The sequence below is a fragment of the Thermoanaerobacter siderophilus SR4 genome (assembly GCF_000262445.1).
GTDB lineage: Bacteria > Bacillota > Thermoanaerobacteria > Thermoanaerobacterales > Thermoanaerobacteraceae > Thermoanaerobacter > Thermoanaerobacter ethanolicus.
Genome location: NZ_CM001486.1, coordinates 1,034,473 through 1,092,143, shown reverse-complemented (window position 1 = coordinate 1,092,143; position 57,671 = coordinate 1,034,473). Strand labels below are relative to the sequence as shown.

Below are 57,671 nucleotides of genomic sequence, written 5' to 3'. Positions count from 1 at the left end.
TTTAGATATGGCGTTCCAAAAGGCAAATATTAAATTAATTTACTCCGTAAGCTAAAAATTACTGATTAAATGCAAATATCTCTGAGATTTGCATATTTTTTTGTTTTTTGCACAAAAATCATTATTGACAAATAGGCAGGTGCACTGATATAATATTATACCCTTGACATTGTCTGAAAATTGTGGTACAATATTTACAGCATGTGTTAAGGAGTTGATAGTGGTGGCAGATAGATCAACCCTTGATGAAATAAAAAACAATTGGATAAACATATAGGTGCTCGAGTTCGCCTTAAAACAAATGGTGGCAGAAAAAAGACCATAATAAAAGAGGGATTATTAGAAAAGACATATCCGAGCATTTTTATTGTGGTATTAGATGGACAAGGAGCGACCCGGAGGGTTTCTTACAGTTATTCAGATATTTTAACAGATACAGTAGAGCTAACCGTGATGGAAGGAAATAAAAAAATCCAGTGTCTCCAATGACCGAAGATATTCGGTCTTATTTTTTTGGCATAATTTTATCTCAATAACTATATATTATATTAGCATATCTTATTGTGAAGGACAATTATTTTAAGGAGGTAAAAGCATGCCACAGGTGTATAAAGATATTTTAGAGTTTGATTCTGTATCGGGTACATATGATACTCAACTTCTGGTAGAGAGTGATATAATTGTTCCTGAGAATGAACCGGACGTGCTGGTACTTTTGGCATTAAATCCTCGGACATATATTAATGAAGTTTTTGTGACAGAAGGAAAAGTTCAGTTTGAAGGTAAACTAACATTAGACATTTTGTATTTAGGCGAAAAAAATGGAGAGCTTGAAAGGATTGAAAAAGAAATTGACTATTCCCATGTCATTGAGGATGAAGGCATTGATAAAAGGAGCAGATGCATGTTAGTTGCAAATATTGAAAATGTTGACTACAAGTTGGTAAACAGTAGGAAAATAAGTATGAGAGCTGTAATAAAGATACAATGCAGGTTAGTAGTATCTGATAAAAAAGAAGTAGTAATAGGAGCTGAAGATTCGATAAAAGTGGAGTCCTTAAAGAAAAAAGTGAAGTTAATGCATACAGTAGGGCAAAATAGTGTAGAAGTCTTTGTAAAAGATAAAATAAAAGTTCCTGATGGAGAGGCCCCTATTCAAAAAGTCATAAAAACAGATGTCGCAGTAAAACCGGAAGAAATTAAAGTCACTGATAACAAGGTAATAGTTCAAGGAAGTGTACAATGTAATATTTTATATATTTCACAGGGAGGAGAATTTGGAAATTTAGAAACAGATTTAAATTATGCAAATTTTGTAGATATTCCTGGGGCTTTAAGTTATATGTCTGCTAAAACTCATGAGGAAGTCATGGACATAGTTACAACTGTAGTGGAGGATGAAAAGGGAGAAAATACTATTTTAGATATAGAAGTCACAATAAGAGTAAAAGTTCAAGTGCTGGAGACGGAGGATAGAGAGCTTCCTGTTGATGCCTATGGTACAAAAGCTTATATTCAACCCATAAAAGAAAATTTAACTGTGATAGAGAAATTAGAATCTTTTAAATCTCAATTTGTAGTCAAAACTAATGTAGAATTACCTTCTTTCTTAAAAAGATTTATAGATGTTGTGGTTATTCCTGTTATATCTGACTACAGTGTAGATGTAGATAAATTGGTTTTAGAAGGAATATTAGATTATACTATTTTATATTTGTCTGAAGAAGGTAGTGTAAAGTCTTATAGAGATGAATATCCTTTTAAGACTTTTGTTGAGATAAGTCAAGTTAAAGGACCTATGTTGGTTGATATAAAAATTTCTCATGTTTCCTATGAAATAATAGCTATGAAAGAAATTGAATTAAAGTTTGCAATTGATAATACTGTTGATTTACTTGCAGAGAAAGAAATAGAGGTTATTGTAGACCTTAAGGAAATCGAAGCTCCAAGAGAAATCGATAATAAACACAGCATTGTTATCTACATGCTGCAAAAAGATGAAACCCTATGGGATATTGCTAAAAGGTACAGGGTGAGCCTTGAAGAATTAATTTCTGCCAATGGTTTAGAAGAAGAAAAAGTTTCAGAGGGAATGAAATTAATAATACCTATGGAAGAATGATACGCAGGAGACTGCGTATTTTTTTTACAGAAAATTTATTGTATAATGTATAATATATAACTATAATATTATTGAAAGAGCGTGGATGGAGAAATGAAAAAAATCAAAGTAAAGGCCTATGCTAAAATTAATTTATCTTTAGATGTATTAGGAAAGAGAGAAGATGGATATCATGAAATTTCTACAATAATGCAATCAATTGATTTGGCTGATATTTTGGAGTTTGAAAAAAGCGACACAATCGAAATTTTGTGCGATAACCCAAAGGTGCCTGTAGGAGAAGATAATTTGATAGTAAAGGTTATTAATCTTTTGAAAGAAAAATACCAAAAAAAAGAAGGGATATTAGTCAGGCTTAATAAAAAAATTCCTTTAGCTGCCGGCCTTGCTGGGGGAAGTGCTGATGCTGCTGCTACAATTGTGGCATTAGACAAATTATGGAATTTGAATATGTCAAAAGAAGAAAAAAAGAAATTGCTCTGAAAGTCGGAGCAGATGTTCCTTTCTGTCTGGAAGGTGGGACAAAGCTTGCGAAAGGCATAGGGGAAATATTTGAAAATTTAAAGATTCCCTCTATGAGTTTACTTCTTGTAAAACCTGATATTGAAATTTCCACAAAAGAAATTTATGATAAATGGGACAGACTTAATTTTAAAAGTCACCATGCTACTTTTTTAGTTGCTCAAGCTATACAAGAAGGAAACATATACAAAATTGCAGAAAATATAAAAAACGATTTAGAATTGGTAACTTCTCGGGAATGTGAAGTTATTAATCAAATAAAAGAGGAATTGCTTAAAAAAGGCGCATTAGGATGTGCTATATCAGGTAGTGGTCCCACTGTTTACGGAATTTTTGACGATTTAGAAAGACTTAAGAGAGCTTATGAGGATTTAAAAGAAGTTTACAGTTTTGTGTTTTTTCAAAAACTATAGATAAGGGGTTAGAATTGTATGAATGATTTTCTTCCATTGGAAAATTATAAACCGCTAAGAGATGTAGTTTTTGATTACATGAAAGATGCCATAATTACAGGCAAGTTAAAACCTGGAGAGAGACTTATGGAAGTTCAGCTGGCAGAAAAGCTGGGAGTAAGTCGGACTCCAGTGAGAGAGGCGATTAGAAAATTAGAACTTGAGGGGCTAGTTGTTATGGTTCCTCGAAAGGGAGCTTATGTGGCAGATTTGGATGCAAAAGACCTTTTGAATGTTTTAGAAGTAAGAAGTTCGTTAGAAGGATTAGCTGCTTCCCTAGCTGCTGAAAGGATAACGGATGAAGAAATTGATAAATTAAAGAAAATTGTAGAGGAATTTCAAAAAAAGATAGAAGAAGGTGATAATGAAGGGCTAGTGAAGTTGGATAAAGAATTTCATGATTTAATTTTTACTGCTTCACGAAATGACAAATTAATTCAAATAATGAATAATTTACAAGAACATGTACACAGATTTAGAGTTAGGTATATAAACGAAGAGAAAAAAGCGAAAAAGATACATCAAGAGCATAAAAAAATTACAGAAGCTATCGAAGCAAGAGATACAGATGCTGCAAGAAGATGGGCAGAGAAGCATATACGCAATTTCCAGACAGAGGTTGTAAAAGACATAAAGTATTTTAGTTACAAGGAGTGATTTGGGTGAATGCCATAATTTTGGCCGGCAGTACTAAAGAGGACAAATTGCCTGATAAAGCTTTTGTTAAAATAAATGGGAAGTATATGATCTCTTATGTAATTGAGGCTTTAAGAGGTTGTGATAAAATAGATAAAATTGCAGTAGTTGGAGATCCCGAAAAACTTAAAAAAGTAGCAGGGATAGATGTTATAATTGAACAAGCTGACAATATAATGGACAATGTTTTGAAGGGAGTAGAGCCTTTTAAAAATGACAAAAGAGTCTTGATTCTTACTTGTGATATTCCTATGTTGACTAAAGAAGCTGTTTGCGATTTTATTGAAAAGTCAGAGGCTACAGGAGCGGACTTATGTTATCCTATTGTTAGAAAAGAAGATAATTTAAAAAAGTTTCCTGAGGCTAAAAGGACTTATGCACGGGTGAAAGAAGGAGTTTTTACAGGTGGCAATATTTTTTATGTTAACCCTGGAATCATAGATAGATTAATAAAAGATGCGAAACAATTTATAGCTTATAGAAAAAAACCATGGAAATTAGGACAATTATTAGGAGGAAAGATATTATTTTTATTTTTAATAGGGAGACTTTCAATTTCTCATATTGAGAAAAAAGCAGAAGAGTTATTTAACATAAAAGGAAAGGCTATCATATCTAAATATCCAGAAATAGGTAACGATGTTGATAAAGAAGAAGATGTAGTAATGGCAACTAAATATCTTAGTCAAAAATAGGCATAGGCCTATTTTTTTTGTATATTTTTCTTCTGAGTGCAAAATATATATTCAGAAGGTGATGGTATGTATAGTTTACTGCATTTTGTAAGACAATACTTTACTGTTTATATGTTTGCTAATGTATTCATTGTAGGGATTTATGAAGCTTTTATAGAGCCTAAATTTTTAGAGAGGAAAGGATTAGATAGGGATTCTAAGCTGTGTAAATGGATTGGATTGTTTTATATTTTTATTGGGATAGTTGCTATTATTTTACGAACCTTTTTTCCTATGTAAGGAGGAGAATATGAGATTTTTTGATAAGATATTTGGCAAAAAAAACGATAAAAAAGAAGAAAAAAATGGTACACTAGCTTCAAATAGTCTTAAGGTAAATTTAGATTATATAAAAAATAAATTAAAAGATAGTGATGATGTAATATATAGAGATATTTGGGTGGGAGAAAACCAGCAGTATAACCTTGCAATTGTATTTATAGACGGGCTTGTGGATAAAGACCTCATAAATGACCATGTACTCCACTCTTTGCTTTTGGATTCAAGACAAGCAGACCCTTCTATTGAAAAGATAAGGAGAAATTTGTATGAGGTCATAAAGAAAGGGACTATAACAGGAGGAGACATAAAAGAGATTACAGATTTAGACAAGTGTATTTTGTCAATTTTGAGTGGAGACACTGCTTTGCTTTTTGATGGTTCTCCTGAAATAGTCATCATTTCTAGTAAAGGATGGCAGACGAGGTCAATTTCACCTCCCGAGGCAGAGACGGTTGTAAGAGGACCGAGAGAAGGGTTTACAGAAACAATAAGGGTTAACACTGCTCTTGTAAGGAGATGGATTAGAGATCCCAAGTTAAAAATAAAGCAGATGCAGATTGGAGAAAGGACTCATACAGATGTAGCAGTGCTTTACATAGAAGATATTGTCGATAGGAATGTTTTGAATAAAGTGATGGAAAGGCTCAAAAATATAAAAATAGACGGTATTTTTGAAAGCGGGTATATAGAACAATTGATTGAAGAAGATTGGCATTCACCATTTCCTCAAGTTTTGAGTACAGAAAGGCCTGACAAGGTTGCAGCTTCTCTTTTAGAGGGAAGAGTGGCAATTTTGACAGATAATACTCCTTTTGCTCTCATAATACCTACTACTCTCGCCACTCTTTTTCAATCGCCTGAAGATTATTACGAAAGGTGGATGATATCTTCCCTTTTAAGAATTTTAAGGTTTCTTGCAGCAATTGTAGCACTCGTTTCACCTGCTGTTTACATAGCTTTTACGGCTTATCATCCTGGCCTTATACCTACTAAATTGACTTTATATGTTGCAGCAACACGACAAGGTATGCCTTTTCCTGCCTTTTTTGAAGCTTTTATTATGGAAGCGACTTTTGAGCTTTTAAGAGAGGCAGGAGTTAGACTTCCCGTACCTATAGGGCAAACTATTGGCATTGTAGGTGGTCTTATTATAGGACAAGCTGCTGTCCAAGCGGGTATTGTAAGCCCATTGATGGTAATAGTGGTAGCCGTTACAGCTGTAGCTTCTTTTGCAATACCCAGTTACAGCGCTGCCATTGCTTTTAGAATGCTAAGATTTATATTTATGATTCTTGCAGCTGTTTTTGGTTTGTATGGTATAATGTTGGGATTTATGATAGTTCTCACTCACTTGGTTGTTTTAAAAAGTTTTGGAGTTCCTTATCTTTCTCCTTTTGTGGAAATAGACCTAAGTGACCTTGCGGATACTTTAATAAAAGCTCCTATAATGTATTTTAAAAACCGACCAGAAATTTTAGATACTCCTGATAGAAAAAAGATGAAAGATTTAAGAGAAGAAAAAATAGAAAGCATAGAAGACGATAGGAGAGACAACAATGATAAAAAACAATGATAAAATCTCTGCAAATCAAGTATCAATATTGCTTTTCACTACTATGGTAGGAGCTGGAATATTAAGTCTTCCTGCAGATGTTTCCAAAGAGGTAGGACCTAATGGGCTTATAGCTATCTTGGGAGGAGGAATAGCTTCTCTTTTTTTTGCAAGGCTGATACTTTATCTATCTTCTAAATTTCCTACAGAAACTTTTGTCGAATATACCGGTAAACTTATAACAAGACCTATTTCTATTGTTATAAGTATTATACTTGTTTTTTACTTCACAATATTTGCAAGCCTTGATGTAAGGATTTTTGGGGAAGTTTTGAAAATATATCTTTTGCCAAGTACCCCTATTGAAACGATAATTATTACAATGCTTTTTACTTCTGCCTATTTAGTGCGATATGGACTTGAGCCAATTGCACGAATGTCAGAAATTTTGTTTCCCATAATAGTGATGCCTCTTGTATTACTTTTTTTACCGACTTTAACTGATATAGATTTAAGTAATTTTCTTCCATTTATGAGGGTTTCATTAGTTAAGTTTTTTAAAGGAATGCTTGTGACTACATATAGTTTTGTTGGCTTTGAGATATTGTATTTGCTTTTTCCATATATAATTAATACAGACAAATTGAAAAGAAGTGTCAATTCAGCAATAATCTCTACGATGTTGTTTTACATGTATATAACTTTTTTTGTAGTTGGCATATTTGGATACAAGGAAACAAGGGAACAGCTGTGGCCTTTTTTGACCCTCATTAAATCTATTAATTTTCCTGTGTTTTTCATTGAAAATGTAGAGGGAATTGTAATGGGAATATGGACATTCACCATTTTTACTTCTATTTATTCTTTTCACTATTTTGCTACTTTGGCTCTTTCAAAGCTTTTAAAGACCAGAGAACATTCTTATTTTGTATTGCCGGCAGTTCCTATAATGTATTTAATGGCTTTAATTCCCGATTCTATTGTGACAGTTTATAAATATGCGGGATATGTTTCCCAGTACATGTCAGTGTTTTTTATAGCTATATTGCCAATACTATTGTTTATCATTTTAAAAGTTAAAAGATTAGGTGATAAAGATGAAGAGAAAACTTAAAATAGTGATATTATGGGTTTTAATTGCTCTCATGTTGACAGGCTGTTGGGATAAAATTGAAATAGAAGACAGGGCTTTTGTGATGGCAATTGGTATAGATTTATCTTCTTCGAATAAAAGATATGTTGTGACTTTTCAATTTCCTAATGCTGCTCAAATTACAAAAGGTACCAGTGGCGGTGGAGGAGGAAGTGAAAAGCCAAGTTTTGCTGTTTCAGAAGTTGCTGATACGATTTTTTCTGCTTCCCGTCATATAAGTACAAGAATTAATAAAGCGCTGTATTTAGGTCATACACAAGCTATTATTTTTGGCAAAGATGTAGTGGAAAACAAGGATAAATTTCAACAAGTTTTAGATTCTCTTGACAGGAGTTATGAATTGAGCCGTAAAGTTTACCTTCTTGTAACTCCACAAAAAGCTCAGGATATTCTTCTAAAAAAATACGAGATGGAACCAAATACAGGAGCTTATATTAGAGATATATTCAAACATTACAACTTGACATCAAAATTTCCAACAATTGACTATAATAAAATTACTAAGTCTCTTCATGAGACGAACGGCAATGCGATAATCCCAAAAATAATTGCAGGAAAAGATGAAATTAAAATAGCAGGTTCTGCTATTATTAAAAATTATAAATTAGCAGGTTGGATGGAAGATGATGAAAACATGGGATATATGTGGCTGACTGGTCTTGTGAAGGGAGGAGACATTTCTATAAATATGCCAGGAGATGGAGAAGAAATAAAGGTTCCTTTTAATATTTCAAATGTTATTAGAAGGCGAGATGTTAAAGAAGAAAATGGGAAAATTATTTATAGAGTTAAACTGGAGGTGGAAGGAGATATAACGGAATATACTTTTGAAAAGCATGGAGAAATGATGAAAGGTGACTTGTTAAACGTCATAGAAAGAAAAACTAGTGACGAAATAAAGAAGATGACACAAAAAGCTATAAATAGATTTCAAAAAGATTTAAAAGTAGACATGCTAGGTATAGGAGATTATATTGAAAAATATCATCCAAGTTTATGGGAAAAGGTGGGGAAAGATTGGGATAAAATTTTTCCGGAGGTAGAGATAAAAGTAGATGTTACTTCTCATGTCCGAAGGATAGGGCTTTTCAGGTAGAAGGGTATATTTTTTAATATATTTGGTAATACTTTAGTTAAACTAAAGATTTGTGATGGAGGATAAAATTATGAAAAGGTTAATTGCATTGATGGTATTAGCAATTATTATAGCAGCAAATTTTTATGGAGCTAAAGCTTCTAATTTGCAAAGAGAAGACCTATCCCGCAAATTAATAAGGTTTCATGTGATTGCCAACAGCGATTCCGAAGAAGACCAGGAATTAAAACTTAAGGTTAGAGATGCTATACTTGTTGATTTAACGCCTAAATTTGAAAAAGTAAAAGATGTAAAAGATTCGGAAAGGATTATAAAGCAAAGTATTGAGGAGATTAAAAAGGTTGCAGAGGAAGTAATTTGTAGAGAGGGTAAGAATTATGATGTGAAAGTTGCCTATGGCACCTTTGATTTTCCTACACGGTATTATGGAACTATTACTCTTCCTGCGGGGAATTATAATGCGCTTAAAGTAGTTATCGGAAACGGAGAAGGTAAAAATTGGTGGTGTGTAATATTTCCTCCCCTTTGTTTTATTGATGTTACCCACGGGTTTACAGATACACAAACTGCAGAGGAAGTGGCTAAATATCTTTCTCAAGATGAAATGAAACTTATTGAGAAAGAAAAACCTAAAGTTAAATTTAAAATAGTTGAAATTATAGAGGAATATTACAATAAATTTAAAGTGGCATGGAAGGCGCCTTAAAGGGCGCTTTAATTTTTTAAATTAAAAACAGCGTATAATACTTTTACTACTACAAAAAATATTTACAAACACCAAAGAAAAGGAGGTTCAAAATGAAAATAGATTTTATTCTCCGCATAAAGATTATAATAACAGTTTTGGCTATTTTTATAACAGCAGTTTTTGAGTATGCGGCTTATGATTTGACCAAAACAGCTATGTCTAACCTTTATTGGGGAAATACAGGTAGTGATGTTGCAAAAGTGCAAGCACGGCTTAAAGACTGGGGATATTATACGGGAGCTGTAGATGGATTTTTTGGGGTTAGAACGTGGCTGGCAGTTCGGAAATTTCAAGCATATAATGGACTCAGGGTTACTGGAATTGTAGATGACGATACAAAAGTAGCTTTAGGTTTTACAACTACTGCTCAAGATTTAGCGGCTTATCAGGCTTCTTCCTCTGTCACCACAAATGACGATGTTTACCTTTTAGCAATGCTTATAAATGGAGAAGCGAGAGGGGAACCTTATATTGGAAAAGTTGCAGTTGGAGCTGTGGTGATGAATAGAGTAAGAGACCCGAGGTTTCCAAAAACTATAGCAGGTGTTATATTTCAACCTGGGGCTTTTTCTGCAGTAGATGATGGTCAAATGTGGCTACCTCCTACAAATGACAGCATAAGGGCGGCAAGAGATGCAATTGCTGGATGGGACCCTACTGGTGGTGCCTTGTATTATTACAACGCTGCGAGAGTGACAAGTTATTGGATATTTAACAGGCCAATTATAACCCAAATAGGCAGCCATATCTTTGCAAGGTGAGGTGAAAAAATGTTAAAACGAGGCTTGACGGCTTTTGCTTTAATTTTAATATTAATCCTCGGAGCATGGGGATATAGACAATATATTGAAAAAATTTCTTATCACAGGTATTTACAAGCACAATATGATAGGTCTTTTTATCAATTGGTGTCTAACGTAGAGAACATCGAAACTTCTATGGGAAAACTAATGGTAGCTTCTTCAGATAAAACCACTATTCCTATTTTAGATGAAATATGGAGGGAAGCTTTTTCAGGGCAAGAGCACTTAAATCAACTTCCTATAGGGCAGCCTGAAATAGATAATACTTCAAAGTTTTTGACACAAATTGGCGATTACGCTTACAGTCTTACAAAAAAAGTTGCTTCAGGGCAAAAATTATCACAACAAGATTTAGCAACCCTTACGAAATTACAGAATTATGCGGTATTTTTAGGTAAAAACTTACAAGACTTAAGAAAAAAATTCAAGGTGGATATGAACTTGGAAACTTACGTCAAAAAGGTACACAAAAAATGGGTGAGATTGATAGTAAAATTTTAAATGTAAAAATGAGTAGTGTCAATCAGACTATGACAAATTACCCTACTTTGATATATGACGGCCCTTTTTCTGAAAGTTTAGCAAAAACTACACCTAAAGGTTTAGTTGGGAAAGAAGTTTCTTACGATAGAGCTTTACAAATAGCAAAAGATTTTTATGGAAAGCCTGTAGAATCACAAAACAAGTATAGTCCTAACAATGGAAAAATAAAAGCTTATGGGATAGAATTAAAATCTCCAGGTAAATTACCTGTTTATATAAATGTCAGTCAAAAAGGTGGATATGTTGTATGGATGATGGACCAGAGAAGTGTGAATAAAATAAATATTTCTCAATCACAAGCTTTGCAGTATGCTAAAAAATTTTTAGAAAAACACGGTTTCAAAAACGTGGAAAGTACTTATTCTATGAAGGCGGATGGTAGTGTACAGTTTAATTTTGTTCCTGTACAAGATGAGGTATATTTGTATCCAGACATTGTCAAAGTGAAAGTGGCACTTGACAATGGTGACATAATCGGATTTGACGCTACAGCTTACTACATGAATCATACGGAGAGAAAATTAGAAAAGCCAAAACTTACGGAAAAAGAAGCGGAGCAAAAAGTAAATAAAAACTTAAAAATAGAAGGAACAAAATTAACACTCATTCCTTTGGAGGGCGGAAAAGAAGTATTGGCTTACGAATTTAAAGGAACATACAAAGGTGATACATTTTACGTGTATATAAATGCATTAAATGGAAATGAAGAAAAAATTTTAAAGGTTATAAAAACAGAACATGGAGATTTGACCATGTAGTCCATAACATAAAAGTGCTTTTAAAGGCGCAAAATAAGTGTAGGGCAAAAGAAGGAGGGGATAAAAATGGGTAGACGCAGAGGCTTAATGTCTGACCAACTTAAATATGAGTTGGCTAAAGAACTCGGCGTTTACGACACAGTAATGAAGGAAGGTTGGGGAAGTGTTTCTTCTAGAAATTGCGGTAATCTTGTAAAACTTGCAATCGAAAAAGCAGAAAAAATGCTTGTAGAAAATTATAACAACGGAAATACCACCTTCTAAATGCCCACCAAGCCGGGGAAGAAAAACTTCTTCTTTCCCGGCTTTAAATTTATAAAATAAAATTTTTCTTGAATACATATTCTTAAAAGAGTAGAATAAAGATAATGTAAGAAAAATTAGTGGAGTGTGAGAGAATGGCGAAGAAGAAAATAGCTGTTTTATTTGGTGGACAATCGGGAGAACATGAAGTCTCTTTAATGTCTGCAAAGTCTATAATAAACAACCTTGATAAAGATAAATACGAGATTTACATGATAGGTATTACAAAAAAAGGAGAATGGTATTTATATAGAGGAGATGTAGAAAAAATAGAAACCGGAGAATGGGAAAAAGAAGGAATTCCTGCAACTATGGGAGCTTCTACGAAGTATAGAGGAATAATAACTTTCGAAGACGAAAAAAATGGTTTTTATCCTATAGACGTGGTATTTCCTGTTTTGCATGGACCTAATGGAGAAGATGGGACTATACAAGGGCTTTTAGAATTATTAGATATACCTTATGTAGGAGCTAATGTGCTTTCTTCTGCTTTATGCATGGATAAAGTTTTTACAAAAAGGATTTTTAAGGAAGCGGGGCTACCTACACCTGATTTTGTAGTAGTATATAGAAAAGAGATTGAAGACTTAGAAGCTATAAAGAAAAAAGTTGAACACTTGGGATATCCGTGCTTTGTAAAACCTGCTAATTTAGGTTCTAGTGTTGGTATTACCAAAGTCCACAATGAGGAAGAACTTCCTGGGGCCTTGAAATTAGCTGCAAAATATGATAGAAAATTGTTGATAGAAAGAGGAATAGATGCTAGGGAAATTGAATGTTCCGTGCTAGGTAACGAAAATCCGCAAGCCTCTATTGCAGGAGAAATTGTTCCTTCTAATGAATTCTATGATTATAATGCTAAATATTTTGATGGGGGTAAATCTCTTCTCTTAATACCTGCACCACTTCCAGATGAAAAAATGGAAGAGGTAAGACAATTGGCTATAAAAGCATATAAGGCGTTGGATTTGAGAGGTATGGCGCGAGTAGACTTTTTGATGGATAGAAACACAGGTACCCTTTATCTAAATGAAGTTAATACCATTCCTGGGTTTACGAAAATAAGCATGTATCCTAAACTGTGGGAAGTAAGTGGAAAGCCGTATTCAATATTATTGGACGAACTTATAAACTTAGCGATAGAGAGCTATAATGAAAAATGTAGGGAATGGTGAGAAATAAGGGAAGAAGGGGAGAGGTAATTGAAAAAAGCGATTATATCTGTAAAAGGTACTCAAAAAAACGATCAAAATGAATCTGATACAATAGAACTTATTACAGAGGGTAGTTTCTATATTAAAGGCAATACCTTTTATGTAGTATATGAAGAAAGTGAACTATCAGGAATGGATGGAACTACTACTACTTTAAAAATTACAGAAGACAAAGTCACATTATTGCGGTTTGGCACAAACAAATCGAAAATGGTTTTTGAGAAAAACAAAAGATACGAATCGGACTATGATACTCCTTATGGGAAAATTCCTTTAGGAATACTGCCAACAGATGTAAAAGTGGCTATGTCGGAAGCTGGCGGTGAGATTACTATAAAATATGCTCTTGACCTTAATAACAAGACTGTGAGCAATAATGAACTATACTTAAAAGTGTGGGAGGTAAACTGATTTGGAAAACATTATACAAAAAGTAAAAGATGAAATAAAAGACATGGTGACTACCGCTATAGAGAATTCTGTAAAAGAAGGTTTGATGAATATAGAGGTTATTCCAGAGATAGAAATAGAGGAGCCAAAAGAAAAACAACATGGTGACCTTGCAATAAACACAGCAATGGTAATGGCAAAGCAGGCTAAAATGCCCCCTAAGAAAATTGCGGAAATCATTGTTTCAAAAATGGACCCTTCAAATACTTTTATAGAAAGGATTGAAATCGCAGGACCTGGCTTTATCAATTTCTTTTTGAAGGATAAATTTTTGGAAGAAACTTTAAAGCTCGTTTATGAACGAGGGAAAGATTATGGACGAGTAAACATTGGGAATGGCAAGAAAGTACAAGTGGAATTTGTATCGGCAAATCCGACGGGTCCTATGCATATGGGAAATGCAAGAGGCGGTGCTTTGGGAGATGCCTTGGCGTCAGTACTTGACTATGCAGGATACGATGTTACAAGGGAATTTTATATAAACGACGCAGGAAATCAGATAGAGAAGTTTGGATATTCACTTGAGGCAAGATACCTGCAATTATTGGGCATACCGGCTGAAGTGCCCGAAGGCGGCTACCACGGAGAGGACATAATAGATAGAGCGAGAGAGTTTTTAGAAATATACGGAGATAAATATAAAGATGTGCCATCAGAAGAGAGAAGAAAGGCGCTCATAGAATATGGACTTAAGAAGAATTTAGAAAAATAAAAGAGGATTTAGCTCTTTACGGTATAGAATATGACGTGTGGTTTTCTGAGCAATCTCTTTATGACAGCGGAGAAGTGTATAAAGTAATTGAAGAGCTTAAGCAAAAAGGGTATACTTACGAAAAAGACGGGGCTTTGTGGTTTAAAATGACATTATTTGGCGCAGAAAAAGACGATGTATTAGTTAGGTCTAATGGATTTCCTACCTATTTGGCTTCTGACATAGCCTATCACAAAAATAAATTTATAACTCGCGGATTTGATTGGGTTATAAATGTTTGGGGTGCGGATCACCATGGCCATGTTGCTCCTATGAAAGGAGCGATGCAGGCACTTGGCATAGACCCTGACAGGCTTGACGTTGTTTTAATGCAGCTTGTAAAACTTATAGAAGGCGGTCAAGTTGTTAAAATGTCCAAAAGGACAGGCAGAATGGTGACACTACGAGATTTGATAGATGAAGTAGGAAAAGATGCAGCAAGATTCTTTTTCAACTTAAGGTCTGCAGACAGTCCCATTGATTTTGACCTTGACTTGGCTAAAGAGCAATCGAATGAAAATCCAGTATTTTATGTGCAGTATGCCCATGCGAGGATTTGCTCCATAATAAGGCAGTTAGAAGAAGAGGGTATAAAGATAGATAATATAGATGAAGTAGATTTAAGCCTTTTAAAAGAAGAAGAGGAAAAAGAATTAATTAAAAAATTGGCATATTTCCCTGAAGAAATTACTATTGCTGCAAAGACATTGGCACCCCACAGAATTACGAGGTACGTACTTGATGTAGCATCGCTTTTCCATTCTTTTTATAACAGTCATAGAGTAAAAGGCGTAGAAGAGGATTTGATGAAAGCAAGGTTTGTGCTCATATTAGCAGTAAAGACTGTTATAAAGAACGCTTTAGATATATTGAAAATAACAGCACCAGAGAGAATGTAAAAGGCGGTTTTTCCGCCTTTATTTTGTGGTATAATATGGTTAGGAGGTGTTTTTTATGAATATAAAATGGCTAGGGCATTCATGTTTTAAGTTGACATCCGAGAAGGGTACGGTTATTGTTACAGACCCTTTTGATGAGTCGGTTGGCTATCCTATGCCAAATGTGAAGGCAGACATTGTGACATCTTCTCATTCCCATTTTGACCACAATTATTTTAAAGCAGTAAAGGGAAACTTTGATATTGTTGACACAGTAGGAGAACATAATATAAAAGGTATCAACATAAAAGGTGTAAATACATTTCACGATGACGAACATGGTGCAAAAAGAGGTAAAAATATAGTTTTTGTCTTTGATATTGATGGAATCAGAGTCTGTCACATGGGAGATTTGGGACATGTTTTAACAGAAAAGCAAGTTGAAGAAATAGGACCAGTTGATGTTCTACTCATTCCTGTTGGAGGCTATTATACAATTGATGCAAAACAAGCGGTAGAAGTGATGAACCAGTTAAAGCCTAAAATAACTATACCAATGCACTATAAAACGGAGTTTATTAATTTCCCTATTGATACTGTGGATAACTTTTTGGATATGACAGGTGGCAAAAAGATTTTATCCACAGAAATAGGTATTACTAAGAAAGATCTAGAAGGTGAGCCAAAAGTAATTGCTTTAAATTATCAATATTCTGTATAATTTAAAATGAAGTACAGTTCCTTTGTTTTCACTAAGAGCTTTAGCTTAAACCAAAAAAGTGGGTATCTCATTCCTTTTTAAATTTTTTTAAAAACAAATGAATATAAAAAGACAAAAAGGGCAATATAATAGTGTAAGGTTCGTAATGGTCGAGCCAAGGTCATTACAGGACGCAAGTTCTGTAATGGCCGGCCAAAGATTGGTATTCGATCAAAAGGTCGGATGCTAGTCGGCGGGCAGATTATAATATGTCCATGTAGAGCCTTAATTTTAAGGCTAAAAAGGATGTATTATAGTCGAGCTAAGACTATTATAGGTGCCGCAGGTCGAAGTACGTCATGTACTTAGACTGGAGGTCTTATGCAAAGTGCATAAGGTTTCTAAGGTATCTATAATAGTCGAGCATAGGTCAGTATGGGTTTTGCAATACCTTGCCTTTTAAGTGAGGTATGAAGAGATTTGTACTGGCTGAAGCGAAGACCATTACGAGCCTTACTTTTTTATTGGCATAACACAGACAAAGGGGACGGTTCCTTTTGTCTGAAAATCAAAATAAACGGACAAGAGGAACCGTCCCCTTTGTCTGAATTTTTAAAAATAGATGATGTGGAAATTTTTGTTTTATTATGATATAATCGTTTTAAAAAGGAGGGAAAAATTATAAGATTAGAGGGATAGTAAATGAGAAAATTATTTTTATTTCTTACTATGGTGATGTTCTTTTTAACTTCCTGTGATGTAGTAAAGCTTAAAGAATCATCCACAACTAGGAAAGAACCACCTATAAGGCTGGTATTTTCACTTCCTAATTCAAGCGAAGATTTTGATAATACCCTTTATACCGTCCTTTTGTACGACAGCAATTCTAACAAAATAGCAAGTGAATTTTTAAAAAATAAACGCATTGGATATTATAAATTATCACCAAGACAAGACAAAATTGTTGTGGGAATCCATTACGATGCTGCTTCATTTGAATACTATGTGATAAACATTGATGGCAGCGCTCCAGAAAGACTTACTCTTCCTGTAAGAGATGGAATATATCCAGTGTGGAGTGATGATGGGGAGTATATCTATGGTATTTCACCGGATTCTTTAAATGCTAAAAGTGGGTATATATTTTCTTATGATGTAAATAAAGGAACATTTGAGAAGTATCCTTTAGAAAGTGAAATAAATTCTTGTGGCAAAATCAAACCATATTTTGACAATAAAGGGGTGCTGTTTATTTGTGATAACAAAATAAACTATCTAAATTTTGAAAACAAGGTCGTAAAGCCGGTTTACAGTTTTAACGGAAGTGTAACGTATGGGAGTTTAGATAAAAGTAGAACTATATTTGTGCTAAACGATGAGAAAAACTGCTTAGATGTTTTGGATGGAAATAACTTCAAAATAATAAAAACGTACAAAAACATTTTAAAATACAGATTTTATTCGCTTGACAGTATGGCATTTCCGGATGGTGAACATGTTATATTCAAGATTTATAAATATGACAATAAAGGTAATTTTATAGGTGCACCTATAGTAGATGTTAATTTAAATGGAAATGTGAGGGAATTAAAGGAAAGCGATAATTTGGAATGGAATTCAGTGAAATTTGTTTCTGAAAGCAAACTGGCTGGCGTTAGTCGAGCTGAGAAAGTACTCTTTTATGATTTAAATAGCTTTCAAGATATGCCCTATATGGAAACGGTACTTTGCCGCAATAATGAGATTGGGTATTTAAAAAAACTCAAGATTGCTCTGCCAAATGGGTGGAAGGAGAAATTTACAGGCGGAAATGAAATTTATATCTTAAATTCAAAGGATGAAATTAACGGTGGTATATATGTTATAAGTTATTACAAAGACCAATATTTTGGAGGTTTTCTTCCAAATCACAGCGAACTTTTAAAAGAAGAAAATATAAAAACGCCTATCGGAGAAGGAAAAATTGCCGTTTTGAGGAGAAGCCCTCCTGCTGCTTCCAATGACCCTACAACATATATTGAGATTTTTGGAATTATTCCAATTGCAGACAATGATTTAGCTTACTGCATATGGCTTGGACCATTAAAGGATGATGTAAAAACTATAAATGAGGCTGTAAGAATAATGGAATACATTATGAAAAATTTAAATACAATGTGACTTTAGTCATGAGGAAATGGTGACTTTGTATACTACAAAACTTTCACCATTTCCTTTATTATATTCCTAGAAAACCAAATCAATTTCCAAACAAAGGGGACGGTTCCTTTCGTCTGAAAATTTATTTTGTAGGGAGAGGATGTTTCATGAAGATAGTTAAAATGAAGGATGTAATAAAAAGGTTTGGTGATGTTATAGCTTTAGACAATATGAATTTAGAAATAGAAGAAGGGGAAATTTACGGTCTATTGGGTCCTAATGGGGCAGGGAAGACGACAGCTATAAGCATAATCTGCGGCTTGCTCAATTTTGATAGAGGAGAGGTGTATGTTTTTGATAAAAATATACGCAAAGAACCGGAATTCATAAAGAAGAGTATAGGTATTGTGCCTCAGGATGTGGCTATCTACGGAGATTTAACAGCCTATGAAAATGTAAAGTTTTTTGCAAGTCTTTATGGACTTAGGGGAAAAGAGCTAAAAGAAAGTGTAGAGATGGCATTAGAGTTTGTAGGTCTTTCAGATAAAGCGAAAGAAGTACCAAATAAATTTTCAGGTGGTATGAAAAGAAGGCTAAATATTGCCTGTGCCATTGCCCATAGACCTAAATTAATAATAATGGATGAACCTACAGTAGGTATAGACCCTCAATCGAGGAATCACATTTTGGAATCTGTTAAAAAGTTAAATGAAATGGGTAGTACAATTATTTACACAAGTCACTATATGGAGGAAGTAGAGGCTATCTGCACGCGGATTTCTATAATGGACCATGGCAAGGTTATAGCTGAAGGAACAAAGGAAGAACTCACTTCAATGGTTACAGATGTGAATACAGTTTATATTGAAATTGGCTCAATTGATGGAATAAAAGAGGAGGAATTGAAAGGAATAAAGGGTGTAAAAGCTGTTGAGATAAGAGATAGCACGATAAAGATAACAAGCTTAAAAGATGTGAGCAATTTTGATGATATAATCCACTATTTTATTTCAAAAAACATACCAATACGTAACCTAAGAAACGAAATTCCCGATTTGGAGACAGTTTTTCTTACCCTGACAGGAAGAAAATTGAGAGATTAGAGGTGAAAATATGAGAATCCTTACAATAATGCTTAAAGAAATAAAGGAAATTCTTTATGACAAGAAGGTAATGGCTATTATGATACTATTGCCAATAGTTCTTATTGGAATTTTAGGTTTTGCGTTTTCGTCAACATCAGATATAAAATTAGGGGATATAAAAGTCATATATACAGATGAAGGAGATACGATACTTTCACAGGGTTTTGATATTTTCATTAAAGAAACTGATAAAATGGGAGTAAAATTTGTAGAAATAAAAGATGTCAGCAAAGGAATAAGTGAAATAGAAAAACGCAAATATGATGGTTATGTTTTTTTAAAAGGTAAAGATATAACTTTTTATAAGAATGCACATGGAGATATAAAAACGGAGATTGCAGCAAGTATGATTGACTCTTTTGCTGATACTTTTAAAGGAATAACAGCTATAGCTTCACAAAATCCTGCCTTTCTTAAAAATAGCGGCGATATAAATTTAAATAGAGAATTTATAAAAATAACCTCTATTGACAGAAAAGTTAAACAAACATCATTCGATTATTATTCTGTTACAATGCTTACTTTAATAATTTTATACGGTGCTATGAGTGGTGTATTTTCAATAGATATGGAAAGGACAAAAAAGACAGGGCGCAGAATATTAGCTTCTCCTATTAAGAAATATGAAATATTTATGGGGAAGGTGTTAGGGGTAACTTTTTCTGTTTTTATACAGGCCTTGATTATTGTTCTTTTTAGCAAATACATCTTCGGAGCTAATTGGGGAAAGGATATTGTAACAGTTTTTGTGATTATAATTAGTGAGATAATTTTTGTGGTGGGCTTGGGAGTGAGTTTGGGGGTTATTATAAAAAATGGAGCAATGGCACAAGGCTTACTAAACGGTATAATTCCTTTTATAGCCTTCTTAGGTGGTTCTTATGTTCCTGTAAAAGAAATGGGAAGTCAATTTATTGAGAAACTTTCAAATTTTTCTCCAATTACATGGACAAATACAGCCATATTTAATGTGATATTGGGAGGCAATTATCAATATGTACCTACAGCCCTCATGGTAAATTTAATTCCTGCAGCTTTTTTCATAGTGTTGTCAGCTTATTTATTCAGAAGGGAGGCTTTTTAAGTGAGAGAGCTATTTTTGGTTATGAAGAATACAGTAAAGTTGTTTTTTAGAAGGAAAGGGAATATTATTTTATTGATTTCTGGTATTATAATTCCACTTTTCTTTTTGCTTTTTACCTATGGTGGCAGCGGGCAACTTAGAATAGGTGTTGTAAATAGAGATAAAAGTCAGATTTCAACAGATTTAATTAATTCATTGGAAAAAACGGATAAATTCAAGGTTGTTTTTCTGAAAGAAAATGAGATAAATGATAAAGTATCGAAAGGAGAAGTTGACAGCGCTATAGTGATTCATCAAAGATTTGAAGAAGAAATTTTGAAGGGAAATCCAAAGGATGTAGAGATTGTATCAATAAAAGGGGAAGAAACCACCTTATTTTTGAAAAGTTATCTTGACCGCAAGATAAATGTTCTTTACAATTTAAGCAAGGCATCTGAAGGAAATAAAGAAAATTTTTATAAGATGTACGACCTTTATAAGAACAGTCCTTTTAGCTTGAAAACATATATTGTTGAAGATATAGGGAAGACGGCAGTGGCAACAACAAGAAGTTTAGGATTTTTTATAATGTTTTTGATGTTTAGCACTTTTAATATTTCTAATTTTGTACTTGTGGAGAAGAGAGATAAAACTTTTTACAGAATTTTTGCTTCTCCTTTAAAGCCAAGAACTTATTTAGTGAGCAATTTCTTTGTAAATTTAATTTTGACAGTTTTTCAAATAGCTTTTATACTTGCGTTGATTACCTTTATATTAAACTTAGGCTTCACAAAAGCGACATTTGATGTTTTTTTAGTACTGGTTTCTTTTGGAATAACATCTATTGGTTTAAGTTCAATGATAGTTGCTTTTTCACCCTCTACAAGTTATTCTAATACCTTGTCTACTTTAATTATTACACCTACTTGTATGTTAGGGGGAGCTTTCTGGCCATTATATTTAATGCCAAAATCATTTCAAAAGCTTTCTGATTTTATACCACAGAAATGGGCAATAGACGCTATAGAAAAAATTCAAATGGGTGGTAGTTTAAGCGATGTTTATATGGATATAATCATACTGTTGGCTTTTGCATTAACCTTTATCCTGTTAGGAATATATAAAATTAAAACTTCTGAAAAAATGGGAGATTTTATCTAATTTATATGTTATAATCAGACAAGGGGGACGGTTCCTTTTGTCTGAATTATTATTTTGGGAGTGGATATAAATGCCTAGAAAGTCAAGAGTTAAAAGCAAGAGTGGATATTATCATGTGATGTTGCGGGGAAATGAAAAGAAAAATATATTCAGAAGTGATGATGATAAAAAGTGCTTTATAGAAATATTGGCAGAGAAAAAGCTAGACGGGAAGTTTTATTTAACTGCTTTTTGTCTAATGAGCAACCATGTTCATTTGATGATCAAGGAAGGCAATGAAGATTTATCAGGTTCTATTAAGAGGATTGCAGGAACTTATGCTTCTTATTTTAATAAAAAATACGATAGGACAGGGCATTTATTTCAGGATAGGTTTAGAAGTGAGCCAGTTGAAGATGAGAGTTACGTTATAGCATTAGTAAGATACATTCATCAGAATCCGGTAAAAGCGGGACTAGTGAAAAAAGTTTCTGATTATAAGTGGAGCAGTTATAGCTGTTATATTAATGATAATGATAAGATGTGTCAAATTGTAGATACAGAATTAATTTTAGGCATTTTCTCTGATGATAAAAAGAAAGCTATAGAACAGTTTAAGAAATATATAGAGCAGACAGAAGGCACTGAAGTTTTTATCGACATTGAAGAAGAAAAAATGAGTACGGAAGAAGCCAAAGAGTTATTTAAAGAAATGGCGATGGAATTTGGGATTAAAGATATAGAAAATCTGGAAATTAAAAAACGTAAAGAATGGCATGACTTAATAAAAAAATACAGAGAAAAAACCGGACTTTCAATTAAAGATATTGCTTCTATTGCTGGGGTGACTAGGTATAGTATACATAAGATTTTGAAAGAAAAAGGCAAAGCCTGACTATATAGGCTGATTGAATTTAAAAGATCAGACAAGAGGAACCGTCCCCTTTGTCTGGTCCCCTTTGTCTGCTTTGTCTGCAGACTTAATTTTGGGGATTTTCTCAAAAGACAAGGAAAAGGCACTCAAATTGCTCTTTACTTTTCCCGCAATAGAGAATTTGACTGATTGCAATTTGCAGTTATTAGGAGTATAATGAAAATGAAAGAAAAAGTAAAAAGGTGATATTTTATGGAAGACAAAAGTGTTGAAGTAAAAAAGTGCTTTACATAAAATGAGTGTTGATGAAGTAATTCGCAATTTAAAAGTTGAAGTTAACAACGGTAATGGTAGTAATTGGTTTGTCTGTTTTGCTTTCCTTTGGAATCAATGACTTTGTGAAATACCTTTTTTAAGAAGACATGGATAACTTTTGAGTATTTCTAAAGCCGCCTTTTAAAGCGGCTTTTTTGGAGGATATATACGGGAGGAAAGGAGAACATATATGTCGTTCATCGCCCAGGTTAAATTTTTGCCCAAAGAAGTAAAACGTTTTATAGCAACTGAAGCCTTATTGGGTATAGGAATGGGGATTTTTGGTTTAGTATTAAATTTGCATTTGCTTGCTTTAAACGTTTCTCCTGAACAAATAGGAGCTCTTAATTCTGTAGGAACTTTAGTGATGGGGGCAGCTGCTATTCCAGCAGGTTTTTTTGCTAATTATATTGGGAGAAAACGAATTTTTATATCAGGAATAACTCTTACAGGGATAGGATATGGGCTTTTTGGATTAGGGGAATCTATAGGAGTTTTTTATTTGGCACAGATTATACAATTTATAGGAATTTCCTTTTTGATTACAACAGAAATACAGCTTTTATTTTCATATGCTGAGACAAATGAATTGGAAACTGTAAGTTATAGCCTTTTATTTGCTGTTTTTACTCTATTTAGTGGAGTAGGTACGCTTTTGGGAGGCTTTATACCCAATTGGTTTCCATATGGTAATACAAAATATCAAAGTTCTGTGTATATATCAGCCGTGTTAATTTTAGTGGCGGCTTTATTAAGAGGGATTTTGTTGCCATGCGTAAACAATAGTTTTGATAAAGGTAAGAGTAAGTTGTTATTGTCAAATATTAGAATTTACCAAGTTTTTGATAAAAAAATTCTTTTAATTATTTTTTATCTTTTTTTGGCGGGTATGGCTTTTTCTACGATAATTCCTTTCCAAAACGTGATTGTGAAATTTCGGATGGGTTGGAGCGATGAATATGTCTCCTATTTGCTTACAATAAATGGGCTAATTTTGTTTTTTGCTTCTATGATAATGCCATGGATAATAAATAAATTTGGAACCATTAAAGCTTATTACTATGTATATGGGATGAATTTATTGTTTGCACTTATATTAGCCTTTAATAATATTTCTGTAATGATGTTTTCAACAATATTTTTACTAAGAAGTGGTAGTTTTACGCTTTTGAATAATATGATAGAAAGTCAAACAATGTCTGTTGTAGAGGAAGAAAAAAGGGATTTTTTTGCTGGAGTAAAATCACTTTTAAGGAGTATAGGATCAGCAATAGCCAGCTATTTAGCTGGCTATATCCTAGAAAATCAAAATTATACTTATCCCTTTCTAATTACGTTTGTAATACTATTAGTAAGTCTTTTGTATTTTGCTATATTTATTAAACCGATTTTTATTGAGAAGCTAAGCAATAGTAACTTTTCTTTTGAAGAAGAAATTCAAAAAGATGTGGAAGGCATCTAGCTATACCAAATGGCAAGCTACGAAATGCCCTCCTCCTACATCTTTGTATTCTGGTACTTGTTCTCTACAAATGTCTTTAGCAAGTGGGCATCTTGTGTGGAATTTGCATCCTTTTGGTGGATTCGCAGGGCTCGGGATATCTCCTTCTAAGATTATTCTTTCTCTTTTTAAGTCTGGGTCTGGAATTGGAACGGCAGACAAAAGGGCTTGTGTATAGGGGTGAAGTGGATGTGCAAAAAGTTCGTCTCGTGCTGCCATTTCAACTATAGACCCAAGATACATTACTGCAACTCTTGTGCTTATATGCTCTACTACACTCAAATCGTGAGAAATAAACAAATAAGTTAACCCTTTTTGCTCTTGCAAATCCATAAGCAGGTTGATTATTTGGGCTTGTATTGAGACGTCAAGAGAAGATACAGGTTCGTCTAACACAATAAATTCAGGATCTAAAATGAGTGCACGAGCTATTCCTATTCTCTGACGCTGACCACCAGAAAATTCGTGAGGATAGCGGTCTATATGGTACGGAGCTAATCCGCATATCTCCATTGTTTCTATGACTTTATCCCGCAATTCATTTTTAGAAATAAGGCCATGGTCTAAAAGAGCTTCTCCTATGGCATCTCCTACTCTAAGGCGTGGGTTTAAAGAGCTAAAGGGGTCTTGGAAAACCAATTGCATTTTAGGTCTTAGTTTTCTAAGCTCGCTTTTTTTGAGACTGTGAATAGGAATAGATTTGTAAAAAACTTCTCCGTCAGTTTTATCATACAACCTTATTATAGTACGCCCGACTGTGCTTTTACCACAACCAGATTCGCCAACAAGACTTAAAGTTTCACCTTTATTTATAGTGAATGTCACTCCATCTACTGCTTTTACATATCCTATCGTCCTTTGTAAAATACCGCCTCGTATTGGGAAGTATTTTTTAAGGTTTTTTACTTCTATTAAAGGTTCACTCATTTTTTCCACTCTCCTTCATAGAGCCAGCAGGCGACTTTGTGCCCATTTTCGTCAGCTGCAAGTTGAGGTATCTTTTGGCGGCAAATGTCCATTGCATATTCGCACCTATCGCTAAAATAACAATAGTCTCCCAAACCAATAGGGTTAGGCACTTGCCCTGGGATTGTGTATAGTCTTTCTTGCCTTTGACCAATTATTGGTTTTGCTTTTAAAAGACCTCTTGTATATGGGTGTTTAGGGTTTTTGAAAAGTTCTCTTACAGGAGCTTCTTCAATAACTTTTCCAGCATACATAACTACTACGTAGTCAGCTATTTCAGCAACAATTCCAAGGTCATGGGTTATAAGCATTAAAGCCATATTTCTTTCCTGCTTTATTTTTCTCAAAAGGTCAAGGATTTGGGCTTGAATTGTTACATCAAGAGCAGTGGTTGGTTCATCAGCTATTAAAAGTTTTGGATCGCAACTTAGAGCTATTGCAATCATTATACGCTGTCTCATACCACCGCTTAGTTCATGAGGATAACTTGTCATTATCTGTTCAGCTCTTGGTATGCCAACTTGTTTAATAAGTTCAATAGCCTTATTCCAAGCCTCTTTTTTAGTCATGAGTTTATGCACCATTAAAGGCTCCATTATTTGTTCTCCAATTGTTAAAACAGGGTTTAAAGAAGTCATTGGCTCCTGGAATATCATGCCTATTTCATTACCGCGTATTCTTCTCATTTCTGCCTCACTTAATTTAAGAATATCTCGCCCATCAAAGATTATTTCGCCACCTTCAATTTTCCCAGGAGGAGACTGAATTAATCTCATTAGGGATAAAGCAGTTACACTTTTGCCGCAGCCAGATTCACCGACAATGCACACCGTTTCCCCTTCTCGTATAGAGAAACTTACATCATTTACTGCTTTTACAACACCTTCTTCAGTGTAGAAAAAAGTTTTGAGATTGCGAAATTCTACTAGATTTTTTGCCATTTTGATTCCTCCTAAATTTTTTGTCTAGGATCGAAAGCGTCTCTTAAAGCATCACCAATGAAGTTGATAGCTACGACAGTTAGCATTATAGCAACACCTGGCGGAATCCAAAGCCATGGACGCTTTGCAAAATCGATCATATTATTTGCAGCAGACAGCATATATCCCCAAGAAGGTGTTGGAGGGATGACACCTAGTCCTAAGAAACTTAAAGCAGATTCTGATAATATTGCGCCAGCTACTCCCAATGTTGCAGAAACTATAACAGTAGGTAATACATTGGGGAAAAGGTGTTTTATTATTTTTTTACTATCTCTTAAACCTAAAACTTCTGTTGCCAGCATGAATTCCTGCTCTTTTAAACTCAAAATTTGGCTTCGTATAAGCCTTGCAAGACCTACCCAGGATATAAATCCTAAGATAAACATGACATAGTATATCCTTTGAGGTGGCGGAATTTTTAAGTCGGACATTATAGCACCTAACATGATTAAAATGGGAAGACCAGGCATAGCGTAAATGATATCTGCCAACCTCATTATTATGACATCTAACCAGCCTCCGTAATATCCTGCGATAGAGCCTAACATTCCACCGATTAAAACGATTATCAAAGTAGCTGCAATCCCTATTGTAAGGGAAATTCTACCTGCAAGCATAAGCCTTAAAAGCACATCTCTTCCTAGATTATCTGTACCAAGCCAATGTTCTGCACTTGGTGGTTGATTCCCTTTTGATACATCTATTTTTGCATCCAGATAAGGCGAAAAATAAGGCCCTACAAAAGAGAAAAGGAACATAAAAGTCAAAATTACCAGTCCCAATATGGCGTATTTATTTTTTAAAAATCTATGGAAAGCGTCTCTCCAAATCGAAGGTGCTTTTTTCAGATTATTTTTCTTTTTATAATCAAGAGGTTGATTTACATTGACTTGATCCAAGCTTTATCCCCCCTATTTAAGTCTTACACGTGGATCAGCAACGCCATACAAAACGTCAGCTAAAATATTTGCTAAAATTGTAAGAACGGTTATGAGCATTGTGTATCCCAAAAACAATGGATAATCCCTTATATAAATTCCTTCTAGAACGACTTTACCAATGCCGGGCCAGTTGAATATCCTCTCAGTTATCATTGCACCTGCAAATAAGCTAGGTAATTCTAAAGTAAACAAAGTGATCAAAGGTAGAAGAGCATTTCTTAAAGCATGTTTAAAAATAACAGTTCTTTCCTTTAAGCCTTTAGCTCTGGCAGTCCTTATATAATCTTGCTTTATGACTTCTAGCATATTTGCCCTAAAATAGCGGCTTAAGCCCCCTACACTTATTAAAGTTAGAGTAGCAACAGGAAGCACCATGTGCTTTGCAACATCAACTATATGGGCCCAACCAGTATAATTGGATCCTGTTGTTATCATTCCACCTAAAGGGAACCATTTGAGGTCTACTGCAAAAACTTTAAGCATAACAAGACCTAAGAAGAAAGAGGGTAAAGAGTAAAGGATAAATACAAGCAAGGTAGCTATAGTGTCAAATACAGAATACTGCCGTATAGCAGAATAGATACCTATTATAGAGGCAATTAACCATTCAAAAAACATTATAGCTACTCCCAATATAAAGGAATTCCATATAAAATCATTTATTACTCGTACTACAGGTTTTTTAAACAATAAAGAGTCGCCCAAATCACCTTTTAAGACACCGCTTGCCCAAGATATATATCTTTGAGGGAGTGGTTTGTCCAATCCATAAAGGGCCCTTAATTGTGCAGCCCTTTCCTCAGTCATCTTAGGATTTTGAAGTTGAGAGGTGACGTAGTCACCAGGTGCCATTGCAAAAATTAAAAATATTATTATAGAAGCTCCAATTAATGTAGGAATACTCTGTAGTAGTCTGCGTATAATAAACTGTGTCATTCTATCCCTCCTAATAGATGAAAAGCCCGGCCCTTAACAGCCCGGGCTTTTTAAATTTAAATTAGTACTGAAGAATTTCTGCTTGATACAGTGAATAAGTAAAATCTCTGAAAGATGAGATCTGGAATCCTACTACTCTGCTGTTCTTTGCGTTGAGGTCATTTCTCTGATACAGGAAGATGTATGGCAAGTCATCGTTTAATACTTTGTAAAGTTCATGGTAAATTTCCTTGCGTTTATTAATATCTGTTTCTTCACGGCCCTTTAGTATGAGTTCATCAACTTTTGGATTTGCATACCCTATTTTATTCTGAGACCCTTTTGAGAAGAATATAGTATAAGGATCTGGTTCAGGAGTTAAGCCCCAAGCCATGAAGTACATTTCAAAATCGCCTTTATTGACCTTGTCAATTATGGCGTTGAATTCAAGAGGTTCTGCCACAAATTCTATACCCAATTCTTTATAATTTTCTACTGCCATTGGCACTAAAGCATCATTTACTGGATTAGGTGATGAAGCTAAGAAGTGTATTGTAAATTTCTGACCATCTTTATAACGATAACCATCTGGTCCTAATTTCCAACCAGCTTCATCTAAAAGCTGCTTTGCTTTTTCTGGGTTATAGTCATAATGTATTATGTCTTTTTCATCAGGATATGCCCATGATACTTTAGACTGTGGCACATCTCTTACTTCTGCTAAGCCCTGATATACAGCATCAACTATAGCTTTGCGGTTAAGACCATAAGCTAATGCTTTACGCACTCTTACATCCTGGAATTTTGGCAATTTGTGATTGAAAGCTATATAACCATAACCATTAGTTGGAAGTAAGCTATAATCAACAAATCCAAGGCTTTCTAGCAACTCTACGTTATCTTTCTTTGCTGTGATGTTTGAGGTCTCATAGTCTGTTTCACCGGTTTGTAACATTTGAACAGCTGTTTCCTCTGTTGTAGTTTTGTAAATTAAGTGTTTAATTTTTGGAGCACCTTTCCAGTAATTCTCATTTGCTACTAAGCGAACTTCTTGACCAGGAACAAATTTTTCAAATACATAGGGACCTGAGCCGAGTGGCTGCTGTTCTAAAGCCTTTACTCCGTCTAATTTGCCTTTAGCAAAGTCTTTTCCATAATAATGTTGTGGGATAACTGGGATATTAAGGTCTGACAAAGATGTTCCGAGAACTTTTTCTAATTGAATCTGTATTGTATGGTCATCTATTACTTTTATTCCTTCAATTTTGTCTGCATTTCCTTCATTATATTCTTTAAACCCTTTGATTCCTGCTGCAGATAAAGCAATTGGCCCATCATAAGTAGGATCAGCTAGTACATAATAAGAAAATTCTACGTCCTTAGCTGTCAAAGGTGTTCCATCACTAAATTTTACGTCATCTCGTAAATGGAAGGTGATAGTATTGTTATCTTTGTCTATATCCCAACTCTTTGCAAGAGATGGAATGTATGTTCCATCGAAGTCTACCTCTAGTAAACTATCAAAAATAGCGCTGTTTACATAATTGTCATATGATGTTTCAGAATAGAGAGGATTGAAAACTCCTTTTGGCTCATGAAGACCTATTATAAGTGTGTCGGTACGAGCCTTTGATGCTTCTGGTATTTTTGAAGTGTCTTTTGCTTTAGTCCAGTTGTCGCTATCTTGAACTGAAGCTGTAGGTGTTGTTTTTTGTTCTTGAGATTGTTGTGGCGTTTGAGTTTCTGTCTTACCACAGGAGGTCAAAAAAACAGATAGGATAAAAATTAGGGTCACAACTAGAGGAAGCCACTTTTTTCTTAGCATTTTTTAAATCCCCCTTACATTTTATTTTAAATTATATTTATTTTGTACACAATTACTATTATAGCATATTTAATACATATTGACAACATACCCATTAAAAGTGTAAATCTTTTGCGGGATTTTTTTAATTTTGTATATATATTTTTAAAATCTATTAAAATATGAAGATAAAAATTATTAACTTTTAAATCCCTATTTAAATTTTATGCAAACAAAGATGATTTTTGTACATATTTTGTGAAATTTTTTCACAAAAATTTAATAAGCCTTCAAAAAAAGTGGCAAAAACACAATACAATTTAAAATTTAATATTATTTTTAAACTAAAATTGTTTTCAAACACTAAAAAGTAAAGAAATAATAAGATAATTTTAATAGTGTCTTCTTGCTTTGTATGGACTTTATACGGTAAGAAATGGATCTTTGAAAAATATGGAATTAATTCTTAAAAGGCATTGATTTATAAGCAATTATTGATATAATATTTTTATAAAATAAGAGCAAAAGATGGTGATAAAATGTCTGATAATTTTGTTCCCGAGATAACTTCACCTTTAAGGCAAAAGATGGTTTTAGTTCCTGAAGTTATTCATCAAAAAGCTTCGGGAATAAAGGTCTATGGTAAATTAATAAAATCCCTTGTTTTTACAACAGATATTGCTTTGATTAGAAATACTAATGCTCATGCTGTTTTAGCAGTATATCCGTTTACTCCTCAGCCAGTTATTACTCACGCTCTTATGATGGCAGCGGATATACCGGTATTTTGCGGGGTGGGTGGAGGACTTACACAAGGAAAGAGAGTTGTTAACTTGGCTCTTGACGCGGAATTTTCTGGAGCAATGGGAGTTGTTGTAAATGCTCCTACTGCCAATGATATAATCAAAAAAATTAGAGCGACAATAGATATACCTATTGTTGTAACTATAGTGTCGGAGAAAGAGGACATAAAAGGGAGAGTAGAAGCTGGCGCTACAATACTTAACATATCTGGTGCACAAAAGACACCTGATTTAGTAAAACGTGTAAAAGATATTTGTCCCGACATACCCATTATTGCAACAGGAGGTCCTACTGAGGAAACCATTTTAAAGACGATAGAAGCAGGCGCTAATGCTATATCCTATACTCCTCCTACAAATGCAGAGATTTTCTCAGAGATAATGGACAAATACAGAAAAGAAAGGGAATAACTAAAAGGGCTTTTTGGCCCTTTTAGTTATTATAAGTTCATTTTGCTGTCAATTAAATATGAGGTTGCGATAAAGAGAATAAAAAGTGTAAATGTTTCAAAAGTTAGAGCGGCGATATTTAACTCTAATGGTGTAAGATACATTGTTATATTAGAGTTAGTGTTAACGGCTTTTGCGATTATACTGCCAGTTCCAATATGAATGGAATAAGGGAATAATTTTGATATAAGGGTAATAAGTTTGTTTATTATAAAATAAATTAACCACATCAACATGAGAGAAATCCATATGGCGTATTTGTTTGAGTAAAAAATTGTTTTTGTAAGAGTTATGCTAAAATATGACAGAAGAATTAAAAAGATAAAGAAAAGTGTTATAAGTGTAGAAGCAGGTATTAGAGTATTTTTATATTCTAAAATAAAATTGTTTACTATTTCCACAGGGTAATTTATTGATAGATTCAAATAGGATAGCAAAACAACAGTAAATATAAATATTAGAAATTCAGCAATAGCAACTATTAATTTTGCCCCCAATATTGTTTCTCCTCTTTTGGGAATTGTAAAAATCAAATATCCAGAGTTTCCAAAGACATCTTTTGCATAGAGTATTATACCTGATATTACAAGAACAATGTAGACTAAGTAAATTGCTAAAAATGAAAAAGCTAGCGAAACTGTAAAATCTTTGGAAGTAAGTCTCATATTTATATAAAAAAACATAAAAAACATCCCTATTAAAGCTGCAATGTAATATTTGGATCTTCCCTGCAATTCATATTTTATAAGTTTAAACATTAGCATATACCTCCCTAAAAATTTCATCAATTGATTTTCCTTTTTTTCTCCTTAAATCTTCTGTTTCTTCTTTTAAAATTATTGTTCCTTCAGAGAGAAAGGCTACTTCATCAAAAACTTTTTCTATGTCTCTTATAATATGAGTAGAAATAACCATTGAGCTATCTTCATTAATGTTTTTTATTATGGTATCTATTATTTTGTCTCTTGCACTGGGGTCTACGCCGCCTAAAGGTTCGTCTAAAATATAAAGTTTAGAATTTCTTGACAAGAAAAGTGCTAAAAAAAGCCTTTCTAACATGCCTTTTGAAAGGGAAGAGACTTTTTGGTTTTCTTTAAGCTCCATAAAGTCTAAATTTGATTTAGCCTTTTCTTCATCAAAATCATTGTAAAAATCTTTGAAAAAATTTACAGCATCTTTCACCCTCATCCACTTATAAAGAGGATTTACATCAGGTAAATAAGATACAATTTGCTTCGTATAAATTCCCGGCTTTTTACCTTCAATTAGCACTTCTCCTGAAGTAGGCTTTAGTATGCCAGCTATAATTTTCATTAATGTAGTTTTACCACTGCCATTAGGACCTAAAAGCCCTAAGATTTTTCCTCTTTCAACTTCTAAGTCTATGCCTTTCAAGGCTTGGGTATTGTAATAATTTTTTGTTAAATTAGAGATTTTTAAAATTGTGTCCAATTACTTAACCTCCCTTTCTAAGGATTCTTTTACAATTTCTATTATTTCATCCATGTTAAAACCTAAATTTTTGATTTCATTTACAAAGGATGTGACTAATTCCATTGCCATTTCTTTTTTTAATGATTTTAGTTTTTGTACATCGTTTGTAATAAAGGTTCCCATTCCTCTTTGTGTATAGGTGATTTGTTCTCTTTCAAGTTCCTGATATGCTCTTTGGACAGTATTGGGATTTACTTTTAAAATTTCTGCCATTTCTCTGACAGAAGGCAATTTATCACCTGCTTTTAAATTTGCTGTAGCTATCTCTTGTTTTATTGCCTTCATTATTTGAAGGTAAATGGGTATTTTTTCATCAAACTCAATTTTCAATACAACACCTCCATATTGTACTAGTGCACTAATTATATAATACACTAATATTTTCTAAATGTCAATATTAAAGAGATTTTTGTTTATGCAATTCGCTATGTTATAATTAACTTAAAACATATTTAAAAAGGGGAGAGGATGAGATGCAATACAGACAATTTGGCAAGCTAAATATAGCAGTATCTGCATTAGGATTTGGTTTAATGAGGCTTCCTGTAATTGATAATGATAACAGCAAAATAGATGAGGCTGAAGCGATAAAGATGATAAGGTATGCCATTGACAATGGTGTGAATTATATTGATACAGCATGGCCGTATCATGGAGGTAACAGCGAAATAGTTGCAGGTAAAGCTTTAAAAGATGGTTACCGAGAAAAAACTTTTCTTGCTACGAAACTTCCCACCTGGCTAATTAACGAGAAAGAAGATATGGACAAATATTTAAATGAACAGCTCAAGAAACTTCAGACAGACCACATAGATTTTTATCTTTTGCATGCTTTAGATAAAAGCAAATGGGAGAACATGAAAAAAGTTGATGCTTTAAGCTGGGCTGAAAAGAAGAAGCAAGAAGGAAAGATAAGATACATAGGGTTTTCCTTCCATGATGAGTATCCTGTATTCCAAGAGATTGTAGATTATTATGACAAATGGGATTTCTGTCAAATACAGTACAACTATATGGACATAGATGTGCAGGCTGGAGAGAAGGGATTAAAATATGCTGCTTCAAAAGGCTTAGGTGTTGTAATAATGGAGCCTATAAGAGGAGGAAGGCTTGCCAACCCTCCAAAAGCAGTGCAAGACATTTGGGATACTGCAAAGGTTAAGCGTACCCCTGCAGAGTGGGCACTTCAATGGTTATGGAATCAGCCGGAGGTTTCGGTTGTGTTAAGTGGCATGAGCACGTTTGAGCAACTAAAAGAAAATATTGAAAGCGCAAAAAGGTCAGGAATAAATACCTTAACAAAAGAAGAACTTGAGATTGTGAGTAAAGTTAGAAACAAATACAAAGAGCTTTCACCAATTGCCTGTACAGGGTGTAACTACTGCATGCCTTGCCCAAATGGTGTAAATATACCAAGGAACTTTGAACTTTACAACGAAGCTCATATGTATAACATTTATGAGGCTAACCGTAAGGCTTATAAAGATTTGGGAGATGCAAAAGCGAGTTCCTGCATTGAATGTGGTACCTGTGAGAGTGTATGTCCACAACATCTTACAATAATTGATTATCTTAAAGAAGTTGCAGATTATTTTGAAAGAGCATAACGAAAAAGGAGAAGGAGTTTTACATTTCGCTCCTTCTCCTTTTTATGTAATACCATGATGAAAAGCAGTTAAAAATATTGTTATTCCAAGAAGAAGACATATCAGACTTAGTATTAAAATGATGACTAAATAAAATTTTTTCTCCATTTAGTATACCGCCCCTTTTAAAAACATATCTCTATAGTATAGACGAAAAACTTCGCTTTTAGTTTCATTTTTTTAAAATTCTTTCTATAAATTTTTGCCTACTTTTATTGTTTATGAGAGGAGAGTTTGTATGTTTGAGGTTATTGAAGATATGTTAAGTCCAGAATATTGGATTAGGAAAATAGACAATGCCGACAAAGTTATTATGACACCACAAGAGATTGAAAACTTTAACAGAAAGATAATAAATAAAGTAGGTATGGTATGTGACATTGAGACATATAAAGAGAGTTTAAAAAAAGATGAGCTTATTAAGTTAATCAAAAGTTATGAGATACCCAAAAAGTCTATGTACAATAGGTACGGCAACCTCATAGAAGAAGACTTTTATGACGATGTAATAGAAAATACAAATTTAGAAAAAATTGAGGATGTAAATCCAGTAAAATACGGTATAGCAATTCGAAATACTTCTATTAGAAGTTTTCCCACGGAGGAAGCTGTTTTTGACAAGCAGGGAGATATTGAATTTGACAGGTTTCAAGAGACGGGATGTCAAGCTTTTGAACCTTTAGTTATTTTACACAAAAGTAAAGATAGAAAATGGTTTTTTATACAGATGTACAATTACAGAGGATGGATTAAAGCAGAGGATATTGCAATTTCAAAGGACAAAAAAGAGTTATTTGATTATGTAAATTCCTATAAATTTTTAGTGGTCACAGGAAACTACACAAAAACTCGGAGTAATCCTTTTGATATAAGCATTTCTAAACTGGAATTTACAATGGGTACTAAGATACCTCTCGAAACAAACAAAGTTCCAAGGCATATAGGCAATCAATCCGTAGAAGGCAATTATGTAATTAAAATACCTGTAAGAGATAGTAATGGAAATCTTCAATTTAAGTATTCTTTGATTTCCAAAAAAGAAGATATAAATTTAGGATACCTTCCATATACAAGAGAAAATATTCTAAAGCAAGCTTTTAAACTTTTAGGTGATAGGTATGGGTGGGGAGATAGTTTTGGGGGAAGAGATTGTTCAAGCTATATAATGTATGTTTTTAAAACTTTTGGCATAAGGCTTCCTAGGAATGCTAATGAGCAAGAAGCAGTAGCGGACAAATCCTATAAATTTATTGAGGGAATGTCAAATGAAGAAAGAATAAAAGTGTTCGACAGTGTAAAGCCAGGAGCATTAGTCTATATGCCAGGGCATGCTATGATTTACATTGGAAAAGAAAAAGGCATTCCTTATATAATACATAATTTTCATGGGTATGGAGAGAAAAAGGAAGATAAATATGAATTTGTTCCTGTAAATGAAGTTATGGTAACCTCTACTTTTCTGCCGACAACTTCAGGAGTATCTTTTATAGAAAAATTCACTTCTGTTTTGGAAATAGAATAAGGGTAAACTAAAAATTTACCCTTATTCTCCATAGGCTTTTCTATATATTTCTGCAATTTCGGATACCAATGGCATTCTTGGGTTTGAACCGGTGCACTGGTCATTAAAGGCTATATCAGACATTTCCATTATTTGTTTTTCGAATTCTTCTTTATTTATGCCTGCTTCTTTAAGTGTCAAAGGAAGATTAAGCTCTTTCATAAGATTTTTTATTGCTTCAATGAGGCTTTTTACTCCTTCTTCAATGGTTGATGCAGGAAGTCCCAAGAATTTTGCAATTTCTGCATATTTCTCGGCTGCTTTGGGATATTCATATTGTGGGAATGAAGCAAATTTTTTAGGTAACTCAGCATTGTATTCTATGACATAGGGCAGAAGTATTGCATTTGCTCTTCCGTGTGGAAGATGGAATTTAGCACCAAGTATATGAGCCATACTATGGTTTATTCCTAAAAATGCATTTGTGAAGGCCATTCCAGCTATGCATGAAGCATTGTGCATCTTTTCGCGGGCGACTTTATTTTGCCCGTTTTTGTATGCTTTAGGTAGATATTCAAATATCAATTTTATAGCTTTTTCTGCGAGAGCGTCTGTATAGTCTGATGCCATTACAGATACATAGGCTTCAATAGCATGGGTTAAAGCGTCCATACCAGTGTCTGCTGTGACAGAGGGTGGTATTGTCATTGTGAGGTCAGGGTCTATTATAGCGATATCTGGTGTTAATTCGTAATCTGTGAGAGGGTACTTTATATTTTTCTTTTTGTCTGTTATAACTGCAAAGGCAGTAACTTCAGAACCTGTACCGCTGGTGGTTGGTATTGCGATAAATAAAGCTTTTTTCCCCAGTTCAGGAAATCTATAAGTTCTTTTTCTTATGTCCATAAATTTTAACCTTAAGTCTTCGAATTTTGTATCAGGGTATTCGTAGAAAAGCCACATTCCCTTCGCTGCATCTATTGCAGAACCACCACCTACAGCTATTAGTAAGTCAGGCTCAAACCCTCTCATTATTTTTACCCCTTTTTCTACAGTGTCAACTGAAGGATCTGGTTCAACTTCAGAGAATATTTCATATTTAATATTTGCCTTATCTAATTGATACGTTACTTTATCTACAAAACCTAATTTAACCATCACAGGGTCTGTTACAATAAAGGCTTTTTTGCCTTTTACTTGTGACAGATATTGTAATGACCCTCTTTCAAAATAAATTTGTGGTGGAACTCTGAACCATTTCATTCTCTCTTTTCTTATAAAAACTCGTTTTATGTTTATAAGGTTATAAACACTTACATTATCTGTTGTTGAATTTCTACCCATTGTACCGCAACCCAAAGTCAAAGATGGGATAGCCGTGTTATAAATATCTCCAATAGCTCCTTGAGAAGCAGGGGCGTTTACAAGAATTCTTCCTGCTCGTACTCTTTTTGCAAATTCATTAATAATTTGTTGGTTTTCAGAATGTATTACTGCAGAGTGACCAAGTCCGCCGAATTCTGTCATTTCTTCACATCTTTTTATGCCTTCGTTGTAATCTTTGACTGTGTATAAAGCAAGTATTGGACTTAGCTTTTCTCTGGAGAGAGGATATTCTGGTCCTACAGCAGGATATTCAGCTACAAGTATTTTTGTGTTTTCAGGTACTTTAAATCCAGCCATTTCAGCAATTTTTGTTGCCGGTTGACCTACAACTGCTGGATTCATTAAACCGGTGTTTTTGTCTATAGCGAATTCTTCTAGCATTTTAGTCTCTTCTTTATTGAGAAAATAGCAACCATATTCTTTCATTAATTTTTTCACTTCATCTGCTATTTCTTCGTCTATTATCACAGCTTGTTCTGATGCGCATACTGTGCCATTGTCAAAAGTTTTGCTAAGTATTAGGTCTGAGACTGCTCTTTTAATATTTGCAGTTTTTTCAATGTAGCAGGGGACATTGCCAGGACCTACGCCAAGGGCGGGTTTTCCTGAGCTGTAAGCGGCTTTTATCATTCCAGCGCCGCCTGTTGCGAGGATAAGGGAGACGCCGGGATGTGTCATGAGAAGTTGCGTTGCTTCAATTGAAGGCGTTTCAATCCAACCTATGCATCCTTCTGGTGCACCAGCTTTTAATGCTGCCTCGTACATGGTCTTTGCTGCTTCTATACTACATTTTAATGCTTTTGGGTGAAAGCTAAAAATTATTGGATTTCTTGTTTTAATAGCGATTAAGCTTTTGAACATTGTTGTAGAAGTAGGGTTTGTAACGGGTGTTACGCCGGCTATAACTCCTACAGGTTCTGCCACTTCCATATAATTTTCTTCTAAGTTTTCACTAAGGACGCCGACAGTCTTTTTGTCTTTTATATAATTGTACACATATTCTACTGCAAAAAGATTTTTCGTTATTTTGTCTTCATAAACACCCATTTTTGTTTCTTCATGGGCTAATTTTGCCAATCTCACATGATTTTCAATACCAGCCAAAGCCATAGCTTTAACTATTTTATCTATTTGTTCTTGGGTATAAGACATGAATTTTTCTTGTGCTCTTTGTGCTTTTTCTACTAATTGGTCTATTTGTCTTTTAACATCCAGCGTTTCTTTCACTTCTGTTTTTTCTTTTACTTCTCTTCTTTCTTGTAATAAGTTAGGCATAAGAACACCTCCATATTGATAATAATTTAACAAAATATTTTATTTAAATAAAGAGATTGTCAAAGTGTACTTCGAAAAATTTAAGTATTTTTCTATAAAAATTAGAAGTTAACAATAGTTTGCTCTATATTTTAATTGTTATTCATTTAACAATCTCTTTACACTTTTATAATAAAACAGGTTTAAAATGATGTCAATAGTGATAAATCGATATGAAACGATTACTCAAAAAATTTTACATTATGTTTTTGCAGATTATATTGTGATATAATCAAATTACCAGTTTTTAAATTTTTAAGGAGATGAGAAGGTGCTGTATAAAAAATTCTTATCGCCTATTGGCATGCTTACAATATTTTCTTCGGGTAAAGGCATATGTCGTATTGACTTTGAAAATGAGAAATCTTCATTAGAAGGCTTTAAAGAAGGCAGCGATTTTTATATTGAAGAGTGTATACGTCAACTTGACCTATATTTTCAAAAGAAATTAAAAAATTTTGATGTGCGGTTGGATTTGCAAGGTACAGATTTTCAAAAAGCTGTGTGGCGTGAAATTTCAAAAATTCCCTATGGGAAAGTTAAAACATATGGAGAAATTGCTAAATTGATTGGCAAGCCAAAGGCAGCAAGAGCGGTAGGACAGGCTCTTAATAAAAATCCTATTCCTATTATAATTCCTTGTCACAGAGTTATAGGAAAGGATGGCAATTTGACAGGCTTTGGAGGGGGGATTGAGATAAAAAAGTTTTTATTAAGTCTTGAGGGGGTAAAGATTTAACTATCTACAATGGTGCAATTGGTAGTAATTTTGTCAATTGTGCCATTATTTTTAACTTTTTTATGGTATAATGGAGATAAAGAGCAGGTGATAGAATGGATTATTTGGAAACTTTAAAAGAGTTTTTTAAAAATAAAGAGAATATAGTTATGGCTTTTTTGTTTGGCTCTGTTGCCAAAGGAAAAGCTACAAAGGAATCAGACATTGACATAGCAGTTTACCTTAAAGAATATGATGAGAAATTTGTCTATGGTTTATGGAATGAATTGGAGGATTTGCTTAAAAGGGATGTTGACCTTATTGTTTTGAATATAGCCAATGCTACTGTTGCTTGGGAAGCTTTGAGAGGAAAAAAGATTATAATAAATGACCATGATTTTTATATAAACTACATGCTTGAAGTGTCTATGGAGGCAGAAGATTTTAGAAAAACTGTTCTTGATATATATAGATACAGACAGGAAAGAAGGGAGAAAAATGCTTAAAGATTCTGATAAAATTAATGTGATAAAAAGGATTGAATTTATACAAATTGAATTGGAAGATTTAAAAGCGCATAAAGAGTTGAGCTTTCAAGAATACAATGCCAATAGGATAGTTAGAAGAAATGTTGAAAGGATGATTGAAAATATAGCCAATGCACTTATTGACATTTCAAAAATTTTGATTGCCAATGAAAATGTTGAAATACCCGATTCTTATAGAGAGATAATATTAAAATTAGGGGAAATAAAAGTAATAGATATAGAGCTTGCCAAATCCATAGCAGAAATAGCAAGACTTAGAAATGTCCTTGCCCATCAATATCTTGATATAAAGTGGAGTTATATAAGAAATTTTTTGACAAAGAAAATTGACGATGTTTATGAATTTTTGAGGACCATTGAGTTATATATAAATAATTAAAAAAGAAGTGGTGAATTATGGATAAAAAAACTGTTGTGGATATATTGAATGAGATTGGGCTTTTACTCGAGTTGAAAGGAGAAAATCCCTTTAAGGCAAGGGCTTATTACAATGCGGCTCGCACTATAGAAGTTCTTGATGAAGATATAGAGACCCTTGTGAAAGAAGATAGGTTAAAAGATGTAAAAGGCATAGGAGAAGCGTTAAATAAAAAGCTGACAGAGCTTATAACAACAGGAAGGCTTGAGTATTATGAAAAATTAAAGGAATCAGTGCCTCCGGGCCTCATAGAGATGTTAAAAATCCCGGGATTAGGCCCTAAAAAGATAAAGACATTGCATGAAAAACTGGGGATTACGACAATTGGCGAATTAGAATACGCCTGTGTTGAAAATAGGCTTGTGGACCTTCCTGGTTTTGGTGAAAAAACACAGAAGAAGATTTTTGAAGGAATACAGTTTATAAAGCAGTTTACAGGACAGCACCTATATTTTGAAGCCTATCAAGAAGCAGTCAAGCTTAAAGAGTATTTGGAAGGGACAGGGCTTACTATAAGATGTGAGATTGCGGGAAGTCTAAGGCGCAAAAAGGAAATCGTAAAAGACATTGACATACTGGCTACTTCTGATAATCCCGAAAAACTTATGGACTTGTTTGCTTCCTATGAAGAGGTACGGGATGTGATAGCAAAAGGGGATACAAAGACAAGCGTAACACTAAACTCAGGAATAAATGCAGATTTAAGAGTAGTAAAAGATGAGGAATTCCCTTATGCTCTTCACCATTTTACAGGAAGTAAAGAACACAACACAGCTATGAGGCATAGAGCAAAAGAGATGGGCATAAAAATGAACGAATACGGGCTTTTTAAAGGGGATGTCCTTATTAAATGCAGCTCTGAAGAGGAAATTTTTAATAAACTTAATTTGTCTTATATTCCTCCAGAGCTTAGAGAGAACATGGGAGAAATTGAGGCGGCAGAAAGAGGAGAAATACCTGCCTTGATAGAAGAAAAAGATTTAAAAGGCGTATTTCATGTACACACTACTTATAGCGACGGTAGAAATTCTCTTGTTGATATGGTAGAGAGAGCGAGAAAGCTAGGATATAAATACATAGCGATTACTGACCACAGTAAATCTGCTTTTTATGCCGGTGGATTGGCAGAGGAAATGCTATTGAAACAGTGGGAAGAAATAGAAGAGTTAAACAAAAAATACGATGATATAGTCATATTAAAAGGTATTGAATCGGATATTTTGCCGGATGGGTCATTAGACTACGACGAAGAAATTTTAAAAAGATTCGATTTGGTTATAGCTTCTATACATTCTCATTTTAGAATGACTAAAGAAGAGATGACAAAAAGAGTGATAAACGCCATTAAAAATAAATACACAAAGATAATAGGCCATTTGACTGGAAGACTTTTACTGGCAAGAGACAGCTATGAAATTGACGTCTATCAAGTAATTGACGCGGCAAAAGAATACGGCAAAATAATTGAGATAAATGCCAGCCCCTATAGATTAGACCTTGACTGGAGATATATAAAATATGCAAAAGATAAAGGTGTAAAATTTGCCATATGTCCGGATGCCCACAGTGTAGAAGGGTTGGAAGATGTAAAGTATGGCATTGGTATTGCAAGAAAGGGGTGGCTTGAAGCAAAAGATGTTGTAAATACTTATGAACTGGAGGCAGTGTTAGAGATTTTTTCTAATATGTAAAACCGCTTTTAATTTTATTAGCGGTTTTTTTATTTTATTTTTTTGAAAAGCTTTAAGAAATCTTGACATACTATTATGAGAAGAGTACAATATATTTTGTATCAGAAATATTTGAATACAAAATATTCGTGTGCGAAATAATTTAAAATGCGGTGGTGAAAATGGAAGAGATAAACAACGGATTGAAAATACTTAAGCTTTTAAAACAAATAATGAATATTATAAAGCATTCTATGAAATACGAATGCAAAGATTTTGACATTACAGGACCACAAGGAATGCTTATGGGCATTTTAGCCCGTTATGGTGAAATGAAAGTAAGTGACTTAAGTCAGAGATTAGGGCTTTCCAATAGCACTGTTTCTGGCATTATTGACAGGTTAGAAAAGCAAGGCTTGGTAGAGAGGACGAGAAGCACTGAAGATAGAAGAGTTGTTTATGTCAGTGTGACTCCTAAGTTTAAAGATACTTTTCAAAAACATTTCAAAGAAGCTGAAGAGAAGTTTGAAAAATTAATAAGTAGAGCAAGCCCACAAGACCTTAATAAAATAATTGAAGGATTAGAAGCACTGAAAAAAATATTGGAAAAACAACATGATTTATAGTGAGGAAGTATAACAAAATTAAGTAAATAAGTTGAGGAAGTAGAAATTTAAAAAGAAGTAGTTCTCACAAAAGAAATCGAGGCAAATTTTTAGGAGGAGAAGGTGTTGGTATGGTAAAACTGGCGAAATATTTAAAACCCTATATTCTGTTGATTTTTTTAGCAGTGTTCTTTATATTTGTTCAAGCAATGAGTGATTTGTCATTGCCTGACTATATGTCCAAGATAGTTAACAATGGAATACAGCAAGGTGGCATAGTAAATGCAGTGCCTGAGGCTATAAGGAAAAGCGAAATGGATAAACTTTTGCTATTTGTTACACCTGAAGAAAAGGAAGAGATTTTAAAAGATTATACATTAGTAGACAAATCCAGTCCTGATTATGATAAATATGTAAAAAAATATCCTATTCTTTCAAAAGAGCCTGTATATGTCCTTAAAAGCGTAGATAAATCAGAAATTGACAAAATAAATTTACCTATGGGGAAAGCCTTTTTAGCTGTTACAGGTGTGGAAAAAGCTAAAGCCAGTGCAAAAAACGGAAGTATAGAATTTAATGGAAAGAAAATACCGGCAAATGTAGACCTCTTTGCTATGATGTCTCAACTGCCAGAAGAGCAACTTATTCAAATAAGAGATGAAATGAACAAAAAGTTTGCTTCTTTAGGTGACAATATGGTTATACAAGCTGCAACAATGGCTGTAAAAGAAGAATACAAGGCAATTGGCATAAATACAGACAAAATTCAAACTGATTACATTCTTCATACTGGCCTTATAATGCTATTGATAACTGGACTGAGTGCATTAAGCACTATTATGGTAGCATTTTTTGCATCAAAAGTGGCAGCTGGAGTAGCGAGAGATTTGAGAAGAGATTTATTTGCAAGAGTAGAGAGCTTCTCTAATGCTGAATTTGACAAATTTTCTACGGCTTCTTTGATAACAAGAACTACAAATGATATTACACAAATACAAATGCTTCTTGTAATTATGATAAGAATGGTGTTTTATGCGCCTATAATGGGTATAGGTGGTGTATTTAGAGCACTTAGCAAAAGTGTTTCAATGTCTTGGATTATAGCTTTAGCAGTAATAGTACTTTTAGGTATAATATCAGCATTGTACTCCATTGCGATGCCCAAGTTTATGCTAATGCAAAAATTGATTGATAGATTAAACTTAGTTACTCGTGAAAATTTGTCAGGAATAATGGTGGTAAGAGCTTTTAATAATCAAAAATTTGAAGAAGAGCGCTTTGACAAAGCTAATCAAGATATTACAAAAGTAGGGCTTTTTGTAAATCGTGCTATGGCATTTATATTTCCATCTATGATGCTTGTGATGAATGGAATTACTCTTTTGATAATATGGGTAGGAGCTCACCAAATCCAAAATTCCAGCATGCAAGTTGGAGACATGATGGCATTTATGCAATACGCTATACAGATTATCTTTGCATTTTTGATGTTCTCAATGCTGTTTATAATGATACCAAGAGCATCAGTATCGGCAGAGCGTATTGCTGAGGTTTTGGCTACAGAGCCTTCTATAAAAGACCCAGAAAATCCAAAACAATTTAATGAAAATATGGCTGGAACTGTAGAATTTAGGAATGTATCTTTTAAATATCCAGGTGCTGAAGAATACGCTTTAAAGGATATAAACTTCAAGGTTTTGCCAGGGCAGACAGTAGGCATAATAGGAAGAACAGGTTCTGGAAAGAGTACCTTAGTGAATTTGATCTTGAGATTTTACGATGTGACAGAAGGACAGGTTTTGGTTGATGGTGTAGATGTAAGAGAGGTAAGGCAGGAAGATTTACGCAGCAGAATAGGATATGTACCCCAAAAAAGTTGGCTTTTCAGTGGTACAATTAAATCAAATTTGAAATACGGAAATGACCAGGCTACGGACGAGGAAGTAAAAGAAGCAGCAGAAATTGCACAAGCAATGGAATTTATAAATGAAAAGACCAAGAAATTTGATTCAGAGATTGCACAAGGAGGAACAAACGTTTCAGGAGGGCAAAAGCAGAGGCTTTCCATTGCTCGTGCTCTTGTTAAAAAGCCTGAAATATACATTTTTGATGAAAGTTTTTCAGCTCTTGACTTCAAAACAGAGTCAGCTTTAAGGAAAGCCTTAAGAGAAAGGCTAAAAATCAAGCACTGTTATAATGGTGTCACAAAGGGTGTCAACTCTTTTGCATGCAGACCAAATAATAGTGCTTGAAGAAGGTAAAATTGTGGGCATAGGGAAACACAAAGACCTACTTAAAAACTGTCAAACTTACAGAGAAATAGCTTTATCACAGCTGTCGGAGGAGGAATTGGCATGAGTGAAAATAGAAGAATAGACCCCAAACAGATGCCCAGACTTCGCGGGCCAGGAATGGGAGGCGGTCCCCATGGCATGGTTCGCGGTGGAGAAAAAGCGCGAGATTTTAAAGGCACAATGAAAAAGTTGATAAAATATTTATCAGCTTATAAAATTTCTATAATAAGTGTATTTATATTAGCAGCTCTTAGTGCTTCCTTCTCCATTGCGGGTCCTAAAATACTCAGTAAAGCCATAACCAAAATTTTTGAAGGTGTAATGAATAAAATAACAGGGCAAGGCAGTGGCATAGACTTTGAATATGTAGGAAAGATAATTCTAATTCTCATAGGCTTATATGGTTTAAGTGCTTTATTCGGATACCTGCAAGGATGGATAATGTCTGGGGTTGCGATGAAAGTTACCTATAGATTTAGAAAAGAAATTTCTGAAAAAATTAACCGCCTGCCTTTGAAATATTTTGAAAGCACAAATCAAGGGGAAATATTGTCACGTATTACAAATGACGTGGATACAATTACTCAGACTCTCAATCAAAGCTTGACTCAGATAATCACTTCTGTGACGACAGTAGTAGGCGTTTTGATTATGATGTTTACCATAAACTGGCTTATGACTTTAGTGGCGCTTTTGATAATTCCTTTGTCTTCTTTGGTAATTGCCTTTATTGTCAAACATTCACAAATGTATTTTAGAGAGCAGCAGGATTATTTAGGGCATGTAAATGGTCATGTGGAGGAAGTATATGGAGGCCATAATATAGTAAAGGCTTTTAATGGAGAGAAAAAGAGCATTGAAAAGTTTGATGTATTAAATAACACTTTGTACGGAGCAGCTTGGAAGTCACAGTTTTTGACAGGTATTATGATGCCACTTATGAATGTAATAGGAAACTTGGGTTATGTGGCGGTTACAGTTTTGGGTAGTTGGTTGGTCATAAAAAATGCAATAGAAGTGGGGGATATTCAGGCGTTTATACAGTACATCCGATCTTTTACACAGCCTATTGCTCAGATTGCAAATATTTCCAATATACTGCAACAAACTGCTGCCTGTGCAGAAAGAGTATTTGAGTTTTTGGAGGAAGAAGAGGAAGTTCCAGATAATCCACAGCCTGTAAAAATTGAAGATATAAAAGGGAATGTGGAGTTTAGAAATGTTCGTTTTGGATATAGACCTGATAAAATGGTGATAAATAACTTTTCTGCTTCTATTAAGGCAGGACAAAAAGTTGCAATTGTCGGTCCTACTGGTGCAGGAAAGACTACTATAGTGAAACTTTTAATGCGCTTTTACGATGTGAATGAAGGAGCTATTTTGATTGACGGGCATGATATAAGAGATTTTACGAGAGAAGATTTGCGTTCACTTTTTGGCATGGTGCTTCAGGATACTTGGCTTTACAATGGTACTATTATGGACAATATAAGATATGGCCGTCTCGATGCTACTGATGAGGAAGTTATAAAAGCTGCTAAGGCAGCTCATGTTGACAGTTTTGTAAGGACATTGCCAGGGGGCTATAACATGGTATTAAATGAAGAGACCACAAATATTTCTCAAGGGCAAAAGCAGTTACTAACTATAGCAAGAGCTATTTTGAAAGATCCCAAAATTCTCATACTCGATGAGGCTACAAGCTCTGTAGATACCCTTACAGAAATACAAATACAAAAAGCGATGGATTACCTTATGAAAGGACGCACAAGCTTTATAATCGCTCATAGGCTTTCTACGATAAGGGATGCTGACTTGATACTTGTCATGAACCATGGAGATATTATAGAGCAAGGTACCCACGAAGAGCTTCTTGCCAAAGGCGGTTTTTATGCAAGTCTCTATAACAGTCAGTTTGAAAAAGAGGAAGAGATGGCAAGTTAATACCATTTGATGTGTGTGCAAAACGTCAGCAACCTACAAAGCTTGGCCATCCGCATTTGATAATTATTCTTGACACAGACTACAGAAAATGATAAATTAAAGGTGAAAACAAAATAGGTGGTTATGTCCGCTGGGGGAGCCTTAATGGCTGAGATGGCATTGATGCCAAACCCTTGGAACCTGATGAGGGTAATGCCTCCGTAGGGAATGCGGCTCAAAAATACCGCATTTCGCGGTATTTTTTTCAGCGAACATAGCCTCTAAATATCATGGAGGTGTTTTTTATTATGTCCTACATTATAAGTATATTTTCTGATTTTGCCAAAATAAAACCAGTGACCTTATCAGTTATATTGGCAATTTTATTGGCAGCTTTTCTTTTATATCTGATGCGAAGAAGTGTCAAATTTGACACAAAGATGCTTGTCTACGGAGCACTTTCAATTGCTATTTCTTTTGTGCTGTCATATATAAGGTTTTACCACTGGCCACAGGGTGGTTCCATAACGCCTGCCAGCATGCTTCCACTTTTTATATTTGCGTATTATTATGGACCAGGTCCTGGTGTGATTGTTGGCATGGCATATGGACTTTTGCAACTTATTCAAGACCCCTTTATAGTCCAATGGGTGCAAGTACTTCTCGACTATCCTTTGGCTTTTGGTGCATTAGGACTTGCTGGCTTTTTTAGAAAAAACCTGAGTTTGGGAATTTTAGTCGGCGGATTTGGACGATTTTTCTCTCACTTTTTATCCGGAGTATTCTTTTTTGCAAGCTATGCGCCAAAAGGAATGAGTCCTATAGTTTATTCACTTTTAGTTAATGGAAGCATAATAGGTGTAGAAGTGGCAATATGTTTTGCAGTTTCACTAATTCCTCAAGTTAGAAATGCTATCGAGGAAATTAAAAAGAAAGCAATTGCTTAAAGGGGTATTTCCCCTTTTTATTTTTTTCAATGGATAGCCAAAATAATGGTATAATATTTTGTAAGAAAAAATTTAACATAAAATTAACATCCCTATAATGTTTTTTAATGTTATCATAAGATAATTTAATCAAAGGTTATGGGAAAGCCCATGGATAAATAGGAACAGGCCATAAAAGAGTAGCAAAGGCTGTTGAAAAAGCTTTTGAAAAGTACGATAATGTATATATAATTGTAGATATAAAGAATATAAAATCCTTTTGAAAGTTAAGAGAATTGTTGTTTGAAAACCTTGATAAACTTAAGTATATGAAAAAAGAATGGAAGAATTGGTTTATAAAAATTCCGCTGATAGAGTGTGTGAAATTGTGCTGAAAAATTTCGATGAAAGCATTAGTGAAATGAGATTATAGGGAGGGGATTTTGCTGATGCAAATAAAAAGAGTGCTTCTTGACAAAGACAAAAACATTTTTTTCTATATAAACAAAAGAATAAAATGTAATATATTGGACAAAATAATGCCTAAAATAACTCATATAGGAGGTCCTTTTTTTACAATATTTTCTTGCTTATCTTTAATATTTTTCGGAAAAAACAATGTGAAAGCCTCTGCTTTAGAAGCTTTAACTGCTCTTGTAAGCAGCCATTTGTTTGTTCAGCTCTTAAAAAGAAAATATACAAGACCAAGGCCTTATATGGTATTAGCTAATACAAATACTTTTAAACATCTTTTAAAAGATTATTCTTTTCCTTCAGGTCACGCTACTGCCAGTTTTTCACTTGCTATGACTTTTTCAATGTTTTTTCCAAGCCTTGCACTGTTCTTTATTTCGCTGGCAGTACTTGTAGGGATTTCAAGGATATACATTGGACTGCATTATCCTTCAGATGTATTAATGGGCTCAACGATAGGTATTACTTTTTCTTATCTAACCCATTTTATAGCTACAAAGTTGTTTTTGTAAAAAATTTTTCAAAATAGATTGACAGATTGTAAATAGAAGAATATAATGTAGAAGGGCACAAGTTAATACAATCGTTAGGTGAGGCTCCTATACAGATATACGCTGCTGCCCGGAAACATCGAGAGATGCTAACGGGTCAACAAGTATTACCGAATTAAGGTTTTACTTAATGCAGCTGGAGGATGCTCCAAAGCTGTATAGTGCCAAAGCTCAACGAATTGAAATGTTAAAAAACCTCTTTCATTCGTTGAGAGGTTTTTTAATTTGCGAAAAAACGGAGGTGAGAAGAATGGACGGTGGAGGTAGTAGTAAAAGCTATAAAGGTATATGTAATATGACATTGAAGAAGGATGGGCATAGTTTGAGGCCACGTCCATTCTTCTCACACGTGGCCTTTTCAATAAATTTTGCTATTTCTTAAAATGCCTATTTATCCCTTCTTTTGGTGTCCTATTACATATACCTCCAAAACAATTCCTTTTAATTCCATCGTCTAAGTGCGAAAGTTTTTCACAAAAAAACAAATACTGTAACTGTAAGGTTGCAAAAGACTCAGCAGCCTTAGTCTATTATTGTGTTTTGGAGGTGTATGGAAATGATCAAAATCGCAAAGAAAAATGGATTCACAGATACGATACTTACCCAATTAATTGAGTTTGCGAAAAAAGATGTAGATGAAGTTTTGGCACAATTAGGCACAGACAGAGAAGGTTTGACTTCTGAGGAAGCAGAAGATAGACTTGAAATGTATGGGTTAAATGAAGTAGCCCATGAAAAACCAGCTCCTTGGTATATTCAATTGATTAAAGCTTTTATTAATCCCTTCATAGGTATATTGGTATTTTTGGCAATTGTGTCATATATAACTGATGTACTTTTTACTGCACCTCAAGACAGAGATTGGAGCACCATAATTATTATCTCTATAATGGTAACGGTTAGTGGACTGCTTCGCTTTGTTCAAGAGTACCGCTCCAATATAGAAGCGGAAAAATTGAAAGCCCTTGTTCACACGACTGCTGCAGTTATTCGCAAAGATACAGGTGAGAGAGAAATAAAAATGGAAGAAATAGTACCTGGTGATATAATACATTTGGCAGCAGGAGATATGGTACCTGCAGATGTTAGGGTTATTACTTCCAAGGACTTATTCATAAACCAAGCGACCTTGTCAGGAGAATCTGAACCAGTTGAGAAATATCCGGATTTAAAAGAAGAAAAAAGGAAAGCTAAGGATTTAAACCTCTCAGACTTAGAAAATATATGCTTTATGGGTACCAATGTAGTAAGTGGCTCTGCTATTGCTGTAGTTCTTTCAACAGGTGACCGTACTTATTTTGGTTCAATGGCAAAGTCCCTTGTAGGGCATAGGGCAATGACAAGTTTTGAAAAGGGTATTAACAATGTCAGCAAAGTGCTTATCAAGTTTATGGCAGTTATGTTTCCAATTGTTTTTGTGATAAATGGCCTTACAAAGGGTAATTGGTTGGATGCATTGCTTTTTGCCTTGGCTGTAGCTGTTGGACTTACTCCCGAAATGCTTCCAATGATAGTCACTACAAACCTTGCTAAAGGTGCTGTGACAATGGCAAAACATAAGACAATTGTCAAGAGATTAGATGCTATTCAAAATTTCGGAGCAATGGATATACTTTGTACTGATAAGACTGGCACTTTGACATTAAACAAAATAGTTGTAGAAAAACATCTTGATATACATGGAAATGAAGATGACAGAGTTTTAAGACATGCATATCTTAACAGTTATTATCAAACAGGTCTAAGGAACTTGATGGATGTAGCTATTTTAGAGTATGGAGTTGAAAAGGGCTTTAATGGTTTAGATAAAATATACAAAAAAGTTGATGAGATACCCTTTGATTTTGTAAGGCGAAGAATGTCTGTAGTTTTAGAGAGCGAAGGTGGGAAAAGGCAGCTTGTAACGAAAGGCGCCGTTGAAGAAGTGCTTTCCATCTGCGAATACGCTGAGTACAAAGGTGAAGTTGTTCCTTTGACAGATGAAATACGCCAAGAAGTAAGAGAAATGGTAAGAAAATTAAATGAAGACGGAATGAGGGTGCTTGCCGTAGCTCAAAAAAATGATGTTCCACCAGAGGGAGTTTTCAGTGTGGCGGATGAAAGTAAGATGGTTCTCATGGGTTATATAGGTTTTCTAGACCCGCCAAAAGAATCTGCACCTTATGCGATAAAAGCCTTAAAAGAACATGGAGTAGATGTAAAAATTCTTACTGGTGACAATGAAATAGTGACAAAGAAAATCTGTAAAGAAGTGGGGATTGCTGTAGAGAATATTCTATTAGGAAATGAAATAGAGAATATGACAGATGAAGAATTAGCAGAAGTAGCAGAAAAGACGACAATTTTTGCAAAACTTTCTCCTATGCAAAAATCGAGAATAATAAAGGCTTTACAAAGCAAAGGCCACATTGTTGGATATATGGGGGACGGTATCAATGATGCGTCTGCACTAAGAGAAGCCGATGTTGGAATTTCTGTTGACTCTGCAGTAGATATTGCAAAAGAATCAGCAGATATAATACTTTTAGAAAAAAGTCTTACGGTATTAGAAGAGGGAGTTGTAGAAGGACGCAGAATTTTTGGAAATATTATGAAATACATTGCAATTACATCGAGTTCTAATTTTGGTAATGTATTTTCAGTTTTAGTAGCAAGTGCATTTTTGCCTTTTTTGCCAATGCAGCCATTGCAACTTCTTTTCCTTAATTTAACTTATGATTTGTCAATGACATCAGTGCCTTGGGATACAATGGATAAAGAGTATATACAAAAGCCAAGAAAATGGGATGCTGCAAATATAGGCAATTTCATGGTATGGTTTGGACCTACTAGTTCAATTTTTGATATAACCACTTATGCTTTGATGTTTTTTGTAATTGGTCCGTTGGTTATAGGTGGCTCTTACTTCTTGTTGCCTGAAGCACTTAAACTCCAATTTGTTTCACTTTTCCAAACAGGCTGGTTTGTAGAAAGCTTATGGACGCAAACAATGGTAGTTCACATGCTTAGGACCGAGAAGATTCCTTTTATACAAAGCATTGCTTCATGGCCACTATTACTTTTTACCTCAGCAGCTGTTACAGTAGGAACGATTGTGCCATTTACTTCTTTTGGAGCTAAACTTGGGATGACGCCTCTACCAGCAATATACTTCTTGTTCTTGGCAGCTACGCTTCTTGCATACTTGACTTTGGCGCAATACGTTAAAACGAGATTTGTAAAAAAATTTGGAAGTTTGCTGTAATTTTGGACAATAGATTAGCCAAGTCAGACAAAGGGGACGGTTCCCTTTGTCTGAAATTTAAAAAGCCTGGACAGAAAGCACTGTCTGGGCTTTTTTACAAATTTGTGAAAACAAGAAAATATCCTACTGAGATGGAAATTAAATTAAGGAAGTAATTTGACATAATAATAGAATTAAAGTAAAATGGTGCCATGGGATACAAAATCATTATAACTACCAGTGGAATTATAAGAGCTAATAGATACCTGTAATTTACTGAGTATTTGCCTTCTTTTAAAGGATCTAATCAAAGGGGGAATTAGATGAAAAAAAGAGTAATATTTTTATTGGTCTTGGTTGCCATTTTAGCTTCGGCTATGATCCTTTTTGCAAAATTTTCATTATCCGAAAAATCTAGTAGAGAAAAAATAGTTGTAACTCCAGACATATTTGGAAGAGTGAAATTGAATGGCGGGTATATAGGCTTATCTTACGACTTTTCTCAAGTGAAGATGTTAAAAATAGGTGATGATAGAATTGAAGTTATAGATAAAAAAACAGGAAAGCTATTAGATGCCTATGGTGAAGAAATCAAATCTTTGGATAATGGTAGGAGCCAATATATAGTATATCGTGAAAAAGAAAATGATTTTGGAATTCTGCGATTGTATACAATTTTTGAAACCCAAGAAGAAAATGGGAATAAAGAAATTGGCAAAGTAGTAGGTAAGTATTGGGATATAATGTCGCGAAGTGGTTGGTATATAGAAAATCAGCATGTAGTTACTATTTCTACAACGGGGAATTTTCCTACTACAGAAATAGAAACGGGTGGCACAGTTACTATTGTTAAAAATAGGGTATATAGAGATATAAATTCGCTTTTTTTGAAAAAAAACTATGAATTTATAAGAAAAAATATTGATTTGGGGTATCGTTATAGTTTGTATTAAAAAATATGACTTTACTCCCTATTCTATTGTGGTATATAGAACAAGTGAGGGCTTTTTTAATAAAAGAAAGCCCTCAGAGGAATTTGCAAAAAAATATTGGCCACTATTAGGAATAGACAATGCTACTCAACAAAAGCTTATCAATAAAATTAAAAAGGGGAAATATTAGATGCTTACCGTTCGGTAATGAAACTCTTAACCATTAGGAAAATGATGTTAAAATTTTTCAATGGTAAGTTTATCTAAAACTATATCTGCTACAAAAACTTTATATTACCAAAAGTGTTTAAGGTTATTGAATTGATACATAAAAAATGATATCATATATAGTACTAAATGAATAAAGCAATTTATTATGGCTATATTTAATATTACGGAGGATTTTCATGAGCCAGATTAAAAAACTGTATAAAAAAATAAAAGAAAATCCTAAAAATGTTAGATTCGAAGAAATAGATAAAATTTTAAAATATTTTGGATTTGAAGCTCGAGAGCCAGGAAGTGGTTCAAGTCATATAACTTATTCTCATGCTGACCTAGAAGACATATTAACTATTCCAAAAGGAAGGCCTCACATTAAGGCGGTTTATGTAAAAAAGGCTTTGAAGCTTATTGAATTGCTTGATGTTAAATTTGAAGATGAGGAGGAATAATAATGCCAAATGAGTTAAACTACAGAGTTGAAATTGTTAAGCTTTCTGAAGAAGATGGAGGTGGTTATTTGGCTATTGTACCAAGATTGCATGGTTGTATAAGTGATGGAGAAACCCCAGAAGACGCATTAAAAAATGTTCAGGATGCAATAAAATGTTGGATTAAAACAGCCAAAGAAAAGGGAAAGAAAATTCCTCCAGAAGAAGAGTATAGGGAAGAAAGCGAACATAGTGGTAAACTTCTTTTAAGAATTCCTAAGAGCATGCACAAAACACTTTCAGAAATGGCTGAAGAGGAAGGGGTAAGTTTAAATAATTTAATTCAAAATCTACTCTCATTTGCCATTGGTTATAAAAGAGCAAAAAAAGATATAAGCAGTGATTATAGACCAGCATTTAATGACATAATAATTGAGTCGTTAATAGGAAAATGGAAAAAGGTAGATAATGTAGAATTGGTAAATTAATAATGAAGGTGGTATCATGCCTAAAAAGAGAACAAATATTATTAAAAAGATAGAAAAAAGCAACATTAAACTTAATAGAATTATAGCTGAAAGTCTGCCATATACTATGATATCAGATGGAAAAGGCGTAAAATTAAAAGAAAAATTTGATTATGAAATTATAGGTATTAACAACAATGAAGCTGAAATCAAGTTGAGTGCAGAAATAGGATTTGATCCACAAAAGATATTTAATATTAAGATCGAATTGATTGGTACTTTTCATTTTAGTGAAGTAATTACAGAAGACAAAATTAAAGAAAATATTTCAGACCTTTTGAATTTTATGGCTAGTGAAATGAGCTTTATTGTTAGTTTTATTACTGATAAAATGTTTGGTAAGCCATATATTTTCCCTCCAATAGTCGAGTTGAAAGAATAAAAATGTTATAGACAAGTAGACAATAGACAAGGGGACGGTTCTTTTGTCTGCAGACAAAAGAACCGTCCGAAATTGGTGAAAAAGCCCTGTTTTTACGCCGCTATTGCGGTTAATTTTGCTTGCATAGTATTTGCAATAAGAGACAACCATATTCCTCATTCCTTTAAATATGTATATAAAAGTGCAGGTATTTCACGTAAAAAACCATAAGCTTCATCACTTAACATATATCTTTTTATAAAAACTCCTGAAAAACTCGCATTTATATCAATACGCTTTGCTATTACACTTGCCCTTTTTAAATGAAATTTATTTGAAATAATTATTGCTGTTTTTAATGAATTTTTATCCATAATTTCCTTGGAAAAAAGTAAATTCTCATATGTAGAAAAAGATTTATCATCAGTTAAAATAATCTTTTCAGGTATGCCATTTTTTAAAAGATATTCTTTCCCTGCCTCAGCTTCCGAAATATTCTCTCCAGGACCTTTCCCTCCAGATACTATTATATACTTACCATACCCTTCTTTATAAAGTCTCAAAGCCTCATCAAGCCTTTCTTTGAAAAAAGGACTTGGCGTCTTTCCATATACTGCACAGCCTAAAACTATTATCACATCAGATTTTTTTGGTTTTTCATAAAGTGCAAAAGAAATTATCTGATATTCTAATGTTATTACCACTGTAACAAAAATTACTATTAAAATCCCTATAAACCTCAATAATAATTTCATTAAACTTTCCTCCAGAAAATTATTATAATAAAACCCTTTATATCATTATACAACATATATCCTATTACTAAAACAATTCTTCACAATACACTTATAAATAACCAGTTTTTGATAAAATAAAATTATGAACTTTTTACTTAGTCACGCGTTTAATTTGTAGAAGGGTGGGCAGGTGATGGAAGAGAAAGAACTAATATATAAAGCAAAAAATGGTAATAAATATGCTCTAAATGAGTTACTCTCCCAAAACTATAATACTTTATTAGGATATTGCATTAAAATGACAGGTAATCCGATGCTTGCCCAGGATATAGTACAGGAAACAATGCTCAAAGCTATTTTAAATATTAAAAATTTTACTCCTGAAGTCAAGTTCTCAACATGGCTTTTAAAAATCGCAACTAATACATTTAAAGATTATTTAAGAAAACACAAAAATATTGAACTTGTAGAAGAAATATTTTCAAATACTGAAGAAGATGTAGAAGAGACCGCTATGACAAATATTCAATACAGCGAACTAATGAATATTTTAATGAAACTGCCTTATGAGAAAAGAGCAGTATTCATTTTAAAACACTATTATGGATATAAATACCAAGAAATTGCGAAAATAATGGACTGCCCTGTTGGCACAGTACGGTCACGTTTACACAATGCTATAAAAGAAATAATGTCAGAAATGGGAAGAAGGGGTATATTGTGAAAAGAGAATGTAAAAAAATACAAGACAAAATAATTGATATTCACTACAATGAACTTAGTGACAATACAGAAGTAATTTCACATATTGAAAATTGCAGTGACTGTTATACATTCAAAAAAAATTTAAAACTAACATTAAATTACATGGATACCTTAGATGTTAAAATTGATATGTCAGACTTGCAAGTAAATATCGCAGAAATTATAGAAAAGGCAGAGCAAATAAGAAATAAACGAAAAGATAGACTTGAATTGCTTATTTTTATAACCACATCAATAATTTTCTTAATATCATCAGTATTATTTATGGCAAATTTGGATGTTAGGTTGCTCCTATACACGCAAATTTTCCTTTATTTCAATCTGCCATTAATCTTAATACCCTTTTACAAATTAAAGACTTCAAGGAGATGATAAAATGTCCAAAAACACATTAATTTTAATAATTGTAATACCCCTATTATTTCTTCAAGCTTTATGGATTTTTATGGATGCAAAAAAACGTGGTGAAAAATACTACTGGGCATGGGGGATTTTTGGACTCCTAAATATACCTACCTCTTTAATCATATACCTTTTTGTAACAAGGTATGGATATCTTAAATGCCCTAATTGTGGGAAAACAGTAAGAAATGATTACAAATTCTGTCCTTATTGTGGTATTTCTTTAAAGAAAACATGTCCAAAATGTGGAGCTGAAATAAAAGATGATTGGAAATACTGTCCTGAATGTTCAACAAAATTAAAATAATCTGAGGAGGTCTAAATTAATGATTGATAAATTAAGCAATCCTGAATTAATAAAACTACTTCTTCCTTTAGCTATAATCCAGTTAGGACTTACTGTATTTTCAATTTACAGACTTTCAAAAGACAAAGTTAAATATCTTCCAAAATGGGCATGGTTTTTAATTATAATCTTTGGAGAAATATTAGGTTGCTTGATATTTTTAACTATAGGCAGGGAGAGAGAATAACATGATAAAAGCTTTTAATCTAACAAAAAAATACGGTAAATATGAAGTTTTAAAAGGGATAAGTTTTGAAGTTGAAAAAGGAAATATTTACGGCTTATTAGGGCGAAATGGTGCTGGCAAAACTACCACAATGAATATTTTAACAGGGCTTATTGATTATGATGAGGGAGAAATATATATCAATGGTAAAATGTTAAATAGAAATAATAGGAAACTAATTAACGAAATAGGATACCTTCCTGAAAATCCTACTTTTTATAACTACATGACTGGTAGCGAATACCTGTATTTTATAAGTAAAATAAGAGGTATTCCTCATCAAAAAGTTAGAACAGAAGTGGAAGAACTCCTTAATACAGTTAAATTAAAAGAAGCCGCCAACAAAAAAATACAAGGTTATTCAAGAGGAATGAAGCAAAAATTAGGACTGGCGGTGGCTCTTTTAGATAACCCTGAAATAATTTTTTTAGATGAACCTACATCTGCCTTAGATCCAGAAAGCAGATATGATATACTTAATCAAATCTTGGAAATGAAGAAAAATGGAAAAACCATATTCTTATCTACCCATATATTAAGTGATGCTGAGAGAGTTTGCGACTATGTTGGCATACTTGATAAAGGTAAAATTATCTTTTCAGGAAGATTAAAAGAATTAAAGCAAAAATATATTCAGCCTGTGTATGATATTGTCTTTGAAAATTTACCTACCAATGCTGAAGAAAAACTTAATAATGTAAAATGGATTGATGATATTAAAATAGAGAATGATATTATAAGTATTTACGTAAATGACATTGAAGCAGCAAAAAAGAATATCCTCAATGAAATATCAAAACTTAGTATACCTGTTATATCACTGCAAAGAAGAGAAAATACTCTAGAGGACATATTTATAAGGATGGTGAAGCAAAATGAACACCTTTAAAGCATATCTGAAAAAGGAAATAATAGAATCGTGGAGGCATTACAAATATCTAATACTTCTAATTGGCATTGTTCTATTTGCTATACTTGATCCTATAATCCTTAAATTGCTTCCAGAAATGCTTAAAAATGAGATAAATGGTGATTTAGCTTCTTTAATACAAATTGATATGAAATCTGCAGTACAAAATTATATAAAGGATTTAAATCAAATATCATTACTGATAGTGCTTTTAACACTCATGGGAACCCTAAGTGAAGAAGTGTCTTCACAAAAATTAGTATTCCCTTATTCTAAAGGTGCTAACCTTTCAGCTATTGTTATATCAAAAATACTTCATTATTCC

The 57,671-nt window shown here is 33.7% G+C and carries 52 protein-coding genes, 5 pseudogenes and 2 riboswitches (2 of these 59 only partly in view); of the genes and pseudogenes, 47 read left to right on the top strand and 10 right to left on the bottom strand.

The genetic code is table 11. From position 1 onward, the window contains the following. The 24 genes and pseudogenes from yabG to THESIDRAFT1_RS05235 all read left to right on the top strand — a co-directional run. Window positions 1-33 carry the end of a sporulation peptidase YabG gene (yabG, locus tag THESIDRAFT1_RS05350; protein WP_006569763.1) on the top strand. The gene continues 822 nt to the left of window position 1, outside the view, so the window shows 33 of its 855 coding nt (coding positions 823-855); its start codon lies beyond the left edge, outside the window; the stop codon is at window positions 31-33. A gap of 187 nt (window positions 34-220) precedes the next feature. Beyond that, a pseudogene (locus THESIDRAFT1_RS05345) lies at window positions 221-489 on the top strand (Veg family protein). 106 nt (window positions 490-595) lie between these two features. Further along, window positions 596-2,122, top strand: coding sequence for a DUF3794 and LysM peptidoglycan-binding domain-containing protein (locus THESIDRAFT1_RS05340; RefSeq protein ID WP_006569761.1), 1,527 nt, complete (start codon window positions 596-598; stop codon window positions 2,120-2,122). A 93-nt stretch (window positions 2,123-2,215) separates the two neighbouring features. Then, window positions 2,216-3,083 (top strand): annotated as a pseudogene (gene ispE / locus THESIDRAFT1_RS14730) (4-(cytidine 5'-diphospho)-2-C-methyl-D-erythritol kinase). Further along, on the top strand, window positions 3,076-3,753 hold the full coding sequence (locus THESIDRAFT1_RS05330) for a GntR family transcriptional regulator (RefSeq protein ID WP_003870429.1): 678 nt from the start codon (window positions 3,076-3,078) through the stop codon (window positions 3,751-3,753). The pseudogene ispE and the gene THESIDRAFT1_RS05330 overlap by 8 nt, the downstream one beginning before the upstream one ends. Before the next feature lie 5 nt (window positions 3,754-3,758). Then, complete coding sequence (locus tag THESIDRAFT1_RS05325; RefSeq protein WP_006569759.1) at window positions 3,759-4,487, top strand: nucleotidyltransferase family protein; 729 nt, start codon at window positions 3,759-3,761, stop codon at window positions 4,485-4,487. Window positions 4,488-4,553: 66 nt separating this feature from the next. Further along, window positions 4,554-4,766, top strand: a complete 213-nt coding sequence (locus THESIDRAFT1_RS05320) for a CLC_0170 family protein (protein WP_003870427.1) — start codon at window positions 4,554-4,556, stop codon at window positions 4,764-4,766. Window positions 4,767-4,776: 10 nt separating this feature from the next. After that, window positions 4,777-6,381 (top strand): spore germination protein, encoded by a 1,605-nt coding sequence (locus tag THESIDRAFT1_RS05315; RefSeq protein WP_006569758.1) that lies wholly within the window; start codon window positions 4,777-4,779, stop codon window positions 6,379-6,381. After that, complete coding sequence (locus THESIDRAFT1_RS05310; RefSeq protein ID WP_006569757.1) at window positions 6,365-7,474, top strand: GerAB/ArcD/ProY family transporter; 1,110 nt, start codon at window positions 6,365-6,367, stop codon at window positions 7,472-7,474. Before THESIDRAFT1_RS05315 ends, THESIDRAFT1_RS05310 begins: the two co-directional genes overlap by 17 nt. Next, window positions 7,458-8,609 carry a Ger(x)C family spore germination protein gene (locus tag THESIDRAFT1_RS05305; protein WP_006569756.1) on the top strand — a complete coding sequence of 384 codons (1,152 nt, stop codon included), beginning with the start codon at window positions 7,458-7,460 and terminating at the stop codon, window positions 8,607-8,609. The genes THESIDRAFT1_RS05310 and THESIDRAFT1_RS05305 overlap by 17 nt, the downstream gene beginning before the upstream one ends. A gap of 70 nt (window positions 8,610-8,679) precedes the next feature. Then, entirely contained in the window at window positions 8,680-9,315 is a 636-nt protein-coding gene (spoIIR, locus tag THESIDRAFT1_RS05300) for a stage II sporulation protein R (protein ID WP_006569755.1), read from the top strand. A gap of 92 nt (window positions 9,316-9,407) precedes the next feature. Further along, window positions 9,408-10,118 carry a spore cortex-lytic enzyme gene (gene sleB, locus THESIDRAFT1_RS05295; RefSeq protein ID WP_003870422.1) on the top strand — a complete coding sequence of 237 codons (711 nt, stop codon included), beginning with the start codon at window positions 9,408-9,410 and terminating at the stop codon, window positions 10,116-10,118. Between the two features lie 9 nt (window positions 10,119-10,127). Further along, window positions 10,128-11,461: pseudogene (gene ypeB, locus THESIDRAFT1_RS05290) on the top strand (germination protein YpeB). Between the two features lie 66 nt (window positions 11,462-11,527). Next, the gene (locus THESIDRAFT1_RS05285) at window positions 11,528-11,725 is read left to right on the top strand and encodes a small, acid-soluble spore protein, alpha/beta type (RefSeq protein WP_003867630.1); all 198 of its coding nucleotides are present in this window, start codon (window positions 11,528-11,530) and stop codon (window positions 11,723-11,725) included. A gap of 134 nt (window positions 11,726-11,859) precedes the next feature. Further along, the gene (locus THESIDRAFT1_RS05280; protein ID WP_006569753.1) at window positions 11,860-12,939 is read left to right on the top strand and encodes a D-alanine--D-alanine ligase family protein; all 1,080 of its coding nucleotides are present in this window, start codon (window positions 11,860-11,862) and stop codon (window positions 12,937-12,939) included. 27 nt (window positions 12,940-12,966) lie between these two features. Beyond that, the gene (locus THESIDRAFT1_RS05275) at window positions 12,967-13,389 is read left to right on the top strand and encodes a YwiB family protein (protein ID WP_003867632.1); all 423 of its coding nucleotides are present in this window, start codon (window positions 12,967-12,969) and stop codon (window positions 13,387-13,389) included. Between the two features lies 1 nt (window position 13,390). Next, a pseudogene (gene argS / locus THESIDRAFT1_RS05270) lies at window positions 13,391-15,078 on the top strand (arginine--tRNA ligase). Window positions 15,079-15,133: 55 nt separating this feature from the next. Further along, window positions 15,134-15,778: an MBL fold metallo-hydrolase gene (locus THESIDRAFT1_RS05265; RefSeq protein WP_006569751.1), complete on the top strand. Its 645-nt coding sequence runs from the start codon at window positions 15,134-15,136 to the stop codon at window positions 15,776-15,778. Between the two features lie 681 nt (window positions 15,779-16,459). After that, on the top strand, window positions 16,460-17,917 hold the full coding sequence (locus THESIDRAFT1_RS05260; protein ID WP_006569750.1) for a TolB family protein: 1,458 nt from the start codon (window positions 16,460-16,462) through the stop codon (window positions 17,915-17,917). A gap of 146 nt (window positions 17,918-18,063) precedes the next feature. Then, the gene (locus tag THESIDRAFT1_RS05255) at window positions 18,064-18,999 is read left to right on the top strand and encodes an ABC transporter ATP-binding protein (protein ID WP_006569749.1); all 936 of its coding nucleotides are present in this window, start codon (window positions 18,064-18,066) and stop codon (window positions 18,997-18,999) included. A 10-nt stretch (window positions 19,000-19,009) separates the two neighbouring features. After that, window positions 19,010-20,125: an ABC transporter permease gene (locus tag THESIDRAFT1_RS05250; protein ID WP_006569748.1), complete on the top strand. Its 1,116-nt coding sequence runs from the start codon at window positions 19,010-19,012 to the stop codon at window positions 20,123-20,125. Continuing rightward, the gene (locus THESIDRAFT1_RS05245; protein ID WP_006569747.1) at window positions 20,126-21,265 is read left to right on the top strand and encodes an ABC transporter permease; all 1,140 of its coding nucleotides are present in this window, start codon (window positions 20,126-20,128) and stop codon (window positions 21,263-21,265) included. It abuts the gene before it with no gap. 70 nt (window positions 21,266-21,335) lie between these two features. Further along, the gene (locus tag THESIDRAFT1_RS05240; protein WP_006569746.1) at window positions 21,336-22,139 is read left to right on the top strand and encodes an REP-associated tyrosine transposase; all 804 of its coding nucleotides are present in this window, start codon (window positions 21,336-21,338) and stop codon (window positions 22,137-22,139) included. Window positions 22,140-22,623: 484 nt separating this feature from the next. Next, entirely contained in the window at window positions 22,624-23,895 is a 1,272-nt protein-coding gene (locus THESIDRAFT1_RS05235; protein ID WP_003869651.1) for an MFS transporter, read from the top strand. On the opposite strand, the gene THESIDRAFT1_RS05230 is transcribed toward THESIDRAFT1_RS05235, so the two are convergent. The 5 genes from THESIDRAFT1_RS05230 to THESIDRAFT1_RS05210 all read right to left on the bottom strand — a co-directional run bounded on the left by THESIDRAFT1_RS05230 (window position 23,896) and on the right by THESIDRAFT1_RS05210 (window position 29,564). Then, a complete protein-coding gene (locus tag THESIDRAFT1_RS05230) occupies window positions 23,896-24,861 on the bottom strand; it encodes an ABC transporter ATP-binding protein (protein WP_003869652.1) in 966 nt (321 codons plus the stop codon). It lies immediately after the preceding gene. Continuing rightward, window positions 24,858-25,841, bottom strand: coding sequence for an ABC transporter ATP-binding protein (locus THESIDRAFT1_RS05225; protein WP_004398962.1), 984 nt, complete (start codon window positions 25,839-25,841; stop codon window positions 24,858-24,860). Before THESIDRAFT1_RS05225 ends, THESIDRAFT1_RS05230 begins: the two co-directional genes overlap by 4 nt. 11 nt (window positions 25,842-25,852) lie before the next feature. Next, window positions 25,853-26,782, bottom strand: a complete 930-nt coding sequence (gene opp4C, locus THESIDRAFT1_RS05220) for an oligopeptide ABC transporter permease (protein ID WP_006569745.1) — start codon at window positions 26,780-26,782, stop codon at window positions 25,853-25,855. Between the two features lie 12 nt (window positions 26,783-26,794). Next, window positions 26,795-27,760: an ABC transporter permease gene (locus THESIDRAFT1_RS05215; RefSeq protein WP_003869655.1), complete on the bottom strand. Its 966-nt coding sequence runs from the start codon at window positions 27,758-27,760 to the stop codon at window positions 26,795-26,797. A gap of 61 nt (window positions 27,761-27,821) precedes the next feature. Next, window positions 27,822-29,564 (bottom strand): ABC transporter substrate-binding protein, encoded by a 1,743-nt coding sequence (locus THESIDRAFT1_RS05210; protein ID WP_003869656.1) that lies wholly within the window; start codon window positions 29,562-29,564, stop codon window positions 27,822-27,824. A 518-nt stretch (window positions 29,565-30,082) separates the two neighbouring features. Between THESIDRAFT1_RS05210 and THESIDRAFT1_RS05205 the strand changes: the two genes are divergently transcribed. Beyond that, window positions 30,083-30,757, top strand: coding sequence for a beta/alpha barrel domain-containing protein (locus THESIDRAFT1_RS05205; protein WP_003869657.1), 675 nt, complete (start codon window positions 30,083-30,085; stop codon window positions 30,755-30,757). Window positions 30,758-30,786: 29 nt separating this feature from the next. On the opposite strand, the gene THESIDRAFT1_RS05200 is transcribed toward THESIDRAFT1_RS05205, so the two are convergent. The 3 genes from THESIDRAFT1_RS05200 to THESIDRAFT1_RS05190 are packed head-to-tail and all read right to left on the bottom strand — an operon-like array spanning window position 30,787 to window position 32,620. Beyond that, window positions 30,787-31,554 (bottom strand): ABC transporter permease, encoded by a 768-nt coding sequence (locus tag THESIDRAFT1_RS05200; RefSeq protein WP_006569744.1) that lies wholly within the window; start codon window positions 31,552-31,554, stop codon window positions 30,787-30,789. Further along, the gene (locus THESIDRAFT1_RS05195; protein WP_006569743.1) at window positions 31,547-32,248 is read right to left on the bottom strand and encodes an ABC transporter ATP-binding protein; all 702 of its coding nucleotides are present in this window, start codon (window positions 32,246-32,248) and stop codon (window positions 31,547-31,549) included. The genes THESIDRAFT1_RS05200 and THESIDRAFT1_RS05195 overlap by 8 nt, the downstream gene beginning before the upstream one ends. Then, window positions 32,249-32,620, bottom strand: a complete 372-nt coding sequence (locus THESIDRAFT1_RS05190; protein ID WP_003869660.1) for a GntR family transcriptional regulator — start codon at window positions 32,618-32,620, stop codon at window positions 32,249-32,251. A 143-nt stretch (window positions 32,621-32,763) separates the two neighbouring features. Here THESIDRAFT1_RS05190 and THESIDRAFT1_RS05185 point away from each other — a divergent pair, with 143 nt between their 5' ends. Then, on the top strand, window positions 32,764-33,897 hold the full coding sequence (locus tag THESIDRAFT1_RS05185) for an aldo/keto reductase (protein ID WP_006569742.1): 1,134 nt from the start codon (window positions 32,764-32,766) through the stop codon (window positions 33,895-33,897). Between the two features lie 277 nt (window positions 33,898-34,174). Further along, window positions 34,175-35,458: an SH3 domain-containing protein gene (locus THESIDRAFT1_RS05180; RefSeq protein WP_003869662.1), complete on the top strand. Its 1,284-nt coding sequence runs from the start codon at window positions 34,175-34,177 to the stop codon at window positions 35,456-35,458. Window positions 35,459-35,479: 21 nt separating this feature from the next. On the opposite strand, the gene adhE is transcribed toward THESIDRAFT1_RS05180, so the two are convergent. Next, the gene (gene adhE / locus THESIDRAFT1_RS05175; RefSeq protein ID WP_006569741.1) at window positions 35,480-38,098 is read right to left on the bottom strand and encodes a bifunctional acetaldehyde-CoA/alcohol dehydrogenase; all 2,619 of its coding nucleotides are present in this window, start codon (window positions 38,096-38,098) and stop codon (window positions 35,480-35,482) included. 310 nt (window positions 38,099-38,408) lie between these two features. Here adhE and THESIDRAFT1_RS05170 point away from each other — a divergent pair, with 310 nt between their 5' ends. The 14 genes and pseudogenes from THESIDRAFT1_RS05170 (at window position 38,409) to THESIDRAFT1_RS05095 (ending at window position 53,981) form a co-directional block, all read left to right on the top strand. Next, a complete protein-coding gene (locus THESIDRAFT1_RS05170; protein ID WP_003869664.1) occupies window positions 38,409-38,876 on the top strand; it encodes a methylated-DNA--[protein]-cysteine S-methyltransferase in 468 nt (155 codons plus the stop codon). Window positions 38,877-38,971: 95 nt separating this feature from the next. Further along, window positions 38,972-39,361 carry a type VII toxin-antitoxin system MntA family adenylyltransferase antitoxin gene (gene mntA / locus THESIDRAFT1_RS05165; RefSeq protein ID WP_003869665.1) on the top strand — a complete coding sequence of 130 codons (390 nt, stop codon included), beginning with the start codon at window positions 38,972-38,974 and terminating at the stop codon, window positions 39,359-39,361. Then, on the top strand, window positions 39,354-39,782 hold the full coding sequence (hepT, locus tag THESIDRAFT1_RS05160) for a type VII toxin-antitoxin system HepT family RNase toxin (protein ID WP_003869666.1): 429 nt from the start codon (window positions 39,354-39,356) through the stop codon (window positions 39,780-39,782). The genes mntA and hepT overlap by 8 nt, the downstream gene beginning before the upstream one ends. A gap of 17 nt (window positions 39,783-39,799) precedes the next feature. Beyond that, entirely contained in the window at window positions 39,800-41,512 is a 1,713-nt protein-coding gene (gene polX, locus THESIDRAFT1_RS05155) for a DNA polymerase/3'-5' exonuclease PolX (protein WP_006569740.1), read from the top strand. A 161-nt stretch (window positions 41,513-41,673) separates the two neighbouring features. After that, window positions 41,674-42,117 (top strand): MarR family winged helix-turn-helix transcriptional regulator, encoded by a 444-nt coding sequence (locus THESIDRAFT1_RS05150; protein WP_006569739.1) that lies wholly within the window; start codon window positions 41,674-41,676, stop codon window positions 42,115-42,117. Between the two features lie 110 nt (window positions 42,118-42,227). Next, window positions 42,228-44,454 (top strand): annotated as a pseudogene (locus THESIDRAFT1_RS05145) (ABC transporter ATP-binding protein). Then, window positions 44,451-46,334: an ABC transporter ATP-binding protein gene (locus THESIDRAFT1_RS05140; protein ID WP_006569737.1), complete on the top strand. Its 1,884-nt coding sequence runs from the start codon at window positions 44,451-44,453 to the stop codon at window positions 46,332-46,334. Before THESIDRAFT1_RS05145 ends, THESIDRAFT1_RS05140 begins: the two are co-directional and overlap by 4 nt. A gap of 122 nt (window positions 46,335-46,456) precedes the next feature. Further along, a riboswitch (TPP riboswitch) is annotated at window positions 46,457-46,559 on the top strand. A 62-nt stretch (window positions 46,560-46,621) separates the two neighbouring features. Next, on the top strand, window positions 46,622-47,260 hold the full coding sequence (thiT, locus tag THESIDRAFT1_RS05135) for an energy-coupled thiamine transporter ThiT (RefSeq protein WP_003869671.1): 639 nt from the start codon (window positions 46,622-46,624) through the stop codon (window positions 47,258-47,260). Between the two features lie 428 nt (window positions 47,261-47,688). Continuing rightward, window positions 47,689-48,225, top strand: coding sequence for a phosphatase PAP2 family protein (locus THESIDRAFT1_RS05130; protein WP_003869672.1), 537 nt, complete (start codon window positions 47,689-47,691; stop codon window positions 48,223-48,225). A 63-nt stretch (window positions 48,226-48,288) separates the two neighbouring features. Then, window positions 48,289-48,456, top strand: a riboswitch (M-box (ykoK) riboswitch). A 364-nt stretch (window positions 48,457-48,820) separates the two neighbouring features. After that, window positions 48,821-51,508 (top strand): magnesium-translocating P-type ATPase, encoded by a 2,688-nt coding sequence (gene mgtA / locus THESIDRAFT1_RS05120; RefSeq protein WP_004398941.1) that lies wholly within the window; start codon window positions 48,821-48,823, stop codon window positions 51,506-51,508. Between the two features lie 302 nt (window positions 51,509-51,810). Continuing rightward, window positions 51,811-52,440: a hypothetical protein gene (locus THESIDRAFT1_RS05115; protein ID WP_003869674.1), complete on the top strand. Its 630-nt coding sequence runs from the start codon at window positions 51,811-51,813 to the stop codon at window positions 52,438-52,440. Window positions 52,441-52,826: 386 nt separating this feature from the next. Beyond that, the gene (locus tag THESIDRAFT1_RS05105) at window positions 52,827-53,093 is read left to right on the top strand and encodes a type II toxin-antitoxin system HicA family toxin (RefSeq protein ID WP_003869675.1); all 267 of its coding nucleotides are present in this window, start codon (window positions 52,827-52,829) and stop codon (window positions 53,091-53,093) included. Between the two features lie 2 nt (window positions 53,094-53,095). After that, window positions 53,096-53,560 (top strand): type II toxin-antitoxin system HicB family antitoxin, encoded by a 465-nt coding sequence (locus THESIDRAFT1_RS05100; RefSeq protein WP_003869676.1) that lies wholly within the window; start codon window positions 53,096-53,098, stop codon window positions 53,558-53,560. 16 nt (window positions 53,561-53,576) lie between these two features. After that, window positions 53,577-53,981: a hypothetical protein gene (locus tag THESIDRAFT1_RS05095; protein ID WP_003869677.1), complete on the top strand. Its 405-nt coding sequence runs from the start codon at window positions 53,577-53,579 to the stop codon at window positions 53,979-53,981. A 155-nt stretch (window positions 53,982-54,136) separates the two neighbouring features. On the opposite strand, the gene THESIDRAFT1_RS05090 is transcribed toward THESIDRAFT1_RS05095, so the two are convergent. After that, on the bottom strand, window positions 54,137-54,715 hold the full coding sequence (locus tag THESIDRAFT1_RS05090) for a YdcF family protein (RefSeq protein WP_003869678.1): 579 nt from the start codon (window positions 54,713-54,715) through the stop codon (window positions 54,137-54,139). Between the two features lie 175 nt (window positions 54,716-54,890). On the opposite strand from THESIDRAFT1_RS05090, the gene sigY reads away from it, so the two are divergent. The 6 genes in view from sigY to THESIDRAFT1_RS05060 are tightly spaced (at most 19 nt apart) and all read left to right on the top strand, a layout consistent with a single transcriptional unit that may run on beyond the window. Next, the gene (sigY, locus tag THESIDRAFT1_RS05085) at window positions 54,891-55,421 is read left to right on the top strand and encodes an RNA polymerase sigma factor SigY (protein WP_003869679.1); all 531 of its coding nucleotides are present in this window, start codon (window positions 54,891-54,893) and stop codon (window positions 55,419-55,421) included. Continuing rightward, the gene (locus tag THESIDRAFT1_RS05080) at window positions 55,418-55,834 is read left to right on the top strand and encodes a zf-HC2 domain-containing protein (protein WP_006569735.1); all 417 of its coding nucleotides are present in this window, start codon (window positions 55,418-55,420) and stop codon (window positions 55,832-55,834) included. The genes sigY and THESIDRAFT1_RS05080 overlap by 4 nt, the downstream gene beginning before the upstream one ends. A 4-nt stretch (window positions 55,835-55,838) precedes the next feature. After that, window positions 55,839-56,171 (top strand): zinc ribbon domain-containing protein, encoded by a 333-nt coding sequence (locus tag THESIDRAFT1_RS05075; RefSeq protein ID WP_006569734.1) that lies wholly within the window; start codon window positions 55,839-55,841, stop codon window positions 56,169-56,171. A gap of 19 nt (window positions 56,172-56,190) precedes the next feature. Then, window positions 56,191-56,397, top strand: coding sequence for a PLDc N-terminal domain-containing protein (locus THESIDRAFT1_RS05070; RefSeq protein WP_003868125.1), 207 nt, complete (start codon window positions 56,191-56,193; stop codon window positions 56,395-56,397). 1 nt (window position 56,398) lies between these two features. Then, a complete protein-coding gene (locus THESIDRAFT1_RS05065) occupies window positions 56,399-57,325 on the top strand; it encodes an ABC transporter ATP-binding protein (protein ID WP_003869681.1) in 927 nt (308 codons plus the stop codon). Further along, window positions 57,312-57,671, top strand: the 5' portion of a protein-coding gene (locus THESIDRAFT1_RS05060) for an ABC transporter permease (RefSeq protein ID WP_006569733.1). It continues 396 nt past the right edge of the window; only the first 360 of its 756 coding nucleotides appear in the window; it begins with the start codon at window positions 57,312-57,314; the stop codon falls past the right edge of the window. Before THESIDRAFT1_RS05065 ends, THESIDRAFT1_RS05060 begins: the two co-directional genes overlap by 14 nt.

What these genes read in the sequence shown, in the direction of transcription:
- THESIDRAFT1_RS05340 (WP_006569761.1), top strand. Translation starts at nt 596, where the DNA reads ATGCCACAGGTGTATAAAGATATTTTAGAGTTTGATTCTGTATCGGGT.
- THESIDRAFT1_RS05330 (WP_003870429.1), top strand. Translation starts at nt 3,076, where the DNA reads ATGAATGATTTTCTTCCATTGGAAAATTATAAACCGCTAAGAGATGTA.
- THESIDRAFT1_RS05320 (WP_003870427.1), top strand. Translation starts at nt 4,554, where the DNA reads ATGTATAGTTTACTGCATTTTGTAAGACAATACTTTACTGTTTATATG.
- THESIDRAFT1_RS05315 (WP_006569758.1), top strand. Translation starts at nt 4,777, where the DNA reads ATGAGATTTTTTGATAAGATATTTGGCAAAAAAAACGATAAAAAAGAA.
- THESIDRAFT1_RS05310 (WP_006569757.1), top strand. Translation starts at nt 6,365, where the DNA reads ATGATAAAAAACAATGATAAAATCTCTGCAAATCAAGTATCAATATTG.
- THESIDRAFT1_RS05305 (WP_006569756.1), top strand. Translation starts at nt 7,458, where the DNA reads ATGAAGAGAAAACTTAAAATAGTGATATTATGGGTTTTAATTGCTCTC.
- spoIIR (WP_006569755.1), top strand. Translation starts at nt 8,680, where the DNA reads ATGAAAAGGTTAATTGCATTGATGGTATTAGCAATTATTATAGCAGCA.
- sleB (WP_003870422.1), top strand. Translation starts at nt 9,408, where the DNA reads ATGAAAATAGATTTTATTCTCCGCATAAAGATTATAATAACAGTTTTG.
- THESIDRAFT1_RS05285 (WP_003867630.1), top strand. Translation starts at nt 11,528, where the DNA reads ATGGGTAGACGCAGAGGCTTAATGTCTGACCAACTTAAATATGAGTTG.
- THESIDRAFT1_RS05280 (WP_006569753.1), top strand. Translation starts at nt 11,860, where the DNA reads ATGGCGAAGAAGAAAATAGCTGTTTTATTTGGTGGACAATCGGGAGAA.
- THESIDRAFT1_RS05265 (WP_006569751.1), top strand. Translation starts at nt 15,134, where the DNA reads ATGAATATAAAATGGCTAGGGCATTCATGTTTTAAGTTGACATCCGAG.
- THESIDRAFT1_RS05260 (WP_006569750.1), top strand. Translation starts at nt 16,460, where the DNA reads ATGAGAAAATTATTTTTATTTCTTACTATGGTGATGTTCTTTTTAACT.
- THESIDRAFT1_RS05255 (WP_006569749.1), top strand. Translation starts at nt 18,064, where the DNA reads ATGAAGATAGTTAAAATGAAGGATGTAATAAAAAGGTTTGGTGATGTT.
- THESIDRAFT1_RS05250 (WP_006569748.1), top strand. Translation starts at nt 19,010, where the DNA reads ATGAGAATCCTTACAATAATGCTTAAAGAAATAAAGGAAATTCTTTAT.
- THESIDRAFT1_RS05240 (WP_006569746.1), top strand. Translation starts at nt 21,336, where the DNA reads ATGCCTAGAAAGTCAAGAGTTAAAAGCAAGAGTGGATATTATCATGTG.
- THESIDRAFT1_RS05235 (WP_003869651.1), top strand. Translation starts at nt 22,624, where the DNA reads ATGTCGTTCATCGCCCAGGTTAAATTTTTGCCCAAAGAAGTAAAACGT.
- THESIDRAFT1_RS05230 (WP_003869652.1), bottom strand. Translation starts at nt 24,861, where the DNA reads ATGAGTGAACCTTTAATAGAAGTAAAAAACCTTAAAAAATACTTCCCA.
- THESIDRAFT1_RS05225 (WP_004398962.1), bottom strand. Translation starts at nt 25,841, where the DNA reads ATGGCAAAAAATCTAGTAGAATTTCGCAATCTCAAAACTTTTTTCTAC.
- THESIDRAFT1_RS05215 (WP_003869655.1), bottom strand. Translation starts at nt 27,760, where the DNA reads ATGACACAGTTTATTATACGCAGACTACTACAGAGTATTCCTACATTA.
- THESIDRAFT1_RS05210 (WP_003869656.1), bottom strand. Translation starts at nt 29,564, where the DNA reads ATGCTAAGAAAAAAGTGGCTTCCTCTAGTTGTGACCCTAATTTTTATC.
- THESIDRAFT1_RS05205 (WP_003869657.1), top strand. Translation starts at nt 30,083, where the DNA reads ATGTCTGATAATTTTGTTCCCGAGATAACTTCACCTTTAAGGCAAAAG.
- THESIDRAFT1_RS05200 (WP_006569744.1), bottom strand. Translation starts at nt 31,554, where the DNA reads ATGTTTAAACTTATAAAATATGAATTGCAGGGAAGATCCAAATATTAC.
- THESIDRAFT1_RS05185 (WP_006569742.1), top strand. Translation starts at nt 32,764, where the DNA reads ATGCAATACAGACAATTTGGCAAGCTAAATATAGCAGTATCTGCATTA.
- THESIDRAFT1_RS05180 (WP_003869662.1), top strand. Translation starts at nt 34,175, where the DNA reads ATGTTTGAGGTTATTGAAGATATGTTAAGTCCAGAATATTGGATTAGG.
- adhE (WP_006569741.1), bottom strand. Translation starts at nt 38,098, where the DNA reads ATGCCTAACTTATTACAAGAAAGAAGAGAAGTAAAAGAAAAAACAGAA.
- mntA (WP_003869665.1), top strand. Translation starts at nt 38,972, where the DNA reads ATGGATTATTTGGAAACTTTAAAAGAGTTTTTTAAAAATAAAGAGAAT.
- hepT (WP_003869666.1), top strand. Translation starts at nt 39,354, where the DNA reads ATGCTTAAAGATTCTGATAAAATTAATGTGATAAAAAGGATTGAATTT.
- polX (WP_006569740.1), top strand. Translation starts at nt 39,800, where the DNA reads ATGGATAAAAAAACTGTTGTGGATATATTGAATGAGATTGGGCTTTTA.
- THESIDRAFT1_RS05150 (WP_006569739.1), top strand. Translation starts at nt 41,674, where the DNA reads ATGGAAGAGATAAACAACGGATTGAAAATACTTAAGCTTTTAAAACAA.
- THESIDRAFT1_RS05140 (WP_006569737.1), top strand. Translation starts at nt 44,451, where the DNA reads ATGAGTGAAAATAGAAGAATAGACCCCAAACAGATGCCCAGACTTCGC.
- thiT (WP_003869671.1), top strand. Translation starts at nt 46,622, where the DNA reads ATGTCCTACATTATAAGTATATTTTCTGATTTTGCCAAAATAAAACCA.
- THESIDRAFT1_RS05130 (WP_003869672.1), top strand. Translation starts at nt 47,689, where the DNA reads ATGCAAATAAAAAGAGTGCTTCTTGACAAAGACAAAAACATTTTTTTC.
- mgtA (WP_004398941.1), top strand. Translation starts at nt 48,821, where the DNA reads ATGATCAAAATCGCAAAGAAAAATGGATTCACAGATACGATACTTACC.
- THESIDRAFT1_RS05115 (WP_003869674.1), top strand. Translation starts at nt 51,811, where the DNA reads ATGAAAAAAAGAGTAATATTTTTATTGGTCTTGGTTGCCATTTTAGCT.
- THESIDRAFT1_RS05105 (WP_003869675.1), top strand. Translation starts at nt 52,827, where the DNA reads ATGAGCCAGATTAAAAAACTGTATAAAAAAATAAAAGAAAATCCTAAA.
- THESIDRAFT1_RS05100 (WP_003869676.1), top strand. Translation starts at nt 53,096, where the DNA reads ATGCCAAATGAGTTAAACTACAGAGTTGAAATTGTTAAGCTTTCTGAA.
- THESIDRAFT1_RS05095 (WP_003869677.1), top strand. Translation starts at nt 53,577, where the DNA reads ATGCCTAAAAAGAGAACAAATATTATTAAAAAGATAGAAAAAAGCAAC.
- THESIDRAFT1_RS05090 (WP_003869678.1), bottom strand. Translation starts at nt 54,715, where the DNA reads ATGAAATTATTATTGAGGTTTATAGGGATTTTAATAGTAATTTTTGTT.
- sigY (WP_003869679.1), top strand. Translation starts at nt 54,891, where the DNA reads ATGGAAGAGAAAGAACTAATATATAAAGCAAAAAATGGTAATAAATAT.
- THESIDRAFT1_RS05075 (WP_006569734.1), top strand. Translation starts at nt 55,839, where the DNA reads ATGTCCAAAAACACATTAATTTTAATAATTGTAATACCCCTATTATTT.
- THESIDRAFT1_RS05070 (WP_003868125.1), top strand. Translation starts at nt 56,191, where the DNA reads ATGATTGATAAATTAAGCAATCCTGAATTAATAAAACTACTTCTTCCT.
- THESIDRAFT1_RS05065 (WP_003869681.1), top strand. Translation starts at nt 56,399, where the DNA reads ATGATAAAAGCTTTTAATCTAACAAAAAAATACGGTAAATATGAAGTT.